Source organism: Vibrio sp. J383, assembly GCF_023503985.1.
Lineage (GTDB): Bacteria > Pseudomonadota > Gammaproteobacteria > Enterobacterales > Vibrionaceae > Vibrio > Vibrio splendidus.
Window position 1 is genome coordinate 173,015 of sequence record NZ_CP097293.1, and the last position, 57,671, is coordinate 230,685.

Sequence of the window (57,671 nt, forward strand, 5' to 3'; positions counted from 1 at the left end):
ACGAGACAACTATTTGTCCCAAGCCAGCGCATAGTAGAACGAGCACAACAACTCGGTTTCTCGAACGTGACCAATACTCACAGTGCTACGAACCAAATATTACTGGCTGCTCTCCGGCCCTAGCTAGAAACAGGAAATAAGCATGACAAGCAAAAAAAATAATGAGCATATTGAACCTGAAAAGAAACAAGACACTCAGCCAGTAGTTGTTGAAAACGAAAAAGCTGAATCTACAGAGACAAAACAGCCTGAAAAAAAACTTGATGCCTCTGCGTCAAATACGGTTCAAAGTGAACAGCCTCAAGCTGAGCATAAAGAACAAATCGAGAAAGCAGAAAAGCAAGGTAAGCGCGGTGTCAAACTAGGCGCTATTGCGATCGCTATTTCTATTATTTTCAGTGGCGGCATCGCATTTCAAATGCAGCAAAAGAGCGCTGAGTACTCAACTCAAATCGCTGCTCTTCAAACACAACTGCAAAATACCCAATCTGCAGTAAATAAAGACCTGCAAACCATCAAGCAAGAGACTATCCAAGAAGCTTCTCACGCAGTGGAGAAAACTCAGGTCGTACAATCCCAGCAACAAAAGAGTATTCAAAGCCTGCAGTTAGCAGTAGCTGACGTTAAAGGCCGTCGACCAAATGACTGGTTGCTTGCTGAAGCCGATTACCTAGTAAAACTAGCAGGTCGTAAATTGTTCCTTGAGCATGATGCCGTTAGCGCAACCAAACTAATGGAAAGCGCCGATCAACGTATCGCCGCACTAAATGACCCAAGCTTAGTATCACTGCGCCAATCAATGACCAATGACATTACTAAGCTTCGCACTATCCCTCTTATCGACCGCGATGGCTTAGTTTTACGCATCACAAGCCTACAACAGCAAGTCGATACGCTACCGCTTGCCAATGCAATTCTTCCAGAAGCTGCAGTTGTTGAGAAAAAAGCGGTATCGAAAGATATTAATGATTGGCAGAACAACCTGATGACGTCGATGAAAGACTTCTCAGAAAACTTCATCACCTTCCGTAGTCGTGATGGTGAAGTCATCCCTCTACTCTCTCCTGAGCAACACTTCTACCTACGTGAGAATATTAAGGGCAAATTAGAGACCGCAATTCGCGCTGTCTACAAAGAGCAAGGTGATGTCTACAGTGCAGCACTTAATACCGCTAGTGAGTGGTCGAAAGCGTACCTAAACCAAGATAACAACTCAGTGATTGAATTTGAGAAGGCGATTAAACAGTTAAGTGAGCAGAATATCTCAGTGAAATACCCTGTAAAACTTGAGTCTCAAAATGAGTTGTCAGATGTTATACGCGAGCGCCTACGTCGTGAAGTGACAGTTATGACCACGGAGGAGAAATAATGATTCGCTGGATTTTTCTTTTTCTCGTTCTAGGTGCCGGATTAGTTGTCGGTACCCAGTTCTCAGGTCAACAAGGTTATGTCCTGATCTCGATAGCAAATAAGACCATTGAGATGAGTGTGACAACACTGGTTATATTTGTCATTGCTCTTCTAGCTGCTCTATTCGGCTTGGAGTACCTATTCAAAAAGCTTATGTACGCAAGCTCAACGACTTGGAACTGGTTCAGTGTTCGTAAACTAAAACGCTCTCGTCGTTATACCAATGAAGGCATCATCAAGCTTCTTGAAGGTGATTGGAAAGGCGCAGAGAGGAAAGTAACTCGTTGGGCTAATCATCACGACATGCCTCTACTTTGCTATTTAGTCGCTTCTCAAGCTGCTCATGAACAAGGTAATACGAGTGAGCGTGATAAGTACATCGAACTTGCTAGCCAACAAGAGGACTCTCTACTGGCCGTTGAGCTAACTAAAGCAAAACAACAGATCAGTGAGTCGAACTACGAAGCCGCATTCGATACACTTTCGACCTTAAAAGGTACATATCCTAATAACACCGCTGTACTTGGCCTATTAAAAGCCACCTACATGCAGCTTAAACTCTGGCAACCATTACTAGAGTTAACGCCTAAGCTAGCTAAAAACAAGCTTCTTACGGCTGATGAGCAAGTTGAGTTAGAACAAAAAGCACAATGCGGCTTGCTTCACGATGTGGCACAGCAGCAAGGTAGCGAAGGTTTAATCAGCCATTGGAACAAGCTTTCAAGAAAGCAGAAACAAAGCTCTCACCTTGTTTCCTGCTTTGTGAAGCAACTGATCGCTCGTAAAGCTGACTCAGAAGCCTTCACTGTGATCAAAGAGAACATTGCGAAGAGTGGTTCAAATGAGCTCTACATGTTGCTTCCAGAGCTTAACCTTGCCGATCACCACCCAGTCGTTGTGATGCTAGAGCGCGCCATCAGTAAAGATGGTGGCAATGCCGAAGCACACAGCGCATTGGCTCAGTTCTACCTAAGAGAACAGAAGTGGTCAGAAGCACAAATCCACTTCGAGAAAGCACTAGCACTTCGCTCAAACGTATCAGATTACGGATACTTATCTGATGCACTAGAAAAGCAAAACTTAACGAAGGCTGCTCACGAAGTTTCTCGCAAGGCACTCGCTCTCGTTCAACCAGCTTAAACTGATACAACTAACATGAAGCCGATGCCAAGCATCGGCTTTTTTGTATCTACTGTTTACCTTAGATAACTTCCTCAGTACCAATAAGCAAAAACTAGAGATGGTAGTAAAAGTCTTCCATCCAGATCCCTTCTCCACACCCAGCTTATTGCTGACCGAAGCACCGTCCATTTTTAATAAGGCTTGCCTAGCTCGGAACAATCCATAAGTCACACATCTTGATCATTGGATTTCAAATGCTATTAATGCTTTATAAGTACTGATTTTAAGTCATGAGGTTAAATCCTCATGAAATCACCCGCAAGGTTTCCTAAAAAACACTGAGGGATACTTTAGAGCTATCCGTATGTAGTTTTAGCCAATTATAAAACAAGCTGTTTAGAATCCATTTGAGCTGACTGACAACCTTTATATAGATTTTTGAAGGAATAACGATCAGATAGCTTGGTTGGATTTGTACCGAAAGAAAGAAAAGACGTTTCGCAGTAGTTGTCATTTGATAGAGATTAGCTCTAGATTACAGTGGGCTTAGCAACTGGAATCATTAGATGAAAATTACATTTCAGTAATGTACCTCAAAGAGTTGGAGATCGTAAATCCGACACACCTCCGTAACCAACCTATTGGTTTAAGATTGAAGAAGTGAATGTATAGCAGCGGAGTTTCAGACTCTAGACGAAATCAATTCTGAGACACAGCAAAACTCCGAAGTTTAAAATGAGGTTTAACCATCACTCACAAAAGTAATTAAGAAGCCGCAGCCACTTAGAAAACTCCTGCTAACTTATTTATTAAAATCAATTTGTCATGTTAGAGCCCATAAACACAAAGCCCTGCTATTGCTAGCACAGCTTTCTAATCAATCGTTGATTCAACGATTACTAGCTAAAACAACCTTTTACGGAATCCAAAACCAAGAGTTAAAACTCATACCCCAGAAACGACGAAAGCCTAGTCGTCAGACTTAATGCCGATCGTTTAAGAAGACTTGAACGATCTTGCAGTTAGCAGATAATCCCCATCAACAACGTTGATGGGGATTTTTTATGCTTGAACAAGAATTAGCAATGGCACACGAGACCATTGAAGATGCCGACAATTATGAATCTGTCGTCGACGCCATTCAGATTGAGTGGATAGAACAAGCTCTTCTTGAAACCAATAAAGCGAGCATAAGACGACGTCGGCTTCCCGCTCAGCAAGCTGTCTGGTTAGTTATTTGGATGGGGCTGCAACGCAACATGTCTATCAAAGAGGTATGCAGTTCATTAGACATTGCGCTTCAGCCTAAACCTGAAGATAGCTGGTCTCGTGTTGCACCTAGTGTCCTAACTGATTCACGCCGACGTCTAGATGAGAGTCCATTAGCGGCTTTGTTTCACACAACGGTAAAGGCTTGGAATGGAGATATCCTTCAACAAGATAAAGACTTAGAGCTTAATGTTCTTGCTGTGGATGGAACTACATTTAGGTGCCAAGATTCCCCAGAGAACGCTGAAGAATTTGGGTTCATCTCTAAAAAATTGAAACCTTACCCTCAACTTCGTTTAGTCGCTTTGATGTCAACAGAAACTCGAATGATTATGGGGGCGGCTTTTGATGGCTGTCATGTCGGTGAAACGACCTTAGCTAAGCGTCTATTCAATGATATCCCCGCACATTCATTGACCTTATTTGATCGTTGTTATTTCTCGGCAGACCTTTTGTTGTCGTGGCAAGAGAGTGCGGAAAATGCTCACTGGTTAATGCCTGCAAAACGTAAGCTACGCTATGAAGTGTTGGAGAAATATGCGGAGAACGACATGCTCATCTCAATGCCCATCTCTCCTCAAGCTCAACGGCAGAATCCGAATTTACCCGCACGTTGGGAAGCCAGATTAGTCCTATATCAAGAGCCAAAAGGTGAGATAAAAGGTTTTATTACTTCACTTACAGACCCTAGTAGATACTCGCTAGAAAGCCTGCTGCGTATTTATTGGCAACGCTGGGAGATAGAAGAAGGTTATGGTGAAATTAAACAGACTCAACTGCAAAGTCACGTCACTTTACGAAGTCGTTTTTCTGCCGGTGTGAAGCAAGAGCTTTGGGGCGTATTACTTGCCTATAACTTAGTGCGATTAGAGATGGTTAAGATAGCTTCAGAAGCCGGGGTTCGAGCGACTAGGGTCAGTTTTACCGCCGCAATTAACCTTATTGATGCGCAATTACGTTGGTTAGCTTTAAGTCCAGACGGAACTCTACCTGTAAAACTGAAAAGGATGAGAGACAGTTTGAGTCACTTCATTCTTCCAGATAAAAGAAAGGACCGAACGTTTCCACGTTCAGTCCTCTTTGTCCCAGCCAAATATCCGTTCAGGTTCAAGCAATAATGCTTATCCGAACGGCATTAAGTCGTCAGACTAGGCTTTCTAATAAGTAGCGGAATGGACGGGGTTGTGGACTTCAGGCAAACCCTTTGTGGGACTCATTCGGCCGAAGGACAAAACACTTTTCTTGAGATGTAAAAAAGCCCTGCTATTTCTAGCAGGGCTTTTCTAATAAGTGGCGGAGTGGACGGGACTCGAACCCGCGACCCCCGGCGTGACAGGCCGGTATTCTAACCAACTGAACTACCACTCCGCAGTGGTCAACTCACTAAGTGAGCGTCCATATCTCCAGGTCGGTCAACCTAAAGATTTAATTTAAAGCCTGGCGATGTCCTACTCTCACATGGGGAAACCCCACACTACCATCGGCGCTATTGTGTTTCACTTCTGAGTTCGGCATGGAATCAGGTGGGTCCACAATGCTATGGTCGCCAAGCAAATTTTAAAATTCGGAAAGCTTATCTAAAAGTATTTCTCTTCAAACGCATTCAAGGTCTGGTACATCTGAGTCCACAAAACCCCTTGGGTGTTGTATGGTTAAGCCTCACGGGCAATTAGTACAGGTTAGCTCAATGCCTCGCAGCACTTACACACCCTGCCTATCAACGTCGTAGTCTACGACAACCCTTTAGGACACTTATAGTGCCAGGGAAAACTCATCTCAAGGCTCGCTTCCCGCTTAGATGCTTTCAGCGGTTATCGATTCCGAACTTAGCTACCGGGCAATGCCATTGGCATGACAACCCGAACACCAGAGGTTCGTCCACTCCGGTCCTCTCGTACTAGGAGCAGCCCCTTTCAATTTTCCAACGCCCACGGCAGATAGGGACCGAACTGTCTCACGACGTTCTAAACCCAGCTCGCGTACCACTTTAAATGGCGAACAGCCATACCCTTGGGACCGACTTCAGCCCCAGGATGTGATGAGCCGACATCGAGGTGCCAAACACCGCCGTCGATATGAACTCTTGGGCGGTATCAGCCTGTTATCCCCGGAGTACCTTTTATCCGTTGAGCGATGGCCCTTCCATTCAGAACCACCGGATCACTATGACCTGCTTTCGCACCTGCTCGAATTGTCATTCTCGCAGTCAAGCGGGCTTATGCCATTGCACTAACCACACGATGTCCAACCGTGTTTAGCCCACCTTCGTGCTCCTCCGTTACTCTTTGGGAGGAGACCGCCCCAGTCAAACTACCCACCAGGCACTGTCCGTAATCCCGATTCAGGGACCAACGTTAGAACATCAAAACTACAAGGGTGGTATTTCAAGGACGACTCCATCACATCTAGCGACGCAATTTCATAGTCTCCCACCTATCCTACACATGTAGGTTCAATGTTCAGTGCCAAGCTGTAGTAAAGGTTCACGGGGTCTTTCCGTCTAGCCGCGGGTACACTGCATCTTCACAGCGATTTCAATTTCACTGAGTCTCGGGTGGAGACAGCGTGGCCATCATTACGCCATTCGTGCAGGTCGGAACTTACCCGACAAGGAATTTCGCTACCTTAGGACCGTTATAGTTACGGCCGCCGTTTACCGGGGCTTCGATCAAGAGCTTCGTCCGAAGACTAACCCCATCAATTAACCTTCCGGCACCGGGCAGGCGTCACACCGTATACGTCATCTTACGATTTTGCACAGTGCTGTGTTTTTAATAAACAGTTGCAGCCACCTGGTATCTGCGACTCTCGTCTGCTCCATCCGCAAGGGACTTCACTGATAAGAGCGTACCTTCTCCCGAAGTTACGGTACCATTTTGCCTAGTTCCTTCACCCGAGTTCTCTCAAGCGCCTTGGTATTCTCTACCCGACCACCTGTGTCGGTTTGGGGTACGATTCCTTACAATCTGAAGCTTAGAGGCTTTTCCTGGAAGCATGGCATCAATGACTTCACTACCGTAGTAGCTCGACATCGTATCTCAGCGTTAATGAAAGTCCGGATTTACCTAAACTTTCCGCCTACGTACTTGAACCTGGACAACCGTCGCCAGGCCCACCTAGCCTTCTCCGTCCCCCCATCGCAATTGTAAGAAGTACGGGAATATTAACCCGTTTCCCATCGACTACGCCTTTCGGCCTCGCCTTAGGAGTCGACTTACCCTGCCCCGATTAACGTTGGACAGGAACCCTTGGTCTTCCGGCGAGGGAGTTTTTCACTCCCTTTATCGTTACTCATGTCAGCATTCGCACTTCTGATACCTCCAGCAGCCCTTACAGACCACCTTCAACGGCTTACAGAACGCTCCCCTACCCCACATACCCTAAGGTACGTAGCCGCAGCTTCGGTGTATAGCTTAGCCCCGTTACATCTTCCGCGCAGGCCGACTCGACCAGTGAGCTATTACGCTTTCTTTAAATGATGGCTGCTTCTAAGCCAACATCCTGGCTGTCTGAGCCTTCCCACATCGTTTCCCACTTAGCTATACTTTGGGACCTTAGCTGGCGGTCTGGGTTGTTTCCCTCTCCACGACGGACGTTAGCACCCGCCGTGTGTCTCCCGGATAGTACTTACTGGTATTCGGAGTTTGCAAAGGGTTGGTAAGTCGGGATGACCCCCTAGCCTTAACAGTGCTCTACCCCCAGTAGTATTCGTCCGAGGCGCTACCTAAATAGCTTTCGGGGAGAACCAGCTATCTCCAGGTTTGATTGGCCTTTCACCCCTAGCCACAAGTCATCCGCTAATTTTTCAACATTAGTCGGTTCGGTCCTCCAGTTGATGTTACTCAACCTTCAACCTGCCCATGGCTAGATCACCTGGTTTCGGGTCTAATCCTAGCAACTGTACGCCCAGTTAAGACTCGGTTTCCCTACGGCTCCCCTAAACGGTTAACCTTGCTACTAAAATTAAGTCGCTGACCCATTATACAAAAGGTACGCAGTCACACCACGAAGGTGCTCCTACTGCTTGTACGTACACGGTTTCAGGTTCTATTTCACTCCCCTCACAGGGGTTCTTTTCGCCTTTCCCTCACGGTACTGGTTCACTATCGGTCAGTCAGTAGTATTTAGCCTTGGAGGATGGTCCCCCCATATTCAGACAGGATATCACGTGTCCCGCCCTACTCGTTTTCACTGATTATGATGTGTCGGTTACGGGGCTATCACCCTTTATTGCGAGACTTTCCAGACTCTTCACCTGCATCATTAAAAGCTTAAGGGCTAATCCAATTTCGCTCGCCGCTACTTTCGGAATCTCGGTTGATTTCTCTTCCTCGGGGTACTTAGATGTTTCAGTTCCCCCGGTTTGCCTCCTGTTGCTATGTATTCACAACAGGATACTTGCTTATGCAAGTGGGTTTCCCCATTCAGGAATCCCAGACTCAAAAGGTTATTACTACCTAATCTGGGCTTATCGCAAGTTATTACGCCTTTCATCGCCTCTGACTGCCAAGGCATCCACCGTGTACGCTTAGTCACTTAACCATACAACCCGAAAGGGTTTCTATTTACTTTCACTTTAAAAAGTGAAGACAAATAAGCGTATGGCAACTAACCAAGGTTTTTGGTTGTCATCAAGAAGGGTTAATTCTCAATGACTGTTTGCCGGACTCAATTGTGAATCAAACTAAAGTTTGATTCGAATACAAGACACTTGAATGTGTTTGTTGTGTTTATCTAATGAAAGATAAACATTGAGAACTTTTAAATTTGATTGAATTACTCGTAAGTAATCAATCAGTCAGCTTTCCAAATTGTTAAAGAGCTAGATTTCTTTCGAAACCATTTTTAAATATTTTCAAACAAAAACACTTAAAGATGGTGGAGCTATGCGGGATCGAACCGCAGACCTCCTGCGTGCAAGGCAGGCGCTCTCCCAGCTGAGCTATAGCCCCATCTTTGTTTCTAGTCGATATTGGTGGGTCTGAGTGGACTCGAACCACCGACCTCCCGCTTATCAGGCGAGCGCTCTAACCAGCTGAGCTACAGACCCAATATCGTCTCTTTTACTTTCTAAACCTAATCAATCTGTGTGGACACTCATCGTAAGTATCTTCGTATAAGGAGGTGATCCAGCCCCAGGTTCCCCTAGGGCTACCTTGTTACGACTTCACCCCAGTCATGAACCACAAAGTGGTGAGCGTCCTCCCCGAAAGGTTAAACTACCCACTTCTTTTGCAGCCCACTCCCATGGTGTGACGGGCGGTGTGTACAAGGCCCGGGAACGTATTCACCGTGACATTCTGATTCACGATTACTAGCGATTCCGACTTCATGGAGTCGAGTTGCAGACTCCAATCCGGACTACGACGCACTTTTTGGGATTCGCTCACTATCGCTAGCTTGCTGCCCTCTGTATGCGCCATTGTAGCACGTGTGTAGCCCTACTCGTAAGGGCCATGATGACTTGACGTCGTCCCCACCTTCCTCCGGTTTATCACCGGCAGTCTCCCTGGAGTTCCCGACATTACTCGCTGGCAAACAAGGATAAGGGTTGCGCTCGTTGCGGGACTTAACCCAACATTTCACAACACGAGCTGACGACAGCCATGCAGCACCTGTCTCAGAGCTCCCGAAGGCACACCTGCGTCTCCGCTGGCTTCTCTGGATGTCAAGAGTAGGTAAGGTTCTTCGCGTTGCATCGAATTAAACCACATGCTCCACCGCTTGTGCGGGCCCCCGTCAATTCATTTGAGTTTTAATCTTGCGACCGTACTCCCCAGGCGGTCTACTTAACGCGTTAGCTCCGAAAGCCACGGCTCAAGGCCACAACCTCCAAGTAGACATCGTTTACGGCGTGGACTACCAGGGTATCTAATCCTGTTTGCTCCCCACGCTTTCGCATCTGAGTGTCAGTGTCTGTCCAGGGGGCCGCCTTCGCCACTGGTATTCCTTCAGATCTCTACGCATTTCACCGCTACACCTGAAATTCTACCCCCCTCTACAGCACTCTAGTTCACCAGTTTCAAATGCAGTTCCGAGGTTGAGCCCCGGGCTTTCACATCTGACTTAATGAACCACCTGCATGCGCTTTACGCCCAGTAATTCCGATTAACGCTCGCACCCTCCGTATTACCGCGGCTGCTGGCACGGAGTTAGCCGGTGCTTCTTCTGTTGCTAACGTCAAGATGCGCAGCTATTAACTACACACCCTTCCTCACAACTGAAAGTACTTTACAACCCGAAGGCCTTCTTCATACACGCGGCATGGCTGCATCAGGCTTTCGCCCATTGTGCAATATTCCCCACTGCTGCCTCCCGTAGGAGTCTGGACCGTGTCTCAGTTCCAGTGTGGCTGATCATCCTCTCAGACCAGCTAGGGATCGTCGCCTTGGTGAGCCATTACCTCACCAACTAACTAATCCCACCTAGGCATATCTTGACGCGAGAGGTCCGAAGATCCCCCTCTTTGGCCCGTAGGCATTATGCGGTATTAGCCATCGTTTCCAATGGTTATCCCCCACATCAAGGCAATTTCCTAGGCATTACTCACCCGTCCGCCGCTCGACGCCCATTAAATCCTCCGAAGAATCAATAATGTCGTTTCCGCTCGACTTGCATGTGTTAGGCCTGCCGCCAGCGTTCAATCTGAGCCATGATCAAACTCTTCAATTTAAGATTTTGTGACTCAACGAATACTGACTTCAAAACTAATATTTACCGCTCTTTCGAAAAAGAACAGAAACATGTAATTCTAAAGCTATTACCATTCCAACAGAATGGTAATGAATTGACTGTGCCAAAATTAAGTAAACTTAATTTTGTATTGGTCACTCAGTTCATTGAAATCAATTTTGATTCCGAAGAATCTGTTTTATCTAACGATAAAACGTTTTGATATTCATCAACGAGTGCCCACACAGATTGATAGGTTGAAATTGTTAAAGAGCGTGTTCTCTAAAAAGAGAACGCTTTCAGTGCCTTAGCACTTAAGCAGGACGCGTATAATACGCTTTCCACTTTGAAAGTCAACATAAAACTCTAAGAAACTTAGAACTCTATGGTGACTTGTCTATTAAATAGACAAAGTCGAAATTAAAGCCTGGCGATGTCCTACTCTCACATGGGGAAACCCCACACTACCATCGGCGCTATTGTGTTTCACTTCTGAGTTCGGCATGGAATCAGGTGGGTCCACAATGCTATGGTCGCCAAGCAAATTTTAAAATTCGGAAAGCTTATCTAAAAGTATTTCTCTTCAAACGCATTCAAGGTCTGGTACATCTGAGTCCACAAAACCCCTTGGGTGTTGTATGGTTAAGCCTCACGGGCAATTAGTACAGGTTAGCTCAATGCCTCGCAGCACTTACACACCCTGCCTATCAACGTCGTAGTCTACGACAACCCTTTAGGACACTTATAGTGCCAGGGAAAACTCATCTCAAGGCTCGCTTCCCGCTTAGATGCTTTCAGCGGTTATCGATTCCGAACTTAGCTACCGGGCAATGCCATTGGCATGACAACCCGAACACCAGAGGTTCGTCCACTCCGGTCCTCTCGTACTAGGAGCAGCCCCTTTCAATTTTCCAACGCCCACGGCAGATAGGGACCGAACTGTCTCACGACGTTCTAAACCCAGCTCGCGTACCACTTTAAATGGCGAACAGCCATACCCTTGGGACCGACTTCAGCCCCAGGATGTGATGAGCCGACATCGAGGTGCCAAACACCGCCGTCGATATGAACTCTTGGGCGGTATCAGCCTGTTATCCCCGGAGTACCTTTTATCCGTTGAGCGATGGCCCTTCCATTCAGAACCACCGGATCACTATGACCTGCTTTCGCACCTGCTCGAATTGTCATTCTCGCAGTCAAGCGGGCTTATGCCATTGCACTAACCACACGATGTCCAACCGTGTTTAGCCCACCTTCGTGCTCCTCCGTTACTCTTTGGGAGGAGACCGCCCCAGTCAAACTACCCACCAGGCACTGTCCGTAATCCCGATTCAGGGACCAACGTTAGAACATCAAAACTACAAGGGTGGTATTTCAAGGACGACTCCATCACATCTAGCGACGCAATTTCATAGTCTCCCACCTATCCTACACATGTAGGTTCAATGTTCAGTGCCAAGCTGTAGTAAAGGTTCACGGGGTCTTTCCGTCTAGCCGCGGGTACACTGCATCTTCACAGCGATTTCAATTTCACTGAGTCTCGGGTGGAGACAGCGTGGCCATCATTACGCCATTCGTGCAGGTCGGAACTTACCCGACAAGGAATTTCGCTACCTTAGGACCGTTATAGTTACGGCCGCCGTTTACCGGGGCTTCGATCAAGAGCTTCGACCGAAGTCTAACCCCATCAATTAACCTTCCGGCACCGGGCAGGCGTCACACCGTATACGTCATCTTACGATTTTGCACAGTGCTGTGTTTTTAATAAACAGTTGCAGCCACCTGGTATCTGCGACTCTCGTCTGCTCCATCCGCAAGGGACTTCACTGATAAGAGCGTACCTTCTCCCGAAGTTACGGTACCATTTTGCCTAGTTCCTTCACCCGAGTTCTCTCAAGCGCCTTGGTATTCTCTACCCGACCACCTGTGTCGGTTTGGGGTACGATTCCTTACAATCTGAAGCTTAGAGGCTTTTCCTGGAAGCATGGCATCAATGACTTCACTACCGTAGTAGCTCGACATCGTATCTCAGCGTTAATGAAAGTCCGGATTTACCTAAACTTTCCGCCTACGTACTTGAACCTGGACAACCGTCGCCAGGCCCACCTAGCCTTCTCCGTCCCCCCATCGCAATTGTAAGAAGTACGGGAATATTAACCCGTTTCCCATCGACTACGCCTTTCGGCCTCGCCTTAGGAGTCGACTTACCCTGCCCCGATTAACGTTGGACAGGAACCCTTGGTCTTCCGGCGAGGGAGTTTTTCACTCCCTTTATCGTTACTCATGTCAGCATTCGCACTTCTGATACCTCCAGCAGCCCTTACAGACCACCTTCAACGGCTTACAGAACGCTCCCCTACCCCACATACCCTAAGGTACGTAGCCGCAGCTTCGGTGTATAGCTTAGCCCCGTTACATCTTCCGCGCAGGCCGACTCGACCAGTGAGCTATTACGCTTTCTTTAAATGATGGCTGCTTCTAAGCCAACATCCTGGCTGTCTGAGCCTTCCCACATCGTTTCCCACTTAGCTATACTTTGGGACCTTAGCTGGCGGTCTGGGTTGTTTCCCTCTCCACGACGGACGTTAGCACCCGCCGTGTGTCTCCCGGATAGTACTTACTGGTATTCGGAGTTTGCAAAGGGTTGGTAAGTCGGGATGACCCCCTAGCCTTAACAGTGCTCTACCCCCAGTAGTATTCGTCCGAGGCGCTACCTAAATAGCTTTCGGGGAGAACCAGCTATCTCCAGGTTTGATTGGCCTTTCACCCCTAGCCACAAGTCATCCGCTAATTTTTCAACATTAGTCGGTTCGGTCCTCCAGTTGATGTTACTCAACCTTCAACCTGCCCATGGCTAGATCACCTGGTTTCGGGTCTAATCCTAGCAACTGTACGCCCAGTTAAGACTCGGTTTCCCTACGGCTCCCCTAAACGGTTAACCTTGCTACTAAAATTAAGTCGCTGACCCATTATACAAAAGGTACGCAGTCACACCACGAAGGTGCTCCTACTGCTTGTACGTACACGGTTTCAGGTTCTATTTCACTCCCCTCACAGGGGTTCTTTTCGCCTTTCCCTCACGGTACTGGTTCACTATCGGTCAGTCAGTAGTATTTAGCCTTGGAGGATGGTCCCCCCATATTCAGACAGGATATCACGTGTCCCGCCCTACTCGTTTTCACTGATTATGATGTGTCGGTTACGGGGCTATCACCCTTTATTGCGAGACTTTCCAGACTCTTCACCTGCATCATTAAAAGCTTAAGGGCTAATCCAATTTCGCTCGCCGCTACTTTCGGAATCTCGGTTGATTTCTCTTCCTCGGGGTACTTAGATGTTTCAGTTCCCCCGGTTTGCCTCCTGTTGCTATGTATTCACAACAGGATACTTGCTTATGCAAGTGGGTTTCCCCATTCAGGAATCCCAGACTCAAAAGGTTATTACTACCTAATCTGGGCTTATCGCAAGTTATTACGCCTTTCATCGCCTCTGACTGCCAAGGCATCCACCGTGTACGCTTAGTCACTTAACCATACAACCCGAAAGGGTTTCTATTTGCTTTCACTTTAAAAAGTGAAGACAAATAAGCGTATGGCAACTAACCAAGGTTTTTGGTTGTCATTAAGAAGGGTTAATTCTTGATGACTGTTTGCCGGACTCAATTGTGAATCAATGTAAACATTGATTCGAATACAAGACACTTGAATGTGTTTGTTGTGTTTATCTAATGAAAGATAAACATTGAGAACTTTTAAATTTGATTGAATTACTCGTAAGTAATCAATCAATCAGCTTTCCAAATTATTAAAGAGCATAAAGCAAAAAGCTTTAATCAATAACTTACGTTATTAATTAAAGCTCTGGCTTTAACTAAATCTAAACCATCAATCTGTGTGGACACTCATCGTAAGTATCTTCGTATAAGGAGGTGATCCAGCCCCAGGTTCCCCTAGGGCTACCTTGTTACGACTTCACCCCAGTCATGAACCACAAAGTGGTGAGCGTCCTCCCCGAAAGGTTAAACTACCCACTTCTTTTGCAGCCCACTCCCATGGTGTGACGGGCGGTGTGTACAAGGCCCGGGAACGTATTCACCGTGACATTCTGATTCACGATTACTAGCGATTCCGACTTCATGGAGTCGAGTTGCAGACTCCAATCCGGACTACGACGCACTTTTTGGGATTCGCTCACTATCGCTAGCTTGCTGCCCTCTGTATGCGCCATTGTAGCACGTGTGTAGCCCTACTCGTAAGGGCCATGATGACTTGACGTCGTCCCCACCTTCCTCCGGTTTATCACCGGCAGTCTCCCTGGAGTTCCCGACATTACTCGCTGGCAAACAAGGATAAGGGTTGCGCTCGTTGCGGGACTTAACCCAACATTTCACAACACGAGCTGACGACAGCCATGCAGCACCTGTCTCAGAGCTCCCGAAGGCACACCTGCGTCTCCGCTGGCTTCTCTGGATGTCAAGAGTAGGTAAGGTTCTTCGCGTTGCATCGAATTAAACCACATGCTCCACCGCTTGTGCGGGCCCCCGTCAATTCATTTGAGTTTTAATCTTGCGACCGTACTCCCCAGGCGGTCTACTTAACGCGTTAGCTCCGAAAGCCACGGCTCAAGGCCACAACCTCCAAGTAGACATCGTTTACGGCGTGGACTACCAGGGTATCTAATCCTGTTTGCTCCCCACGCTTTCGCATCTGAGTGTCAGTGTCTGTCCAGGGGGCCGCCTTCGCCCCTGGTATTCCTTCAGATCTCTACGCATTTCACCGCTACACCTGAAATTCTACCCCCCTCTACAGCACTCTAGTTCACCAGTTTCAAATGCAGTTCCGAGGTTGAGCCCCGGGCTTTCACATCTGACTTAATGAACCACCTGCATGCGCTTTACGCCCAGTAATTCCGATTAACGCTCGCACCCTCCGTATTACCGCGGCTGCTGGCACGGAGTTAGCCGGTGCTTCTTCTGTTGCTAACGTCAAGATGCGCAGCTATTAACTACACACCCTTCCTCACAACTGAAAGTACTTTACAACCCGAAGGCCTTCTTCATACACGCGGCATGGCTGCATCAGGCTTTCGCCCATTGTGCAATATTCCCCACTGCTGCCTCCCGTAGGAGTCTGGACCGTGTCTCAGTTCCAGTGTGGCTGATCATCCTCTCAGACCAGCTAGGGATCGTCGCCTTGGTGAGCCATTACCTCACCAACTAGCTAATCCCACCTAGGCATATCTTGACGCGAGAGGTCCGAAGATCCCCCTCTTTGGCCCGTAGGCATTATGCGGTATTAGCCATCGTTTCCAATGGTTATCCCCCACATCAAGGCAATTTCCTAGGCATTACTCACCCGTCCGCCGCTCGACGCCCATTAAATCCTCCGAAGAATCAATAATGTCGTTTCCGCTCGACTTGCATGTGTTAGGCCTGCCGCCAGCGTTCAATCTGAGCCATGATCAAACTCTTCAATTTAAGATTTTGTGACTCAACGAATACTGACTTCAAAACTAATGTTCATGTAAACATGAACATGTAATTCTAAAGCTATTACCATTCCAACAGAATGGTAATGAATTGACTGTGCCGAATAACTACAAGTAGTTAAACGTATTGGTCACTCAGTTCATTGAAATCAAGTTTGTTACCGAAGTAACTGTTACTACCTAAGTAATAACGTTTTGATATTCATCAACGAGTGCCCACACAGATTGATAGGTTTAAATTGTTAAAGAGCTTCACTTGCTGAGCGTTCCTTTTAAGTAAGGAGCCTCTCTAAGTGGACGGCCATTCTAGCGAATTAACATTCAGTGTCAAACACTTTTTGAAAATTAATTTTTTGTCGCTTTCCGCCTGACTGATTGTTGCTGAAGCCTTGTGGCGTCTGCCGTCTCAGTGGTGTCGCATTATAGGGAACCCACTCAGCTTAGCAACTACTTTTTCATAAAAAATGAATAAATAGGGGTTAACTGCCTAATAGTTCACCTAAACAGAAAAAAGAGAATATTTCTGCTCTCTTTTCGCTCAAAATCCAAAAGAATTCTTAGATAAATGCGTAAGCATCTGCGTACATATGGTCTCGCTTTGCTTCTTTATTCTGAGTAAACAAGTCTCTTGCAGCGCCTGCCATTTCGAAACGACCCGCAATGTAGATATCGAAATCAGCTAATGATTCGAAACTTTGCGTGATTGCTTCTAATACATTACCCGTTTGACCGTTCCAAACTTCAGGTGCTTCTTCTACTACTGGTACAAAATGCACATTGCTGTGTTTTGCTGCAATGTCGACAAGCTCTTCTTTCGCATACAGCTGACACTCATCTTTTGCACCCCAGTATAGATGAATCTCTTTTTTACTGTTCTGCGCGATGCAGTGATCGAGAATAGAGCGCACGTAGCTAAAGCCAGTACCACCAGCAATTAGTAACAGAGGACGATCGCTTTCTTCTTTAACCCACGCATCACCGTGCGGAGCATCAATAGCTATATCGCCATCTTCAGCTTGCGCTTTCTTCATTGCCTCAACGACTTCTGAAGCGTAAGCATTGTGCTCAGCTGCACCAATGTGTAACTCAAGCTCGCCTTCATGGCGACAAGGGCTGCTTGCAATCGAAAATGGACGCTTATCTTTCTCGCCCATTTCAACCATCAGATATTGGCCCGCTTTAAAAGCGACCGGTGTTTCTGGGTGAAGTAGGATTTGGTAAGTATTACAAGCCAAAGGCTCGATAGACTTCACTTTACATTTAATAGTCATGTTCTTCCTCTTACTAACCCTTAATCGGCAAAGGTTAGAACTAAATTACTTTCTGCAAATGCTTGACAAGCAAAAATCCAACCTTGTTGCTGCTCTTTCTCTGTGAGCATGGGTTCAAGATGGTAACTCACTTGCCCTTCTAATTTTCTGCACATACACATCGCGCATGCGCCGACTTGGCAACGGTTTGGGAAATAGATATCGCTGTTGAGCGCAGCATCCAAGACCGTTTGCCCTTTTTCTACGGTAAAACTGATGTTTTCTGGGTATAAGACTACTTGGTAGCTCATGAAATTCCTAGCTGTTCCCAGATGCTATCAATCTTTTTAATGACATCAGGATCTTTTGTGATTGGAACACCCCACTCACGTAGGCATTCGCCTTCCCACTTATTGGTCGCATCTAGACCCATTTTTGAGTGTCCTGTTTCATTCTGTAGGAACAACGTATCTCTGGCCGGATCCATTCTTGTGGTCACCGCCCAAATAATGTCATTCCAATCACTCACGTTGACATCGCCGTCACACACGATAACAAACTTGTTCTCATCAAATTGAGACCAAACCGCTTCCATGATTTTCTTACCATTACCTGCAGCTTGCTTATCAATAGACACCACAACCATGTTGGCATTATCGTTTTGCAGGTGAATATCAATAATTTCAGGTTGAGTCTTGGTTAACTCAGCTAAGCTGCCCTCTATATGTTCACTATTTACAGGTGCTGATTCGATATCTGGCGATAGTGCTAACTCGGCATCCCACTTCTTAGTGATGTCTAAGCCCATCTTAGAGCCTAACCCAACCACAGGTGATGCAAAATCCAATGAATCGATTGGCGTGTGCTCTATCATCAAGCTATCGCGTGACGGATCCATATGTTCACACATAGCAGCGGTCACTTGAGACCAGTCTCGTGCATTCACATCTTCATCGCACACCAATACAAACTTGGTGTACATGAATTGGCGTAAGAAAGACCATACACCCATCATCACTCGCTTAGCGTGACCTGGGTATTGCTTCTTCATGGTTACTACTGCCATTCGGTATGAACAACCTTCAGGCGGTAGATAGAAATCTTCAATCTCTGGGAACTGCTTTTGAAGAATAGGAACAAACACTTCATTTAACGCAACACCCAATACCGCAGGCTCATCAGGTGGACGGCCAGTATAGGTGCTGTGATAGATAGGGTTTTCGCGCATGGTTACATGAGTAACAGTGAACACATGGTGCTTTTCTTTCTCGTTGTAGTAACCAGTATGATCTCCGTAAGGCCCTTCGTCCGCGAACTCATTCGGGTCGATGTAACCTTCCATCACGATTTCCGCACTTGCAGGAACGTCTAAATCATTGCTGATTGATTTAACAACCTCAGTTTTACTACCGCGTAGTAAGCCTGCAAACGCGTATTCCGATAAAGTATCCGGCACTGGCGTAACCGCACCAAGAATGGTGGCAGGGTCTGCTCCAAACGCTACAGAAACTGGGAATGGTTTACCTGGGTTAGTTTCCATCCAATCACGCAGATCAAGCGCTCCGCCACGGTGGGCTAACCAACGCATAATGACTTTATTCTTGCCGATTTTTTGCTGGCGATAGATGCCTAAGTTTTGGCGTTTTTTATTAGGACCGCGAGTAACCGTTAATCCCCATGTTAGCAATGGCGCGACATCGTCGGCCCAACAGCTCATCACGGGGATTTTATCTAGGTCGACGTCATCACCCTGCCATATCACTTGTTGGCATGCAGCTTTACGAAGACGTTTAGCTGGCATATTTAAGACTTGCTTAAACACCGGCAGTTTATCAAGAGCATCTTTAAAGCCTTTTGGTGGCTCAGGTTCCTTTAGATAAGCTAACAACTTACCCACTTCACGCAGTTCTTTCACTTCCTGACGACCCATACCAATAGCCACACGATTAGGTGTACCAAATAGATTGGTTAAAACAGGCATGTCATAGCCTATTGGATTTTCAAATAAAAGAGCCGGGCCACCAGCACGTAGAGTACGGTCGCTAATCTCGGTCATTTCATAGTCTGGATCGACTGGGTGAGAAATGCGTTTCAACTGACCAATACTTTCAAGATGGTCGATAAAATCACGTAAATCTTTAAAACTCATAGGACTTCTACATGCTGATTATTCTGCGCTCAGTATATCAAAAAGGGTGACGCTGAGATCCCCCTTTTTAGTGTGGTTATTGAGAGGCAAAATCCACTTTACGGTAATGCTTGCTCGATCAAAGAGCTCTTCACCTGAGGGTTATCATTTACAAGATCTTGCAACCATCGCGTATGACCTTGTTTGGCTAATTCACGGGCGACTAATGGCGCTTCATCGGCAATCGCCATCCTAGAGACAAGAAACTCCTTCACCTCTTCTGATAGCGGGTTAACCTTGGTAAGCAAAGTAATCGCTTCATCTTTCAAACGAGGGTTCTTAGTCGCAGCCATTACTTGTTCAAGTGCGAACGCTTGTTTGGTTTCAGCAAGGCGGACTAGCTCAGCTTGGCTATGATAATCGGCCTTCATTCGCCATAGAATCTTGTAGACCTCTGGGTCTTCGCTCACTTGCGCTAATCGAACCACCACCTCAGTAGAAGGTAGCCAGCTAACAATCGAGGAGGCCGTGAGTTGCTTAGTCAGATAATCAACCGCTTCAGGAGACAAACTGTCTAGCTCTCTGATTAACAATGCTTCTCGTGTTTGAACTTGATGCTCAGATCCAGATAACCACTCTTTTAGGTCGAGTTCTTGTTTCTCTGCATCTAACACAAACACCAGCGTCTTCTGGTCTTGGCGCCACTGTTTGATGAGCCGGTTGGCAATCGAAGGGTAATTAAAGGCAGGTACCGTAAACTCATAACCATCTCCACGCTCTAAAACTTGGTAAGTTGGCGTGATAGCGAGTTGCTGCTCAATGAAGATAGACATCTTGGGGGTGAGGACAATTTTTTGCTGTTCGAGCTTCTTCAAGAGTTGGTAACGAGCCACTTCTTGTTGGGGAAATGTCAGACGCTCAAGCGCGAAGCGCAGCGAATTAACTTCGTCACGTACGACAAATTCGAATAATTCAGCAGTTTTCAGTTTTACTTGATCATTCTCAAGCCAAGACTCTACTGTAATTGGAGACATCTCGGTGGCATAGCTCATACCGACCGGGGAAAGTAACAGTGAAGTAGACAGGAGTAATGATGACAACAGTCCATGTTGCATTTTAACTTCCTTTTAACACTTTTGCTCATTCTGCAAGCTGTCGCTATAAAATGCAAATAAAAAGCGCCACCCGAAGGCAGCGCTTTTTAATAACTATCAGCTAATCAAGACTACTGACGACGCATTGCGTCAAAGAACTCATCGTTCGTTTTAGTCATTGCTAACTTGTCGATAAGGAATTCCATTGCATCAGTTTCGCCCATAGGGTGAACAATCTTACGCAGGATCCACATCTTCTGTAGCTCATCAGGCTTAGTAAGAAGCTCTTCACGACGAGTACCAGAGCGGTTGAAATCAATCGCTGGGAATACGCGCTTTTCAGCAATCTTACGGTTAAGGTGCAGTTCCATGTTACCTGTACCTTTGAATTCTTCGTAGATTACTTCATCCATCTTAGAACCAGTATCAACCAGTGCAGTTGCGATGATAGTTAAGCTACCGCCTTCTTCTACGTTACGTGCCGCACCGAAGAAACGCTTTGGACGATGTAGAGCATTCGCATCAACACCACCAGTAAGAACTTTACCTGATGAAGGAATCACAGTGTTGTAAGCACGAGCTAGACGAGTGATTGAGTCCAGTAGGATAACCACGTCTTTTTTGTGTTCAACAAGACGCTTCGCCTTCTCGATTACCATTTCTGCAACTTGCACGTGGCGAGATGCTGGTTCATCGAAAGTCGATGCGATTACTTCGCCTTTAACTAGGCGCTGCATTTCTGTTACTTCTTCTGGACGCTCATCGATAAGTAGAACCATTAGTTCACACTCAGGATGGTTGCGTGCAATGCTTTGTGCAATATTTTGCAGAAGCATTGTCTTACCTGCTTTAGGCGGAGCAACAATCAGACCACGCTGACCTTTACCAATTGGTGAAGCAAGGTCAAGAATTCGAGCTGTGATATCTTCAGTCGCACCATTACCCGCTTCCATCACCATACGTTCGTTGGCGTGAAGAGGAGTCAGGTTTTCAAAAAGGATTTTGTTACGAGCGTTGTCTGGCTTGTCGTAGTTAACCGTGTTTACTTTAAGCAGTGCAAAGTAACGTTCGCCATCTTTAGGTGGACGGATTTTACCGCCAATCGAGTCACCGGTGCGAAGGTTAAAACGACGAATCTGGCTTGGTGATACGTAAATATCATCTGGCCCAGCAAGGTACGAACTGTCGCCGCTACGCAGGAAACCAAAACCGTCTTGAAGAATTTCTAGAACACCATCACCAAAGATGTCTTCACCACTTTTTGCATGCGCTTTAAGGATGGAGAAGATAATGTCTTGTTTTCTTAGGCGAGCTTGATTTTCAAGACCTAGGCTTTCGCTAAGTTTAACAAGTTCAGACACAGGTCTGTTCTTCAGTTCAGTAAGATTCATAGTGGTGGAAGTTTGTTTAGTCAAAATAGGATCTGTTTTCTTAAGTTAAGAAGGAGTTGGTCACAGGATCGACCAAGAAGAGAAATTCGTTCAATTAACGTGCGATAAATTAGCACTAAAACTAAGACTAGTCCATAGCTTAGAAAAAACAAAACCGCGCATTTGTTAACTGCGCGGTTTCTTTTCAAATGCTGACCTGATTAAAGGTTAGCGTCTAGGAACTCTTTAAGTTGAGTTTTAGACAATGCACCAACTTTAGTTGCTGCTACGCCGCCATCTTTGAAAAGAAGCAGCGTTGGAATGCCACGAATACCGAATTTTGGTGGAGTTCCAGCATTTTGGTCGATATTTAATTTACCGATTGTGAGCTTGCCTTCGTACTCGTTTGCGATTTCATCAAGAATCGGCGCAATCATTTTACATGGACCACACCATTCTGCCCAAAAATCAACAAGAACAGGGCCTGCAGCATTGATTACATCGTTATCAAAACCGTCATCAGTTAGCTGCAAAATCTTATCACTCATCTTCCACTCCAATGTATTTTTTAGAACTGGTTGGATGATAACCAGTAAATAGATGCCCTATTGGAATGTATTTACTTTCGTATTGCAAGCTTAAGCTGATATTCTATAGCAATGAAAAAGACGCATATCACAGAGCAAAAGTTCGCCGACTTGGATTTACTTCCTCAAGTCATTGAAGGATTGGAGAAAAAAGGGTTCGATTATTGTACCCCTATCCAAGCCTTGGCGCTCCCGGTACTGCTCACCGGCCAAGACATTGCAGGCCAGGCCCAAACGGGTACTGGTAAAACGCTTGCGTTTCTAACTGCTACTTTTAACCACCTGCTAAAAACACCTGAGCATGAAGGGCGTAAGCCTAACCAGCCACGTGCAATTATTATGGCACCAACGCGTGAACTCGCGATTCAGATCTACAACGATGCTGACTCTCTGGTTGAAAGCACGGGTATCAAAGCAGCACTCGCTTACGGTGGCGAAAGCTACGACAAGCAGCTAGGTAAAATCGAAGAAGGCGCAGATATCTTAATTGGTACTACTGGCCGTATCATCGATTTCTACAAGCAAAAGGTATTTAACCTTAACCACATTCAAGCTGTTGTGCTTGATGAAGCCGATCGTATGTTTGATCTGGGCTTTATTAAAGACATTCGCTTCTTGTTCCGCCGTATGCCTGAGCCAAAAGATCGCCTGAACATGCTGTTCTCTGCGACGCTGTCTTACCGCGTACAAGAGCTAGCGTTCGAGCACATGCACAACCCAGAGCACGTGGTTGTTGAGCCTGAGCGTAAAACAGGTCACCGCATTCAAGAAGAACTGTTCTACCCTTCTAACGAACATAAGATGGCTCTTCTACAAACGTTAATCGAAGAAGAATGGCCAGATCGCGCAATCATCTTCGCTAACACGAAGCACAAATGTGAATCAGTTTGGGGCCACTTGGCTGCCGATGGTCACCGTGTAGGCCTGCTAACTGGCGATGTTCCTCAGAAGAAACGTGAAAAAATTCTTGAGCAGTTCACCAAAGGTGATGTTGACCTTCTTGTCGCAACTGATGTTGCAGCTCGTGGCCTACACATTCCTCAAGTAACACACGTATTCAACTTCGACCTACCTGATGATTGCGAAGATTACGTTCACCGTATCGGTCGTACAGGTCGTGCTGGTGAAAGCGGTCACTCGATCAGCTTTGCTTGTGAAGATTACGCAATCAACTTGCCACCAATCGAAGAATACATTGAGCATGCTATCCCAATGTCTGACTACGATGCTTCTGCACTACTAGAAGATCTGCCAGCACCGATGCGCTTACGTACACGTAACCCGCAACAACGCCGCTCAAACAACAATGGCCCACGCAACGGTAATCGTAAACCAAACCAGAACCGTCGCCCACGCCAACCGCGTCATAACAAGGAAGCTTAGTCGCTTATGAGTCAAACAGTGTCACCCCCGCTTTATGCTGCAATCGACCTCGGGTCGAACAGTTTTCATATGCTCGTTGTGCGTCACATCGATGGCAGCGTACAAACTATGGCCAAGATTAAGCGTAAAGTGCGTTTAGCAGCAGGCTTAAATGAAAATAATGCGCTTAGTACAGAAGCTATGCAGCGCGGTTGGGACTGTTTGAGTCTCTTTGCAGAGCGACTGCAAGATATTCCGAAAGAAAATATCCGCATTGTGGGTACAGCGACCCTACGTACCGCTATCAATGTGGATATATTTCTAGAGAAAGCGAACCAGATCCTTGGTTACGACATCAATGTTATCTCTGGTGAAGAAGAAGCTGCGACTATCTATAAAGGCGTAGCACACACTTCTGGTGGCAGCGGCCGCCGACTGGTCGTTGATATTGGTGGCGCAAGCACCGAAATGATCATAGGTGAAGGCTTCTCAGCGAAAGCACTAACTAGCCTGAAGATGGGCTGTGTTACCTGGCTTGAGCGCCACTTTAAAGATCGCCAATTAACCGCAACCAACTTTAACAATGCCATTGAAGCGGCTAAGTCTACGTTGGCTCCTATTCTAGATAGCTACACTGATATCGGATGGGACGTGTGTGTTGGCGCCAGTGGTACCGTTCAAGCACTGCAAGAAATCATGTTGGCGCAAGGCATGGATGAAGTCATTACTCATGCCAAACTTAAGCGTCTACAGAAACAAGCCATGATTACCGAGCGCTTGGAAGAGCTAGAAATAGAAGGATTGACCCTAGAGCGTGCATTAGTGTTCCCAAGTGGCCTTTCTATTCTTATCGCTATTTTTGAGCTACTTGAAATTGATTCAATGACACTCGCAGGCGGTGCACTCCGTGAAGGCCTAGCCTACGAGATGGTGGATGAACTTCGCCAAGAAGATATTCGTGCGCGTACCGTCAAGAGCGTGCAATCACGCTATCAAATGGACGTAAGCTACGGTGAACAAGTTGCTGTCGTCGCACAAACTCTGTTAGAGCAAGCAGGCGCCGAAACATGGGTTTCAGAACCACAAGCTGGCGTGCTATTGCAAACCGCAGCTAAGCTTCATGAGATTGGTTTAACCATCGATTTCAAAAAAGGTGGCGAGCACAGCGCTTACCTACTGCAGAACTTAGACCTGCCTGGCTTTACTCGAGCGCAAAAGCACTACTTGGGTGAGTTAACACGTCGCTACCGTGAACAGTTAACCTCATTGCCAGAGCAACATGCAATCTCAGGCACCAGCAGCAAGCGTATTTTACGAATTCTGCGTTTAGCTATTTTGCTGACCCACCGTCGCAATCCAGCGCTAGAGCCTGAGTTTAAGCTTGCAACCGATGGTAACAACCTGACCTTAACGCTTTCTAAGCAATGGCTAGCAGACAACCCGCTGACCGCTGCTGAGCTAGAGATCGAGTCGAATAGACAAACCGATATTGGCTGGCCATTGAATATTGAATGCCTCTGATATTAATATCTGACGCTAGAAATTAAAAAAGCCCAAGTTAGTAGACTAACTTGGGCTTTTTCTTATCGCTGCATTAATGCTTTGCGTTACAAGTCTCAAACTTAAGCGTTAACACCTGTCGCTTTAAAGTCAGGGTTCACTGCGGTTAACTTCTTAACCACGTAATTAAGAAGCACACCGTACATAGGCACGAACAAACCTAAGCTAATGATGAGTTTGAATCCGTAATCAACCAACGCAATCTCAGTCCAGTGCTCAGCCATAAATGGATCTGGGCTTTGGTAGAAAGCAATCGCAAAGAACGCGATGGTATCAATGGCATTACCAAAAAGTGTCGAACACGTTGGCGCAACCCACCATTGCTTCATTTGGCGTAAGCGGTTGAACACATGCACATCCAAGATCTGACCGAGCAAATAAGCCATGAAGCTTGCCGCTGCGATACGTGCAACAAACAAGTTGAACTCGCCTAGTTGGCTAAAGCCTTGGAAGGAACCTTCAAAGAATACCACAGACAATAAATAAGAAACGGCCAGTGCAGGCAACATCACTAAGAAAATGATTTTACGAGCAAGCTGCGCACCAAAAATGCGTACTGTGAGATCGGTCGCTAGGAAGATAAACGGGAAAGTGAAAGCACCCCAAGTGGTGTGCATACCGAAGACGGTAAAAGGTAGCTGAACCAAATAGTTGCTTGACGCAATAATCACCAAATGGAACAAAACTAATAGTGCTAGGGCTTTGCGCTGTTGCGCAGGGGTAAAGTTACTCATGCTGTACCTTTTTAGTTTGGTTTGGGGGTGAGGGAACCCAAATCGAGTCATTTCTTCGAATAAACTAAGAAAGCTCTTACCAATAATGTGAATTAAAAATGTTTCTATAATTTGCTCTATTGAGCGGCGGGCGATTATACATTAATCAATACTGGCTGCAACGGTGAGAACAAACGCAAACGTTTATCCTCACTTTTATTGATGAATGACGCTAGAAGCTATGTTTTTAAAAGCTATGCTAAACGTTAGAAACCACGCTTGAAGTTAGAAACCATGCCAAAAGTTAGAAACCATGCCAAAAGTTAGAAGCCGCGCTTGAAAAGCGTCGCGAGATAATCGAACTCTTCTCGGCTTTCTTCAGCGTTTAACGACTCAAACCAAATTGATTCACTGTAATGCTCAGACTTTAAAAACATTCGACAATCTTCAAAATCAATCAACCAAGAGTGCATATCGGCGTCCCATTGTTTTTCAACAACAGACGCGGACAGCAATGCCACCAGCTTTTTACCTAACACTTCGTAAGAATCAAAGTCAAAACTTGGAGACGTAATCAATAAACGTCCTTCCTCAGCCAAATACTCTCTTAAGCCAAATTCTGTTGGTGTTGTCATGTCCCTATCAACCTTATTCTCTTTCTATGAACTAACCGTTCTTATAAGCTAAACGCTTCTGAAAACTAGCAATCAGCCAATTAGCCGTGTGTGGTGATGTGTTCTTGAATCAAATCTAAAAATGGATCAGCGTACTTATCGAGTTTGCGTTGACCGACACCATTCACTGCCAGCATCTCGCCATAAGATGTGGGTAGGATTTCAGCCATATCAATCAGCGTCGCGTCACTGAATACCACATAAGGTGGTAAGCCATCTTCATCTGCAATCGACTTACGCAGCTTTCGCAGTTTCGCAAACAGCTTCTTATCGTAGTTCTTACTGCTCAGTTTATCGGACTTCGCATTACGCACCGCGGTATCTAAACGAGGTACAGCCAACTCCAAAGACATCTCACCACGCAGTAACGGACGTGCTTCTTCGGTTAACTGTAACGTCGAGTTACGAGTGATGTTCTGGAACAACAAGCCCTTGTGAATCAGCTGACGGAAGATACTGATCCAGTAATCGTGGCTATGGTCACGGCCAATACCGTAGGTAGACAGTTTATCGTGGCCATTATCACGGACACGAATATTCTGCATACCACGCATCACTTCGACCACGTAGCCCATACCAAACGACTGATTGACACGGTACACACAAGACAATGCCTTCTGCGCTTCTTTAGTCGCATCAAAATGCTTAGGTGGATCGAGGCAGATATCGCAGTTGCCACATTGCTTCTCGCGATATTCGCCAAAATAGTTCAATAGAACCTGACGACGACAGGTTTGCGCTTCGGCAAAGGCACTCATCGCGTTCAGCTTGTGCATCTCAACTTGTTTCTGTGGGCCTTCTTCTTTCTCATCCAGCATGCGACGCAGCCAACCCATATCAGCCGGGTCAAACAGCATCATCGCTTCAGCAGGTAAGCCATCACGACCCGCACGGCCAGTCTCTTGATAGTAAGATTCGATATTGCGTGGAATATCAAAGTGCACCACAAAGCGCACGTTGGGTTTATTGATACCCATACCAAACGCCACAGTCGCTACCACGATCTGAATATCATCACGTTGGAAAGCTTCTTGAACGTAAGCACGTTCGTCGGTATCCATGCCAGCATGGTAACCCGCAGCGCGAATACCGTTATTGCACAGCTTCTCGGTCACCATCTCCACTTTCTTACGGCTACCACAGTAGATGATACCGCAATTGCCTTTCTGTGTTTCTAGGTAGCGAACCACCTGTGACACAGGCTTGTGCTTCTCAACCAAGTTGTAACGAATATTAGGGCGATCGAAGCTGCCTAAATGCGTATGCGGATCCACCAACTGCAAACGCGAGATAATATCTTTGCGCGTCGCATCATCAGCGGTTGCCGTTAGCGCCATATAAGGCACATGCGGAAAATACTGTTTAAGCTGGCCTAGCGAAGCATATTCAGGTCGGAAATCGTGTCCCCACTGAGAGATACAGTGCGCTTCATCGACCGCAATCATCGAAAGCGGTAAGCCTTGTAGACGCTCGATAAAGTCACGCATCAACACGCGCTCTGGCGAGACATACACCATTTTCAACTGACCTGAGTTCATACGATTAAAGACCGAGATCAGATTCTCACGCGGCATCGACGAGTTAATGCACTCTGCCGCGACGCCGTTAGCTTTCAGCTGATCAACCTGGTCTTTCATCAACGAAATCAGCGGTGAGATAACCAGAGTCAGCCCTTCACGAACCAAAGCCGGGATTTGGTAACACAGAGATTTACCGCCACCGGTTGGCATAATCACCAAGCTGTCTTTGCCCTCAACGGCCAAATCAATGACCTCTTGCTGACCATCGCGAAAGCTTTGATAGCCGAACACATCTTGCAAGATGGTTTGCGCATCATTCGCGGGAGTTGGTATTTGCTCAGCAATCAGAGTGGCGGTCATTGTGGTTCCTAATCGAGGTATGAAATCAGCAAGCATCTTCGGCAAGCAAGTCGCACATTGTAGAGGGGAACGCTGGCGAATTAAACCGCAAATTGTTAGGTGAAAAGGGTTATCGCTCCTATACTGACCAACTCTCTTATAAATCTTATTAATAAGCACTCAGTGCTAGAGAAAGATGCATGACACAGGAAGAACAACAACGTACGCGCCAGGGAGTTTTGCTTGCCGTCGGCGCCTACACCATGTGGGGGATCGCCCCTATATATTTCAAATCTTTAAGTGATGTTTCCCCGTTAGAGATCCTTAGCCACCGTGTAGTATGGTCCTTTTTCCTACTCGCTTTCTTACTGCACATTGGCCGCAGCTGGCGTAAAGTCCGCGACACCCTGACCTCGAAACCAAAAATGCTCTATTTGGTGGCGACGTCTATTTTGGTGGGCGCTAACTGGCTTATTTTTATTTGGGCGGTGAATTCCAATCACATGCTTGATGCCAGCTTGGGGTATTACATCAACCCACTGATTAACGTGTTGCTCGGGATGCTCTTCCTCGGCGAACGCTTACGTAAGTTGCAATGGTTTGCAGTGGCTCTTGCTGCGATTGGCGTATTAATCCAATTAATTGCCTTCGGTTCAGTGCCGATCGTCGCCATTGCCCTAGCCTTTAGCTTCGGTTTTTATGGCTTACTGCGTAAAAAGGTGAGCTTAGAAGCGCAAACCGGTTTGTTCATTGAGACTCTGGTTATGTTACCTCTCGCAGCAACCTACCTACTGTTTATTGCTGATAGCCCAACCTCGGACTTCTCAATGAACCTGATGCAACTCAATCTATTACTGGTTGCTGCTGGTGTTATTACCACCATTCCACTGCTGTGCTTTACTGGCGCTGCAACACGCTTGAAGCTATCGACCCTCGGCTTCTTCCAGTACATTGGACCAAGCTTAATGTTCTTGTTAGCGGTGCTGATTTATGGCGAAGCGTTTACCAGTGACAAAGCGATTACCTTCGCCTTTATTTGGGGAGCGTTGGTGATATTCAGCTTTGACGGTCTGCGTAACAACAGAAAGAACAAACGCGCTAAGCAGTAACACTGATCGTTTTTTACAAGACAATCCCTTAATACGAAGATAAGCTTGGTTGAATTGATGACTATTTGACCAAGCTTTTTTGTACCATGGATAAAGTCCACTATTACTCTACCCCAACAGAAGATATCAGCCTGATCCAAGCTCAATACCAAGAGTTTGCTTTTCAGCGCCACTATCATTTGGACTTTCACATTGGTTTAATTACCCAAGGACAGCAGAAATTCGTCTATAAAGGGACGAGCCATAATGTTGGTGCAGGCCAAGTTGTTATCATGCCACCCGATGAGCTGCATGATGGGCACTCCAAACTCGATTCGGGTTATCAAGTCAGTGTGTTTGCAGTTTCTCCCCAATGGTTTCAAGATCTTGCCGATCCCAAGAAGAATGGTCACACATTAGGCTTTTCTGAGTTGATCCTCTCCGATCAAGCTGCATTTTCACAATTACGCAACTTACACGGCCTACTAATCCATCAAAACATCAGCCAGCTCGCTCAAGATTGCTTACCTTTCGAAGGGTTCTCGACGATTGTCGATCGTTATGCGAAATTTGGATCGAAAAGCGACATCAAACTGGGTAATCAATCGATTGATACGCTAAAAGACTATTTGATGGCGAATTTGGATCAACCAGTGCGATTAGAACAACTGTCTAAATTGTGTGGTTTAACCACGACTCAATTCCAACGTCATTTTAAAAACAAAATGGGCATTACGCCTTATGCATGGCTGAGCCGTTTACGCATGGAACAAAGCATGCGCCTGATTAAGTCTGGGATATGTGGTACTAAGGTTGCGCACCAAGTAGGCTTCTATGATCAGGCACACTTCTCTAAGGCTTTCAAAACCACGTTCGGCGTACCACCCTCACAAATCAACTAAGTGTTGATAATTTACAATTGCTCGATTTCAAATCACGGTAAGCTACGCTCAATACGATTACTTATTTAAAAATAGCGGTAACGTTATTGAGAACTGATGATGAACGAAGTCACCATACTGATCACCCTAGCCTCTATCCACTTCATCGCTTTGATGAGCCCCGGCCCTGACTTTGCGTTAGTCGTGCAAAATGCGACGCGTCACGGACGCCAGACAGGCTTGTACATTGCGCTTGGCTTATCTTGCGGGATCTTGCTGCACTCATTACTGAGCCTGACGGGAATCAGTTACCTAGTCCACCAGCAACCCACACTATTTGCCATTATCCAATTGGCCGGCGGTAGCTACTTACTGTACTTAGGTTACGGTGCACTTAAAGCAACCTGGCAAATCATTCAGAACCACGATGATGACGCCGATACCGTCAATTCTAAAGATCTGATTCTGACCAACAAGCGAGATGCATTTTCTAAAGGGTTTATGACCAACATTCTCAACCCAAAGGCTTTGGTGTTCTTTATTAGTTTAATGTCGAGCTTAGTCCCTGCAGATATGTCGCTGTCAGGCAAAGGCTTTGCTCTGATCATCCTATTTGGCCTCTCACTGTTTTGGTTCTCACTGCTGGCGTGGATGCTTTCAACCAAAACACTGCAGAAGAAACTCAGCGAAGCGACCGTTTACATCGATGGCTTGTGTGGCGTGTTATTCAGCCTTATTGGCGCGAGTATTCTTTGGCAGTCACTGTCCGGTTTAATCGCTTAAATTCGAATCAAGATTACAATTCGTTAACAACGCTCTGGCTATCTCATCTTTCCACTGCCAATCTAGCTCTGCATATTAAAAGGAGAAGATCATGCAGTGGAAAACAAAACTAACAACCCTCGCCACTTCTACCCTACTTTTTGCCTCTCACGTCAGTTGGGCAAATCAAGCTGCCGATTCCGTCGCACCCGAACAAAGTAGTGGTTTAGAAACCAAACAGCTCATTAAAGCCAACGATTGGATGGTCACCGCGGCCAACCCTCTTGCCACACAAGTCGGTGCTGATGTACTTGCTCGTGGTGGTAACGCGATTGACGCCATGGTTGCTGTGCAGCTTATGCTTGGCTTAGTGGAACCTCAGTCTTCAGGTATTGGTGGCGGCGCGTTCCTTGTTTATTTTGATGGCAAGGACAAGCAACTCAAAACCTACGATGGCCGTGAAACTGCACCACTTGATGCCACACCACGTCTATTCCAAGACGAAAGCGGCCAACCGCTTAAATTCTATGATGCCGTGGTTGGCGGTCGCTCCGTTGGCACGCCAGGCACGGTGCAATTACTGTGGGACACTCACCAGAAATACGGCAAGCTCGAATGGGCATCACTGATTAAACCTATCGCTCAGCTGGCTGAAGAAGGTTTTACTATTAGTCCACGTTTAGCCACCTTGATTGAAAATGACCAACAGCGACTAAGCCGCTTTGCCACTACCAAAGCCTACTTCTTCAATGCCGATGGCAGCCCGAAAACAGCTGGCACGCAACTTAAGAACCCAGAGTACGCGGCAACGTTAAACGCTATTTCTAAGAACGGTGCTAAGGCCTTTTACCAAGGTGAGATCTCTGCCGACATCATCAATACCGTGCAAACAGCGAAAGGTAACCCAGGCGTATTAGCACAGAAAGACTTCGACGCTTATTCGATCAAGCAGCGCGAGCCGGTTTGTTCTGCTTATGAGAGCTACCAAGTGTGCGGAATGGGTCCACCAAGTTCAGGTGCATTAACGGTTGGGCAGATCTTAGCGATGACCGAGCAGTTTGATCTTAAATCATGGGGACCAAACGACGCGAAATCTTGGCAAGTGTTAGCAGACGCTTCTCGCCTAGCCTTTGCAGACCGTGGTATGTACATGGCGGATCAAGATTATGTGCCGATGCCAACCCAAGGGTTAGTGAATACTGACTATTTGCAAGAACGTGCTCAGTTAATTACCGCAGGTAAGGCATTGGCAAGCGCATCTTCAGGCACACCGCCGTGGGATCACGCGATGCAGAGAAGCCAAGATGTTTCTATTGAATTACCGTCCACCAGCCACTTCAATATTGTAGATAGCGATGGCAATGTCGTGTCGATGACCACCACCATTGAGAATGCCTTTGGCTCACGCTTGATGGTAAGAGGCTTCCTACTCAACAACGAACTGACGGATTTCTCATTCAAGACCCATAACGATGGTAAGCCTATCGCCAACCGACTTGAACCGGGTAAGCGTCCGCGCTCTTCAATGGCACCGACCATCATCATGCAAGACGATAAACCTTACATGGCAATTGGCTCTCCGGGCGGCAGCCGTATCATAGGTTATGTGGCACAAGCGATCATTGCTCATACCCAATGGGACATGGATATTCAGCAAGCCATCAATCAACCACACTTCCTAAACCGCTTCGGTACCTTAGATTTAGAAAAAGGAACATCAGCGGAAAACTTCAAACCTGAGCTAGAAAAGATGGGATTTGAGGTCAACGTTCGCGATCTTAACTCTGGTTTACACGCGATACGCATCACAAAAGATGGTTTAGAAGGCGCTGCAGACCCTCGTCGTGAAGGTGCAGCCATTGGTCAGTAGGGAATAATCCTCCCTTTTTACTCGCGGCCTTGTGCGAGATCTCTCACAAGGCAGTGAGTAAATATCGATATTTGATGGCGAAATTAGTCACCTAGATATCGTAACCAATTGAAATAAAAAGATACGTACATTTATCATTCAAATAATTATATAGAAATTCGCTTATGCACCATTGCTGATAAATAAGGAATCGGTAATATGAATGGTGTCGGAAGGATGCTGACACGGAACAGGAAACGCCAAGGACTTGGTTATCTTCAGGATGAAGATTCGATTACTCAGGATGAATAATCGGCATGGATAGCGAAATGGACATTGAATGGACGCAATAGTAACTAGGATGGTTGCTACTAAGGAAAGACAATGGACACCTCTGGACGAGGAAAGGACTGAACATCAGGATGATGTAAAGGACACCGCTCAAGGAACAAGTGACGCGCGCTAACGAGGATTGTTGGCAGATCAGGATAAGATCAAGGACACCGCTAGGAAGGCGACGAAAGGAATACGCTGAAGGATAACAGCACACTATCATGGATTTGATGCATGGAGCACACTTAGTAGCCGGATTGCTGCGAGTAAGACTATAGACCCCGATGAGCGCAAGCTCTCGGGGTTTTTCTTTATCTGTCGTTTCACTTATTCTTCTCTCAAACAAATAAATCAAAGACCTTTAATTACAATTCTGACATTTAAAGCATTCACTTCTTAACCACTTCCGAGTAACGTAAGTCTTACTAGGCTCAACTAGTTTCATAACCATAATTAAACTAAGGACAAATTCATGTCACACGTTACCTTCAAAGGCGCTGCTGTACCACTAACAGGCACATTCCCACAAACTGGCGAACAAGCACCAAGCTTTGCACTGACTGCAGGCGACCTTTCTGAACTGACTCTTGCTTCTCTTGAAGGCAAGAAAGTGGTTCTAAACATCTTCCCAAGCATCGACACAGCAACTTGTGCAACGAGCGTACGTACGTTCAACGCAAAAGCAGCAGAACTTGAGAACACGGTTGTTGTTTGTATTTCTGCTGACCTTCCATTTGCTGCGGGTCGCTTCTGCGAACTTGAAGGTATTGAAGGCGTTCAACACGCTTCAACTTTCCGTTCTCCTGCGTTTGCATCAGATTACGGCGTAGCGATCGCTGAAGGCCCACTATCAGGCCTAACAACACGTGCGGTTGTCGTTGTTGATGAAAAAGGTGTGGTAACACACAGCGAGTTGGTTGCTGAGATCACTGAAGAACCAAACTACGAAGCGGCACTTGCAGCACTGTAAGTATCCTTTCTAGGCAGGAATGCCTTAAGCTCGATTCAGCCTATTTAGACTGGTTCCGAGCAATAAAAAGAGCAGCCATTGGCTGCTCTTTCTGTTTTTATACGGATTACTTTTCAATGCTGAAGTAGCAGATTACAACTGTTCTAAACGAGCATAAGCCGTTACTAACCACTTGATGCCTTCACCGTTAAACGCGACTTGAACTCGGCTCTGCGGGCCACTTCCCTCGAAGTTGATGATGGTGCCTTCACCAAACTTAGGGTGCTTAACGCGAGAACCCAAACTAAATCCTGTTTCGTTAAAGTTCTCTTTCACGGCGGTTTGGCTAAAGCGGCCACTGCTAGCAGGACGGCTCACTTGCGCTTTCATACGAACCTCATCCAGACAGGTTTCTGGTAGTTCACGAATAAAGCGTGACGGTTTGTGGTACTTGTCTTGCCCGTACAAGCGACGCATCTCTGCGTAAGTGATGTAAAGCTTCTCCATCGCACGCGTCATGCCTACGTAACACAGGCGACGCTCTTCTTCTAAGCGCCCTGCTTCTTCTGCTGACATCTGGCTTGGGAACATACCTTCTTCCACGCCCACCATGAATACCATTGGGAACTCTAGGCCTTTGGCACTGTGCAGGGTCATGAGCTGAACCGCATCATCAAACTCATCAGCTTGGCCTTCACCCGCTTCCAAAGCCGCATGAGTTAAGAATGCTGTTAGCATGCTCATTTCATCCGCTTCTTCTGGTTTTTCAAACTGACGCGTTGCCGTTACTAATTCTTCCAAGTTCTCAATACGTGCCTTCGACTTCTCGCCCTTCTCTTGCTCGTACATCGCAAACAAGCCCGACGATTTGATCACGTGGTCGGTTTGCTCATGAAGCCTCAGTTCTATGGTGTCATCTTCAAGCGCATTGATAAGTTCAATAAAGCGGCTCAAAGCACCCGCAGCACGGCCTGGTAACACTTGTTCTTCTATCAGAGCAACACTGGCTTCCCACATGGTTGCACCACGATCACGCGCTGCAAGACGAATCGTTTCTAACGTTTTATCACCCAAACCACGAGTCGGCGTATTAACGACACGTTCGAATGCCGCATCATTGCTGCGGTTACTCATTAAACGCAGGTAGCTCAAAGCATCTCTGATTTCCTGACGCTCGAAGAATCGCATGCCACCGTAGATTCGGTAAGGCAGACCACCTTGGATAAGCGCTTCTTCAAGCACACGAGATTGGGCGTTATTACGATAAAGCATCGCGGTATCTTCTAACGCACCGCCTTTCTCTTGCCACTCTTTGATTTTGCTAACAGTGAAACGCGCTTCATCTAACTCGTTATAAGCTGAGTAAACTGAGATTGGCTCGCCATCGTTGCCATCAGTCCACAGCTCTTTACCCATACGCTCAGTGTTGTTCGAGATAAGCTCATTCGACGCCTGAAGAATGGTTTTGGTTGAACGATAGTTTTGTTCGAGTCGAACCGTTGAAGCACCTGGGAATTCATCCAAGAACTTCTGAATATTTTCAATTTTAGCACCACGCCAACCATAAATAGATTGGTCATCATCGCCTACGATCATCACGCGACAATCCGGGCCAGCCATCATGCGCAGCCAAGCGTACTGGATGTTGTTGGTATCTTGAAATTCGTCGACAAGAATGTGCTTGAAGCGAGCTTGGTAGTGCTCTCGGATGTGCTTCTTATCGCGTAATAGTTCATGCGATCGCAACAAGATTTCCGCAAAGTCGACCAAGCCAGCACGATCACATGCTTCTTGGTAAGCAGAGTAAATTTTTAGCCACGTTTGAGTTATTGGATCATGGTAGGCGTCGATGTGATTTGGGCGTAATCCCTCGTCTTTCTTGCCATTGATCCACCAAGAAGCTTGCTTGGCAGGCCACTGCTTTTCATCAAGGTTTTGCGCCTTGATTAAGCGACGCAGCAAACGAATCTGATCATCTGAATCAATGATCTGGAAGTCTTCTGGTAGTTTTGCATCTAGGTAGTGAGCACGAAGGATCCGGTGACAAATACCGTGGAAGGTGCCGTTCCACATGCCTGACGAGCTGCCCATCATCAACTCTTCAATACGACCACGCATCTCTGCTGCCGCTTTGTTGGTGAAGGTAACCGACATGATAGAGAATGGTGATGCTTGCTCTACGCTTTGCAGCCAAGCGATGCGATGCACCAACACTCGCGTTTTACCACTACCAGCACCTGCCAGAATAAGTAGGTTTTCTAAAGGTGCCGCGACCGCCTCACGTTGTTTGTCGTTTAGGCCATCGAGTAAAAGCGAAGGATCTATCATTGGACATGCTCACTACTGGGTATTTATACATAAAAGCTGATTATAACCTAAACACTAGGCTGCGTTTAGGATAATAAGAAGAAAAAATAATCAAAAAATAACATCATACAATCAGTAACTTAACAGCCAATACATCATTAATATTGATGTTTTTTAAAATGCAGTGAAATTATTTCCGAGTTCTTCCTATCCTTTTTAGTAAGCAAGTTAACAACTTATTAACCTGCGACATAAAAATACTATTAAGTCCTAGAGGGAATGACTATGAAAAATTCTAATCTTGCTGTTACAGCTGCAATCACAAGTGTACTAGCGTTCGGCGGTGCAGTTCTTACATCAGCACCTGCGGAAGCAGCAGCAAAAGAGAAATGCTACGGCGTGGCAAAAGCTGGCCAAAATGATTGTGCTACCAAAACAAGTTCATGTGCGGGTACAGCCAAAGAAGACAACCAATCCGATGCATTCGTGGTCGTTCCTAAAGGACTATGTGGCAAATTATCAGGTGGTGACACTCAATCATCATAATTGAGCTGCTAAGTATGGTGAGCTGAGATTCGGCTCACCTCCACTTCCTATTAGGAGAACCGTTGTGACTGACACTCTTCATCCCAATGCAGGGGTTGGCCTTAGAACACCTCACTTGGACTTCTTTAGCCAAAATCCAACTTTAGTGAGTTGGTTAGAAGTTCACAGCGAGAACTACTTTTTAGCTCAATCACCGCAACGCCAACAACTCAGAGAAATACGTAACGCCCACAGCATAAGTTGTCACGGTGTTGGATTGTCTCTAGGTTCAGTTGATCGCATCAACCCCAATCACTTGCTGCAGTTGAAAGAACTCATCGATGACATCGAACCGTTCTTGGTTTCTGACCACCTAAGCTGGAGCCAAACTGGCGGTCATTACTTCAATGACTTATTACCGCTGCCTTATACCGAAGAGGCGTTAGAAGTCTTTTGCCGTAACGTATTAGAGGTTCAAGATAGCCTACAACGCCCTATGCTAATTGAGAACCCATCAAGCTACCTTGCCTTCAAGCATTCAACTATCCCAGAGTGGGAATTTTTGGCCGAGGTACAGAAGCGCACCGAGTGTCGACTATTACTTGATTTCAATAATATTTTTGTCTCATCTTTTAATCATGGCTTCAGCTGTGAAGAGTACTTAAGCGGAATTCCTGCAGACAAAGTGGAAGAGATTCACTTGGCAGGTTTTACCAAAAAGAAGCTTGAACAAGGTGAGATCTGGATAGACACCCACAGTAAACCAGTCTGTGATGAAGTATGGCAACTCTACACTGACTGGATAGCACAACATGGTTTGCGCCATACCTTAATAGAATGGGACTTAGATATTCCTGAGCCACCAATTTTATTGGCTGAAGCGGCCAAAGCCAGTGATATTTTGTATCAACACGACAAGTTTAACCAAAGGAGTCGCGCATCATGAGCCACTCTTTAGCTAATGTGCAATCGGAGTTTGCTAACGCCCTACGCTATCAAAACAATGGTGAGCACTGCGACATAGTGAGCGACCACTTTACCGATGAACAGCGCATACAGATCTACCGAAATAACTTTGTGATTAGCTTGAGCGAAGTACTGGCAGCAACCTACCCACTCACTGAAATGCTGGTTGGTGAAGAGTGCTTCCAACAAATGGCTCGTCAACATGTCTTAAGTTATCCATCAACCTCTGGTGATGTCAGTGGTTACGGTGAACACTTTGAACAAACTATCCAAGCCTTTCCTGCGGTTATCGAGGCTGCACCTTATCTCGGTGAAGTAGCTTTGTATGAATGGCAAAAAGATAGCTTGGTGAGATGCGTTTCAGAATCACATGTCGACCAACGTCCTCTTTCTCGTTTAGCTGATGTACCACAAGAACAACAAGGCGCTTTAGTCTTTCATCTCAAAGATTCAATAACTCTAGTTAATTCTAGCTATACGATTATCGCGCTTGAGCAGGCTATCTACCAGCAACAACTCGATGGGTTAGACATCAAGCAACCTGAATTTGGGGTGTTAATCCGAGCGGAAAATTCACAGGTTGAGAGCCATCGTTTGACGCAAGAAAGCCACCAACTATTAACTGAATTGCAATCGGGTCAAACGCTCTCAGCGATAGACCCTTTACTACTACAACATCTGAATACTGTCATGGCACTTAACGTCATCTCAGGCTTTTCAATCAATGCCGAATTGGAGACATAATATGGATAACAACACAGTCACGAACATGATGGCTCAATACGACAGTTTGATTGAGAAATCACAGGCACTTTTTGTTCCCGTACTACTTCTGTTTTGTCGCCTATGGGTGGCATGGGTCTTCTTTAATTCAGGACTCACCAAAATAGCCACTTGGGATAGCACCCTTTACTTGTTTGAATTGGAATACCAAGTGCCTCTTTTGCCTTGGGAATTGGCCGCTTACATGGGTACCGCAGCTGAATTGATTCTGCCGGTATTCTTAGCGCTTGGCTTGTTAACCCGACCAATGGCTGCAGTGCTGTTCGTTTTCAATATCATGGCCGTCGTGTCATACCCTGTATTGTGGGCACAAGGCTTCTATGATCATCAGCTTTGGGGATTAATGATTCTTATCGTCGTGGTATGGGGAGCTGGACCATTTTCACTTGATAGAATCTTAAAAGCGCAATTCAAAAGCTAAACCTCTTTTCCATGGTCTCTAAATTTACATAGGTCCAAAACGCAAAAAACCACTCAATTGAGTGGTTTCTTTTTATCTGGAATAAACTACTTGTTTAGAAAAGCTTGTAGCTCTTCAGCAGAGATACCTTGCTCGGCTAGCTCTTTTGCTAGTAGCTGAACTTGTTCACCTTTACGAGATTCAACCACGCGTTGAAATTGGTAAATGATATCTCGCAAAGTATCAATTGGAACTTGTTTTGCCGCACTGCGAATACGCTCTTCACTTTGGTTTCCTAGCTCTTTAAGCAATTTACCAAACATGACCTTTTCAGGTGCATCTTCCATTTGTTCTAAGATGCGCGCCATTTCGTAGGTTGTTAATGACATTACAGTATTTTCCGTTGGGGACTAACGTTTCAATGAGTGACAAATATACCATGTTTTAACGTTTCGCAAACCGCCATTTGTATATTTTGTCACCCTTGAGACTTATGCCTTAGCAAACGTCGTGTGCCACGACTTACCCGCTTTGCTCGCAAGCACTAACAATGCAGGAACAATAAGGAACATTTGCAGAGCAATCATCACTTGAGACGTTAAATCAAGACGTTGCATCGTACCAACAAGCAGTCCAGAACCGCTCATTTGGAACAAGCCAAGCAACGCAGCTGCGGTACCCGCACGGTCACCAAAAGGTTCAAGTGCCTTACCGGCTGCGGCACCAAGAATCCAAGCGAAGCCAACTGAAGATAGGAAAATCGGCAGCATGAATGCGATCGCGCTAGCATGCTCAGCAAGCACCAACATAACCACACCCGCTAAGCCAAGCGTTGAAATACCGACAACCAATGCTTTGTAGGTGCCAAAACGGTCCATGAACTTCGGTGCCGTGAATGCAGCCGTGATGTTGATAACCGCGTTAATACCAAACCAGAAGGTAAATTCGTTCATCGTCAAACCTAGGTTTTCCATCAGCACAACAGGTGCAGAGGTAACGTAAGCAAGGATTACTGCCATCGCCATTAAGCACAATGTCGCGTGGAAGATGAACGATGGTGTTTTCAATACCGACCAGTAACGCTCAAGTTTGAACACTGCGACCTTTTCTGTCGCCGGATTAGACTCTTTCATTTGGAAAAACAGAATGGTGCCAACCACGACAGCGAACACAGCCATAAAGCTAAAGTTCGAGCGCCAGCCAAACTGTTGCGTTAACCAAGCACCCAGAATCGGTGCTAGTGCAGGAATAAAGCAAATTGCACCATTGAGGTAACTGATCATACGGCCACTTTTCTCCGGGCCAAATAGATCGCGAACCGTCGCAAAGGCTGCTACAGAAGTCGCACAAGCTCCTAAGCCTTGTAGCAGCCGAGCTATTAGCATCATATCAATCGATTGAGCTGCCCACGCCAAGCAAGCACTCAATGCATAGATACTAACACCTCCCAATGCAACGGTTCGACGTCCTAACTTATCAGCCAAAGGGCCTGCAAATAATTGCCCGACACCCATGGCGAATAAAAACCAAGTAATCGTATCTTGTGCTAGTGCGTGTTCCACGTGAAACGCTGTTGAAATTTGTGGCAGAGCTGGAAGATAAATATCTATAGCCAAAGGGCTAAATAGAACCAGCATTGCCAATAAAGCAACCTGCAGTTTACTAGGGGTTGGAAGCGCGTTAGAAGGCACAAGATTCTCCGAATGAGTTAATTTAGGTGCATAATAACCAACTAAAGATATGAACAAAAATGGCATATACTCATTAGCATTATTCCAAATAGGAAACTCACATGAATATCGAGAAACTATCACGCCTCGACCTCAATCTATTGGTTTGCTTGCAGGTGCTGATGGAAGAGCTGAGTGTCACTCGCACCGCACATCGATTATGCTTGAGCCAATCGGCTGTGAGTAAGTCGCTAGCCAAGCTTCGTGAACAATTTAATGACCCCCTTTTCACACGAAGTGCTCATGGCCTACGACCAACACCGAAAGCTGTTTTCCTTAAGCCTCGGTTAGAAACGTTGATCAACCAACTTGATGTTCTCACTCAACCTGAGACATTCATTCCCAACAATAGCGACCACAGCTTTCACATTGCTGCCGTTGAGAGTGTTTACCCGCTGATTCTTCCGCACTTCTTACCGGCGATATTTCGACAAGCACCTAAGGTTAATATCAACACCCATGCGTGGACCGAACAAACCTTTAAGAAGCTGCAGCTTGGTGAGTTAGATATCGGACTCACAGGCAAAGACATCGACATCAACGATGCGCGCTTAACCATGCTGCCGCCAGACGACATCTGCGAACAAGAGATCTACCGTGATGCACAGATGTGTGTATTAAGGCGCAACCACCCTGCACTGAGTGGTAAGTGGGATCTGGAAACCTACCTTGCACAGCGTCATGTACAAGTAAGATGTGATGGGAACGATCGATGGCTGCTCGACTACAAACTTGCCGACCTTGGTCACCAACGTGATATCGCTATTTCTGTTCCAGACTTCAATAGCGCTGCAAGCCTGTGTACCTACACCGACTTTGTGTTTACCGCACCAAGCCACTTTACTTACCTCGTCGCTAAACAACTCGACTTAGTGGTTGTTCCTTTACCAATGGAATTCCCACCGATGGCATACACTCTGTTTTGGCATCGTGACAAAGAAAATGACCCAGCCTTAACTTGGTTGCGAGATATCATCAAAGAAAAAACTCTGCACCTTAGATAAAAATGGCGTACAGCGTTTGCAGCAAACGAACAAAAGCGCTAGCTTATTGACCTAATAAGTCCCCTCGCATGTATATCGACTGTGAGTGTTAACAAGGACCCTAACAATAAGGATAAACACAGATGCACAATATCACTGCTGAACGCGTTGCTGCGGTTCGAGCTTGGCTTGAAACAAACAACCTAGATGCCGTTATCATTCCACACGAGGACGAATATCTAGGTGAATACGTTCCCGCTCATAACGAGCGACTTCACTGGTTAACAGGTTTCACTGGATCTGCAGGTGCCGCTGTTATCACTCGTGAAACTGCTGCTATTTTTGTTGATGGTCGCTACACCGTTCAGATTCGTAAGCAAGTGCCAGCAGAGTTATTTGAGTATCGCCACCTTATTGAAGAACCGGCTTTAGATTGGATCATCAATTCATTGCCACAAGGTAGTAAGGTTGCATTCGACCCACGCATGCACACAGCAGCTTGGCTGAAAGGCGCACAAGCAAAACTAGCAGAGAAAGTTGAGCTAACAACGCTCCCAGCAAACCCAATTGATGAGCTTTGGTCTGATCGCCCTGAGCCTGTCGTGTCTGATGTGCGCTTAATGGCAACAAACGCCGTTGGTCAATCAAGCGAGAGTAAGCGCGCGGAGATTGCTGGCTTACTAAAAGCAAAAGGTGCGAACGCCGCTATCCTTACCGAGCTTGACTCAATATGTTGGTTGCTTAACATTCGTGGCTTGGACGTATCTCGCCTACCTGTTGTGTTATCCAACGCGATCATTCACGCCGATGAAAGCGTCGATTTCTTCCTAGACCCAGCACGCATCCCGGCAGGCTTTGAAGCTCACGTTGGTAATGGCATTCGAGTTTCTCACCCATCAGAGCTTGAAGCGCGTCTTCAGTCTCTAGAAGGTAACAATGTGTCTGTCGATTCAGGCACGAGCAATGCTTGGTACACGCTTGTTCTACAAAACGCTGGCGCTCACATCATTGAAGCAGCAGACCCATGTCTAATGCCAAAAGCCGCTAAAAACGAAACTGAAATTGCGGGTATGAAGGCGTGTCACATTCGTGATGGTGTTGCGATGGCGAAATTCCTATCTTGGATTGATGCAGAAGTCGCGCAAGGTAACCTACACAACGAAGCGGTATTGGCTGACAAAGTACAATCATTCCGTGAACAAGACCCAACACTGATGGATCTAAGTTTTGACACGATTTCAGCTGCAGGCGGTAACGCAGCAATGTGTCACTACAACCACGAGAACCAACCTGAACCGGGTCAGTTAGAGATGAATACTCTGTACCTAGTCGATTCAGGCGGTCAGTACTTAGATGGCACAACGGACATTACTCGTACTATCGCGATTGGCCAACCAAGTGACGAAATGATTCAACAATTCACTCTCGCACTTAAAGGTCACATTGGCATTGCACGTGCACGTTTCCCTCAGGGTACTCGTGGTTTCCAACTGGATATCCTAGCGCGTCAGCACTTATGGGCAGAAGGCTTCGACTACGACCACGGTACTGGTCACGGTGTTGGTCATTTCCTAAGTGTTCATGAAGGACCGCAAAGCATCTCTAAGAAGCTGATCGACGTACCTCTAGTTGAAGGTATGGTGTTATCGAACGAGCCGGGTTACTACCGTGCTGATGAATTTGGTATCCGCATCGAAAACCTAGAGCTCGTGGTTGAACTGCCAACTCAAGGTGATTTCTCAGTACTAACCTTTGAGTCACTAACACGTTGCCCTATAGATAAGCGCAACATCAATGTTGATTTGCTAACACGACCTGAACTGGCATGGCTGAACGACTACCATCAGAAAGTTTGGAACGACGTTAGCCCATTAGTTGAAGGTGATACATTGGAATGGTTACGCCAATCAACCACTCCATTGGCTCACGCTTAACGCTTCACTAAGCTGTTAGCTGAACCAAAACGAACTTGCTAGGTTAATAAGTTAAATAGCAAATAGCAAAACGGCTACCCAAAGGTAGCCGTTTTTATTTGCCTGTATCATTACATCGATGTTTCACGTGGAACATCAACCAATATGTTGATTAACCAGAATAGGCACTGTGCCAGTCTCGCCACACTGGGTCGAAACCACGCTGACGAATCATAGACTCAACATCAGCAGCACTTCTCTCGTCACTGATCTCAAACTGCTCGAGTTCTTCCTCACCCGAAGCATAACCTCCGGGTTGGGTTTTCGAAGCTGCCGACATACTGGTGATACCCAAAGGCAACACGTTATCGCGGAAAGTTGCCGATTCACGGGTCGAAAGGGATAACTCGACCTCAGGATTCAAGAGTCGATATGCGCAGATAAGCTGAACCAGCTGTTTATCGTTCATGATTGATTTAGGCTGTAATCCACCACCAGAGTCTCCACCCTCACACGGACGAAGACGTGGGAATGAAATTGAGTAACGTGTTTGCCAATAAGTACGCTCTAAGTAATCTAAGTGAGCAGCAACAAAAAAACAGTCGGTTCGCCAATCTTCCAAACCAATCAAGGCACCAATACCTATCTTATCGATCCCCGCTTTTGCCAAGCGATCTGGGGTTTCAAGACGGTATTCAAAATCCATTTTATTGCCACGTAGATGATGCTCAGCGTAAGTTCTTGGCTGATAAGTCTCTTGGTAAACCATAACAGCATCTAGGCCGAGAGTTTTAAGCTCTGCGTAATCATGTTGATCAAGCGGCTGCACTTCCATCGCTAGGTAGTTGAATTGCTTTTTGATATTCGGCAACACCTGTCGAAAGTAATTCATCCCGACCTTAGTTTCATGTTCACCGGTGACTAACAAAACGCTATCGAACTTCATCTTTTTGATAGCCGCACTTTCGGCATCAATTTCATCCAAAGTAAGCGTGCGACGTTTGATACGGTTCTCCATTGAGAAGCCACAATACGTGCACGCATTCGCACATAGGTTCGAGAGGTACAAAGGAATGTAAAGCGACATCGTATTGCCAAATCGCTTACGAGTTAGCGCCAACGACTGTTGTGCCATCTGCTCTAAGTAAGGTTCTGCCGCCGGAGAGATCAGAGCCTTAAAGTCTTCCAGGTCACGTTTGGGTTTACTCAGAGCACGTTCAACATCCGCTGCCGTTTTACTGAAGATAGACATACCAATGTCATCCCAGTTGAGCTGTTTAAATCGATCAACAAACGTCATAGGTACACTACTCGTCTAGAAATGAAGTTAACGGGCTCGAAGCAACCGCGTGAGATACTTTTCCTGCAAGCCCAGCAAGGTAAGCCATACGCCCCGCTTCAACTGCCAGCTTAAAAGCAATCGCCATATCAACGGGTTGTTGAGAAGCCGCAATCGCCGTATTCACTAACACAGCGTCTGCGCCCATTTCCATTGCACGAGCAGCATGCGATGGCGCGCCTATGCCTGCATCCACAATCACAGGGACATTCGCTTGGTCGATAATGATCTCTAAGAAGTCTGCCGAAGCGATACCTTTGTTTGAACCAATAGGCGCACCTAACGGCATAACCGCAGCGCAACCCACCTCTTCCAAGCGCTTACACAAAACTGGATCGGCATGGCAGTAAGGCAACACAACAAAACCATCTTTAACCAGTTGCTCAGCGGCTTTAAGCGTCTCAATTGGGTCTGGCATCAAGTACTTTGGATCTGGATGAATTTCCAGTTTAAGCCAGTTTGTACCTAGCGCTTCACGAGCCAAATGCGCAGCAAAGACGGCATCTTTTGCATTCTTCGCCCCAGAGGTATTCGGTAGCAAGTTTACGCCAGCATCAATGATTGGTTGTAAAATGTCGTCTTGCTCAGAGCGAATATCGACTCTCTTCAACGCCATGGTTGCCAGTTGCGAACCTGAAGCTTCAATAGCACTCGCCATCAAATGCTTGTTTGCGAACTTGCCGGTTCCAGTGAAGAGTCGTGATTGAAACGTTTTATCAGCGATAGTTAACATGGTTAGCCTCCTGCAATGGCTTGGAAAAGAGAAATAGCATCGCCTTCATTGACGACAGTTTGTTGCCACTGGCTGCGCGGGACAACCGCATTATTGATTGCAAATACGCAACCCAGGTCAGGGAGTGATAGAGCCTGGATAATGTCCGCTAGAGACGACAAGTGCGCGACCTGTTCTGGCTGCTCGTTTATAGAGATCGTTATATGACTCATTGGATTTCTTCTTCTAAATGCTTAACTGCAGACGCACTGCACACGGAACATTCACTATCTTGAGTGACCATTAAGTTTTGCCAGTTCATCGTTTGGCCATCGAACAGTTTGAGCTGGTGTGTTGCTACCTGAAACTCACCACAAGTTAAACGTTGAATAGCAGCCAAAGCTTGAAGGTTACCTATGGTGCCAACAACCGGGCCTATGATGCCGCTATCACTACAACGAGTCGTGTGGATGATGACTGAACGGGAACAAACAGTGATAGCACCCTTTCTGATTCTGATAATCAAATACAATAAACTGGCCTTTCCAACCGATTGCAGATCCAGAAATCAAAGGTGTATTGCTGCCGAAACACGCTTGGTTAACCTGCTGGCGTGACGCAAAGTTGTCAGTACAATCCAACACCAAATCAGCGAGCATCACTTCAAGTTCAAGCTGACTGTCACTCATTCGCTGATTGATGGTTCTAACTTGACTGCGACTATTGAGCTCAGTCAGTTGTTGCTTCATAGCTTCGACTTTAGGCGAACCTAACTGACTTTCTTTGAACGCGACCTGTCGTTGCAGGTTAGACGAATCCACACAGTCATCATCCACCAATACGATCTTTCCGACACCCGAAGCCGCAAGGTAAAGAGCGGCAGCATTGCCTAAGCCACCACAACCAATCACTAACACATGGCTGTTTAATAGGTTTCGTTGCCCTTGCTCACCGACTTCAGGTAACGCAATTTGTCGTTGATAACGAATAAACTCAAAATCACTCAGCATAGCTAGGCTCCTGCGCAACCTCTTCACCAATATTTGAAGGTTTAGGCGTCATCAGTTTTTCAAAAAACTCGATCACCTTTTTGGGGTCTTCCGCTAATGTAATCGCACGAACAACCGCCAAACTCGACACCCCACAATCCCACACCTGCTCAGCTGTCGAATGGTCAATACCACCAATAGCAACCGTCGGATAACCGGTGAGTTGTTCTGTGTATGGGATAGTATCAATCAGCTGTTGATACAGAGATAGACGAACTAAGCCCTGAGGCTTTGATGGCATCTGTTTAGTTGTGGTTGGGAAGATGTGGCCGAGCGCAATATAGCTTGGGTTAATTTGAACAATGCGTAGCAACTCGTAATAGCCATGAGTCGATAACCCAATCTTTATGCCCGCAAAGCTCAACTGTGAGAGGTTTGATTCTTCAATATCCTCTTGCCCCAAATGAACACCAAAAGCGTCATGCTTGAGTGCAAGCTGCCAGTAATCATTGATAAAAACTTGAGCGTTATACTCACGACCAAGATCGATAGATCGTGCGACTTGTTGTTCTAAATCCGCTTGCTGTGGATTCTTAATACGTAGTTGGACAGTGTTGATTCCAAGCTTGAGCAATCTTTCGATCCACTCAACATCATCAACTACTGGGTATAAACCGAGGCTACTCTTACTCAACTCAGGAAAAGAAAGTGATGTCCCTTGGTTAACCCAACCTACGCTTATGTCCAATCGTTGATCTTCAAGAACAGGGATAGGAAAGTTTTGGTAATGTGCAGGCCATGTTCCACGTGAAACATTGGACGCTGCGCGAGCTAAAACTAGTGCGTCTTCTAATGGGAATTCCAGCGCCAACAAAGTAAGTAACCAAGCAAAGTGGCCGCGATTATCTAGCTCCTGATGAGCTGTAGTGTCACTCTTGATAGCACGGCTAGCATCTAGGTATGACCAAATATCCAGTACAGCTAAATCATCTGAGACACCGATATAGATGGTATCCGGAGTTTCTGTGAAGGCATCACAAACGTCAGTTAACGCGACTGAATTACTGTAATCAACAACATGATTCAGTTCCGCTAACTTACACTCTGCCAATGAATCAACATCATGAGCGAAGCCAATAGATAACGCCTGCTGAGAATCAACGATAGAGAAGTATTGAGTTGGGCTTACACCCAACTCAACCGCATCAGTTGCTAAGCCTTGTCGCTTAGCAACCAATAGACAGTTCTGCACCTCTCCCGTTAACTCAATATTTTGAGATGGGATGAGAATCTTCACTGTCATTATTCCTCTAATTGAGCTTCTTTTGCACCGACTGCAGGGTGGTAAAGTTCAGAGCCAGTATCACGGAACTCTTGTGATTTTTGACGCATCCCTTCCAACGGGTTATCTAGCATCTTAATCTCGATAGCCTGATCCGCGGCTACTTGTTCGGTGTCTTTCGCATACTCTCGAACTTCTTGAGAAATCTTCATCGAACAGAATTTAGGTCCACACATTGAGCAGAAGTGAGCAACCTTGCCCGACTCTTGTGGCAGAGTTTCATCATGGAAAGAGCGCGCGGTTTCAGGATCTAAAGCTAGATTAAATTGGTCTTCCCAACGGAATTCAAAACGTGCTTTTGATAATGCATTATCTCGGATTTGTGCGCCCGGATGTCCTTTAGCGAGGTCCGCTGCGTGTGCTGCTAGCTTGTAAGTAATCAAGCCAGTCTTCACATCTTCTTTATTTGGTAAGCCTAGGTGCTCTTTAGGGGTTACATAACACAGCATCGCACAACCGTACCAACCAATCATGGCCGCGCCAATACCAGAGGTAATATGGTCGTAACCAGGGGCAATGTCTGTCGTCAATGGGCCTAAAGTATAGAAAGGCGCTTCATGGCAGTGCTCTAACTGCTCGTCCATGTTCTCTTTAATTAGGTGCATTGGCACATGTCCAGGGCCTTCAATGATCACCTGAACGTCGTATTCCCAAGCCACTTTAGTCAACTCACCTAGAGTACGTAACTCCGAGAATTGAGCCTCATCATTGGCATCTGCAATTGAGCCCGGGCGTAAACCGTCACCTAATGACAGAGCAACATCGTACTTCGCACAGATCTCACAGATCTCACGGAAGTGGGTATAAAGGAAACTTTCTTGGTGATGAGCAAGACACCATTTCGCGATGATGGAGCCGCCACGAGAGACAATACCAGTCACACGTTTAGCGGTCATAGGAACGTAGCGAAGCAATAAGCCTGCGTGGATAGTAAAGTAATCAACACCCTGCTCTGCTTGTTCAATCAAGGTATCGCGCATCACTTCCCAGTTAAGGGCTTCCGCAACGCCATTCACTTTTTCAAGCGCTTGATACATAGGAACCGTACCAATTGGTACTGGGCTATTACGTAGGATCCATTCGCGAGTCTCGTGAATATTACGACCAGTAGAAAGGTCCATCACGGTATCGCCACCCCAGCGAGTCGACCATACTAGCTTCTCAACTTCTTCTTCAATCGAAGAGCTTACTGAAGAGTTACCGATATTAGCGTTCACCTTCACTAAGAAGTTTCGACCAATAATCATCGGTTCTGATTCTGGGTGATTGATGTTTGAAGGGATAATAGCTCGACCTTCAGCAACCTCTTTACGCACGAACTCAGGAGTGATTTCTTTCGGCAGGTTTGCACCAAAGTTATGGCCAGGGTGTTGATGGTTAAGCTGCTCATCAGCGAACTTCTGACGTCCCATGTTCTCACGTATGGCAATGTACTCCATTTCAGGTGTGATAATACCCTGACGAGCATAGTGCAGCTGAGTAACACATTGGTTGTCTGTCGCGCGACGAATTCTAGGCAGGTTGCCGTAGCGAAGGTCGTCTAGAGTTTCATCTTCTAAACGTTCTTTGGTGTAAACAGAGCTTACGTCGTCTAACAGTTCCGTATCACCACGCTCTTCAATCCATTGCTCTCGCAACTTAGGAAGACCGCTATACAGGTCTATTTGATGTGTAGGGTCTGTGTAAACACCTGAGGTATCGTAAACTTGAATGGGTACATTAGGTTCGAATACAGGCTCTTTTTTGCTACCACCAACAAGGCTATCAGCGAGTGATATTTCTCGGACAGGGACTTGAATGTCCTCTCGAGATCCTTGGATGTAAGCTTTCTTTGAGTTTGGATAGGGTTGTACGGATAAAGAATCAATGAAATTCTTCGCTTCCAGTCTTGCTTGTTTACGAGTCGACATAGCATTTTTCCTTGGCTTTTAGCCATTATTTATAGGGATAAAAATGCTTGACGGATTAGATGCTACAAGAGGGATCACGGTAAGAAATACAGTTGTGATCTGGAGATAGATCTCTAGAAGGATTCTAGTTAGATATCTACTCTTGTTCCCTTCGCAGGTATTAGCCTGATCAGGTTCAACGGATCCCGAGTTAACGGTCTCAGCCATATGGCACTCCGACAAGTTCGATCGAGTATATAAAAACGGCTTGGATAAACCAAGCCGAGTTGTTAACAAATCGTAAGAAAGTTTTAAGACTTTATCAAAAGTTGGAAGCCGATCCATGCGGCTGAAATACTGAGTACCACGTTGAGTAGCACATTGAGTCCCATCTTAAAGAAAGCGCCCTGCTGCATAAGAAGTACGTTATCCATAGAAAACGTAGAAAATGTAGTCAGTGCTCCTAGGAAACCAAGACCGATAATTTGTCTCCACGGTTCCGTCGCGACCATCTCGTTTTCAAACGCGGCGATGAGCAATCCCATAATCAAAGAACCAATTACGTTAACAGTCAGCGTACCATAAGGAAAACCACGCCCTAGCATCACCACACATAACTCTGAAATCAAATAACGCGAACAAGCACCAAATGCGCCACCAATGGCAATAAAACCTAAAATAGATAACTGACCCATGAATCCTCCCAAACAATAGTCTCTATATTCTAGCTTTACCGCCGATAAAAGCGAGGGTAGAAACTAAGAATGCATGCGCAAATATTAAAAGTTACAGGTGTCACTTAACTTCAATATATCCCATTAAACCGGTTTTCATGTGTTCTATAACATGACAGTGGTACATCCAGCGGCCAGGGTTATCCGCAACAAATGCAGCTTTAGCTCGGCCGTTTTTTCCAAGTAACACTGTATCGGTATGGAAAGGCTCTTCAACTTTCTTCCCATCAAGTTCCAATACAGTGAATGTATGACCGTGAATATGGATCGGGTGATGGTATTGGGTGACGTTCTTTAGATCGAATATGTAAGTCTTACCTAACTCTAAAGTCGTCAACGGTTCAGGAATATTGTCTTTGCTCATTCCTTCCCATGCTCTTTTATTAGTAAGCCAAAACTTAGGCATCGATTTCCCATCTTTAGAAACTGGTGATACCGCACCTTCCCACTCGAACACAAAATCGATCTCTTCAGCATTAGCAAGATCTAGATTAGGTACAGGGTTAAGAGGCAACAATGGCAATAAACGCCCTTCAGTAAGGGGGGAATCTACTACCTCGAACTCACATAAAGAGAAAGGAAAGCGGCCCTTCATTTGAAGAACATTAACTCGCTCGCCTACTTTGGGCGCTATCAGTCCAATATCCACGCGCATCCCTGGGCCGATTTTATGTTGAGTCAGTTTATATGGCGTCTTTACAGGATTACCATCAATGGCAATCACCCATGCCTCAGCCCCTTCGACAGCAATAGGATAAGTGATCGTATTATCGACATTCGCGATACGCAGTCGAGTCGTTGCGTGCTGCTTTAATTGGTATACAGGTTCATGAACACCATTGACGCTACTCCACTCTCCTGGAGTACCCATACGAGCACTAAGTCGTGGAATCATTAAGTCTTTCCATTGACCCTGTTTATCGATGTGCCAATGCTTAAGCATCAGTGCATACTCTTCATCAAACTGCACTGGAATATTCTCTTCTACGATAATAAGACCAACTAAGCCCATACCAAGCTGCTTGACACTATTCATATGTGGGTGATACCAAAATGTGCCAGCATCTGGCGGCGTAAACTCATAAATGAATGTTTCACCTGGCATGATCGGTGGCTGACTTAAGAAGGGGACCCCATCCATTTCGATAGGAATTCTTAAACCATGCCAATGAATAGTCGTCGGCTCTGATAGCTTATTCGTAAAGCGGATCGTGACCTTTTCACCCTGTCGACATCGAATTGTCGGAGCAGGGATCTGCCCATTAAAGGCTAAAACATTGGTATTAAATCCCGTCACCAACTCAGCTGTTGAAGGTTCTGCAGTTAAGTCATAAACATACTTTCCTTGCTCATCAACTGACCGGTTAATTGAGCAAGCGGGTAGAACAGTGAGTACTGATATAGCGAGAGATGATTGAATAAACTTACGACGGGAGATATCCATATTTGTTGCCTTTTAGTAATAACGACCAAAATGTAACAAAATATTGAGAATAATTCTCATAAAGAAGTGGGGATTGTGCTGTTGATTATTTATAAAAGAGGCTGGGATAAGTAAGCACTAACCCTTCTATGGTCAAATATCATCCAAGGCAAGAAGTGACAGCTTAAATATTCCACATATAGAAAGCTAAAAGACCTCCCCCTTCGACTAGCTATTCAGATATTAAGGAAGCGTTATGGTTCTAATATCAGCATATCCAAACTAGAAGAATTAAGTGAAACCATTAATAAGTAGAAGCTAGTAAAAAGGCTCCAACATTTCTGCCGGGACGCGTAGTCTGGAGCCTTATATATGACAGGGGTGGACTGAGCCGGCAGGCTGGCATTCCAGCTCACGACATTGTTTCGTAGAAGCAATAGATACAAAAAAGCCTCAGCATTTCTGCTGAGGCTTCGTATATGGCAGGGGTGGAGAGATTCGAACTCCCAACACGCGGATTTGGAATCCGCTGCTCTGCCAATTGGAGCTACACCCCTAAAACTTTTTATTACTTCAGATTCGAAAAAACCTCGCACTAGGCGAGGTTATCGAATAAGTGGCGGAGTGGACGGGACTCGAACCCGCGACCCCCGGCGTGACAGGCCGGTATTCTAACCAACTGAACTACCACTCCGCAGTGGTCAACTCACTAAGTGAGCGTCCATATCTCCAGGTCGGTCAACCTAAAGATTTAATTTAAAGCCTGGCGATGTCCTACTCTCACATGGGGAAACCCCACACTACCATCGGCGCTATTGTGTTTCACTTCTGAGTTCGGCATGGAATCAGGTGGGTCCACAATGCTATGGTCGCCAAGCAAATTTTAAAATTCGGAAAGCTTATCTAAAAGTATTTCTCTTCAAACGCATTCAAGGTCTGGTACATCTGAGTCCACAAAACCCCTTGGGTGTTGTATGGTTAAGCCTCACGGGCAATTAGTACAGGTTAGCTCAATGCCTCGCAGCACTTACACACCCTGCCTATCAACGTCGTAGTCTACGACAACCCTTTAGGACACTTATAGTGCCAGGGAAAACTCATCTCAAGGCTCGCTTCCCGCTTAGATGCTTTCAGCGGTTATCGATTCCGAACTTAGCTACCGGGCAATGCCATTGGCATGACAACCCGAACACCAGAGGTTCGTCCACTCCGGTCCTCTCGTACTAGGAGCAGCCCCTTTCAATTTTCCAACGCCCACGGCAGATAGGGACCGAACTGTCTCACGACGTTCTAAACCCAGCTCGCGTACCACTTTAAATGGCGAACAGCCATACCCTTGGGACCGACTTCAGCCCCAGGATGTGATGAGCCGACATCGAGGTGCCAAACACCGCCGTCGATATGAACTCTTGGGCGGTATCAGCCTGTTATCCCCGGAGTACCTTTTATCCGTTGAGCGATGGCCCTTCCATTCAGAACCACCGGATCACTATGACCTGCTTTCGCACCTGCTCGAATTGTCATTCTCGCAGTCAAGCGGGCTTATGCCATTGCACTAACCACACGATGTCCAACCGTGTTTAGCCCACCTTCGTGCTCCTCCGTTACTCTTTGGGAGGAGACCGCCCCAGTCAAACTACCCACCAGGCACTGTCCGTAATCCCGATTCAGGGACCAACGTTAGAACATCAAAACTACAAGGGTGGTATTTCAAGGACGACTCCATCACATCTAGCGACGCAATTTCATAGTCTCCCACCTATCCTACACATGTAGGTTCAATGTTCAGTGCCAAGCTGTAGTAAAGGTTCACGGGGTCTTTCCGTCTAGCCGCGGGTACACTGCATCTTCACAGCGATTTCAATTTCACTGAGTCTCGGGTGGAGACAGCGTGGCCATCATTACGCCATTCGTGCAGGTCGGAACTTACCCGACAAGGAATTTCGCTACCTTAGGACCGTTATAGTTACGGCCGCCGTTTACCGGGGCTTCGATCAAGAGCTTCGTCCGAAGACTAACCCCATCAATTAACCTTCCGGCACCGGGCAGGCGTCACACCGTATACGTCATCTTACGATTTTGCACAGTGCTGTGTTTTTAATAAACAGTTGCAGCCACCTGGTATCTGCGACTCTCGTCTGCTCCATCCGCAAGGGACTTCACTGATAAGAGCGTACCTTCTCCCGAAGTTACGGTACCATTTTGCCTAGTTCCTTCACCCGAGTTCTCTCAAGCGCCTTGGTATTCTCTACCCGACCACCTGTGTCGGTTTGGGGTACGATTCCTTACAATCTGAAGCTTAGAGGCTTTTCCTGGAAGCATGGCATCAATGACTTCACTACCGTAGTAGCTCGACATCGTATCTCAGCGTTAATGAAAGTCCGGATTTACCTAAACTTTCCGCCTACGTACTTGAACCTGGACAACCGTCGCCAGGCCCACCTAGCCTTCTCCGTCCCCCCATCGCAATTGTAAGAAGTACGGGAATATTAACCCGTTTCCCATCGACTACGCCTTTCGGCCTCGCCTTAGGAGTCGACTTACCCTGCCCCGATTAACGTTGGACAGGAACCCTTGGTCTTCCGGCGAGGGAGTTTTTCACTCCCTTTATCGTTACTCATGTCAGCATTCGCACTTCTGATACCTCCAGCAGCCCTTACAGACCACCTTCAACGGCTTACAGAACGCTCCCCTACCCCACATACCCTAAGGTACGTAGCCGCAGCTTCGGTGTATAGCTTAGCCCCGTTACATCTTCCGCGCAGGCCGACTCGACCAGTGAGCTATTACGCTTTCTTTAAATGATGGCTGCTTCTAAGCCAACATCCTGGCTGTCTGAGCCTTCCCACATCGTTTCCCACTTAGCTATACTTTGGGACCTTAGCTGGCGGTCTGGGTTGTTTCCCTCTCCACGACGGACGTTAGCACCCGCCGTGTGTCTCCCGGATAGTACTTACTGGTATTCGGAGTTTGCAAAGGGTTGGTAAGTCGGGATGACCCCCTAGCCTTAACAGTGCTCTACCCCCAGTAGTATTCGTCCGAGGCGCTACCTAAATAGCTTTCGGGGAGAACCAGCTATCTCCAGGTTTGATTGGCCTTTCACCCCTAGCCACAAGTCATCCGCTAATTTTTCAACATTAGTCGGTTCGGTCCTCCAGTTGATGTTACTCAACCTTCAACCTGCCCATGGCTAGATCACCTGGTTTCGGGTCTAATCCTAGCAACTGTACGCCCAGTTAAGACTCGGTTTCCCTACGGCTCCCCTAAACGGTTAACCTTGCTACTAAAATTAAGTCGCTGACCCATTATACAAAAGGTACGCAGTCACACCACGAAGGTGCTCCTACTGCTTGTACGTACACGGTTTCAGGTTCTATTTCACTCCCCTCACAGGGGTTCTTTTCGCCTTTCCCTCACGGTACTGGTTCACTATCGGTCAGTCAGTAGTATTTAGCCTTGGAGGATGGTCCCCCCATATTCAGACAGGATATCACGTGTCCCGCCCTACTCGATTTCACTGATTATGATGTGTCGGTTACGGGGCTATCACCCTTTATTGCGAGACTTTCCAGACTCTTCACCTGCATCATTAAAAGCTTAAGGGCTAATCCAATTTCGCTCGCCGCTACTTTCGGAATCTCGGTTGATTTCTCTTCCTCGGGGTACTTAGATGTTTCAGTTCCCCCGGTTTGCCTCCTGTTGCTATGTATTCACAACAGGATACTTACTTATGTAAGTGGGTTTCCCCATTCAGGAATCCCAGACTCAAAAGGTTATTACTACCTAATCTGGGCTTATCGCAAGTTATTACGCCTTTCATCGCCTCTGACTGCCAAGGCATCCACCGTGTACGCTTAGTCACTTAACCATACAACCCGAAAGGGTTTCTATTTGCTTTCACTTTAAAAAGTGAAGACAAATAAGCGTATGGCAACTAACCAAGGTTTTTGGTTGTCATTAAGAAGGGTTAATTCTCAATGACTGTTTGCCGGACTCAATTGTGAATCAATGTAAACATTGATTCGAATACAAGACACTTGAATGTGTTTGTTGTGTTTATCTAATGAAAGATAAACATTGAGAACTTTTAAATTTGATTGAATTACTCGTAAGTAATCAATCAGTCAGCTTTCCAAATTGTTAAAGAGCAATGAGACTTCTTGTGAAGTTCATTTTCTAAAGACTCTCAGGGTCAAACATACCAACCAACGACAAAAGAAGTGGTTTGGATATGAAGATAACCAAGAATTTTTAGAGAATGGTGGGCGATACCGGGCTCGAACCAGTGACCCCCTGCTTGTAAGGCAGGTGCTCTCCCAACTGAGCTAATCGCCCACGATAGTTTTAATTCCTTCGCGGAGAAAGAATGGTGGGTCGTGCAGGATTCGAACCTGCGACCAATTGATTAAAAGTCAACTGCTCTACCAACTGAGCTAACGACCCAATGGTATCCCGTAGGGGAGTCGAACCCCTGTTACCGCCGTGAAAGGGCGGTGTCCTAGGCCTCTAGACGAACGGGACACTGCAATTTATCTCCACTTTAAAAAGTAGAAACAAACTTCGAAGAACTTGGGAGTTCTTCATCTCTTTGCTTTTCTAAACCTAATCAATCTGTGTGGACACTCATCGTAAGTATCTTCGTATAAGGAGGTGATCCAGCCCCAGGTTCCCCTAGGGCTACCTTGTTACGACTTCACCCCAGTCATGAACCACAAAGTGGTGAGCGTCCTCCCCGAAAGGTTAAACTACCCACTTCTTTTGCAGCCCACTCCCATGGTGTGACGGGCGGTGTGTACAAGGCCCGGGAACGTATTCACCGTGACATTCTGATTCACGATTACTAGCGATTCCGACTTCATGGAGTCGAGTTGCAGACTCCAATCCGGACTACGACGCACTTTTTGGGATTCGCTCACTATCGCTAGCTTGCTGCCCTCTGTATGCGCCATTGTAGCACGTGTGTAGCCCTACTCGTAAGGGCCATGATGACTTGACGTCGTCCCCACCTTCCTCCGGTTTATCACCGGCAGTCTCCCTGGAGTTCCCGACATTACTCGCTGGCAAACAAGGATAAGGGTTGCGCTCGTTGCGGGACTTAACCCAACATTTCACAACACGAGCTGACGACAGCCATGCAGCACCTGTCTCAGAGCTCCCGAAGGCACACCTGCGTCTCCGCTGGCTTCTCTGGATGTCAAGAGTAGGTAAGGTTCTTCG

The 57,671-nt window shown here is 46.3% G+C and carries 36 protein-coding genes, 8 tRNA genes, 9 rRNA genes, 1 pseudogene and 1 riboswitch (2 of these 55 running past the window's edge); of the genes and pseudogenes, 17 read left to right on the forward strand and 37 right to left on the reverse strand.

Going from position 1 to position 57,671, the window contains the following annotated elements:
* The 4 genes from M4S28_RS00810 to M4S28_RS00825 form a co-directional block, all read left to right on the forward strand.
* A protein-coding gene (locus tag M4S28_RS00810) for a uroporphyrinogen-III synthase (protein WP_054542664.1) crosses the window boundary here: on the forward strand, positions 1-123 show its 3' portion. 606 nt of this gene lie to the left of the window's left edge; only the last 123 of its 729 coding nucleotides appear in the window; the start codon falls outside the window, past its left edge; it ends in the stop codon at positions 121-123.
* Between the two features lie 19 nt (positions 124-142).
* Positions 143-1,369, forward strand: a complete 1,227-nt coding sequence (locus tag M4S28_RS00815) for a uroporphyrinogen-III C-methyltransferase (RefSeq protein ID WP_017091151.1) — start codon at positions 143-145, stop codon at positions 1,367-1,369.
* Complete coding sequence (locus M4S28_RS00820; protein ID WP_102572232.1) at positions 1,369-2,550, forward strand: heme biosynthesis protein HemY; 1,182 nt, start codon at positions 1,369-1,371, stop codon at positions 2,548-2,550. Before M4S28_RS00815 ends, M4S28_RS00820 begins: the two co-directional genes overlap by 1 nt.
* Before the next feature lie 1,046 nt (positions 2,551-3,596).
* The gene (locus tag M4S28_RS00825) at positions 3,597-4,919 is read left to right on the forward strand and encodes an IS4-like element ISVbsp1 family transposase (RefSeq protein WP_009845967.1); all 1,323 of its coding nucleotides are present in this window, start codon (positions 3,597-3,599) and stop codon (positions 4,917-4,919) included.
* A gap of 173 nt (positions 4,920-5,092) precedes the next feature.
* On the opposite strand, the gene M4S28_RS00830 is transcribed toward M4S28_RS00825, so the two are convergent.
* The 15 genes from M4S28_RS00830 to trxA all read right to left on the reverse strand — a co-directional run bounded on the left by M4S28_RS00830 (position 5,093) and on the right by trxA (position 22,350).
* Positions 5,093-5,169: transfer RNA gene (locus M4S28_RS00830), tRNA-Asp, on the reverse strand.
* Between the two features lie 67 nt (positions 5,170-5,236).
* Positions 5,237-5,352 (reverse strand): 5S ribosomal RNA (gene rrf / locus M4S28_RS00835).
* A gap of 97 nt (positions 5,353-5,449) precedes the next feature.
* Positions 5,450-8,343 (reverse strand): 23S ribosomal RNA (locus M4S28_RS00840).
* Between the two features lie 334 nt (positions 8,344-8,677).
* A tRNA-Ala gene (locus M4S28_RS00845) sits at positions 8,678-8,753 on the reverse strand.
* 21 nt (positions 8,754-8,774) lie between these two features.
* Positions 8,775-8,851, reverse strand: a tRNA-Ile gene (locus tag M4S28_RS00850).
* Positions 8,852-8,918: 67 nt separating this feature from the next.
* Positions 8,919-10,473, reverse strand: a 16S ribosomal RNA gene (locus M4S28_RS00855).
* 425 nt (positions 10,474-10,898) lie between these two features.
* Positions 10,899-11,014 (reverse strand): 5S ribosomal RNA (gene rrf, locus M4S28_RS00860).
* Positions 11,015-11,111: 97 nt separating this feature from the next.
* Positions 11,112-14,005, reverse strand: a 23S ribosomal RNA gene (locus tag M4S28_RS00865).
* Positions 14,006-14,394: 389 nt separating this feature from the next.
* Positions 14,395-15,949, reverse strand: a 16S ribosomal RNA gene (locus M4S28_RS00870).
* The 16S, 23S and 5S rRNA genes sit together here with 3 tRNA genes alongside, the layout of an rRNA operon.
* Before the next feature lie 568 nt (positions 15,950-16,517).
* Positions 16,518-17,231, reverse strand: a complete 714-nt coding sequence (gene fre / locus M4S28_RS00875; protein ID WP_054543343.1) for an NAD(P)H-flavin reductase — start codon at positions 17,229-17,231, stop codon at positions 16,518-16,520.
* A 20-nt stretch (positions 17,232-17,251) separates the two neighbouring features.
* The gene (locus M4S28_RS00880) at positions 17,252-17,521 is read right to left on the reverse strand and encodes a 2Fe-2S iron-sulfur cluster-binding protein (protein WP_017081534.1); all 270 of its coding nucleotides are present in this window, start codon (positions 17,519-17,521) and stop codon (positions 17,252-17,254) included.
* Complete coding sequence (gene ubiD, locus M4S28_RS00885; protein WP_102448199.1) at positions 17,518-19,359, reverse strand: 4-hydroxy-3-polyprenylbenzoate decarboxylase; 1,842 nt, start codon at positions 19,357-19,359, stop codon at positions 17,518-17,520. The genes M4S28_RS00880 and ubiD overlap by 4 nt, the downstream gene beginning before the upstream one ends.
* 98 nt (positions 19,360-19,457) lie before the next feature.
* Positions 19,458-20,453 (reverse strand): hypothetical protein, encoded by a 996-nt coding sequence (locus tag M4S28_RS00890; protein ID WP_249632146.1) that lies wholly within the window; start codon positions 20,451-20,453, stop codon positions 19,458-19,460.
* Between the two features lie 110 nt (positions 20,454-20,563).
* Entirely contained in the window at positions 20,564-21,823 is a 1,260-nt protein-coding gene (gene rho, locus M4S28_RS00895; protein ID WP_004736633.1) for a transcription termination factor Rho, read from the reverse strand.
* Between the two features lie 200 nt (positions 21,824-22,023).
* Entirely contained in the window at positions 22,024-22,350 is a 327-nt protein-coding gene (trxA, locus tag M4S28_RS00900; protein WP_004736635.1) for a thioredoxin TrxA, read from the reverse strand.
* A 111-nt stretch (positions 22,351-22,461) separates the two neighbouring features.
* Between trxA and rhlB the strand changes: the two genes are divergently transcribed.
* Together rhlB and gppA are read left to right on the forward strand one after the other, a co-directional pair.
* Positions 22,462-23,772: an ATP-dependent RNA helicase RhlB gene (rhlB, locus tag M4S28_RS00905; protein WP_004736636.1), complete on the forward strand. Its 1,311-nt coding sequence runs from the start codon at positions 22,462-22,464 to the stop codon at positions 23,770-23,772.
* A 6-nt stretch (positions 23,773-23,778) separates the two neighbouring features.
* Positions 23,779-25,272, forward strand: a complete 1,494-nt coding sequence (gppA, locus tag M4S28_RS00910; protein ID WP_017077765.1) for a guanosine-5'-triphosphate,3'-diphosphate diphosphatase — start codon at positions 23,779-23,781, stop codon at positions 25,270-25,272.
* Positions 25,273-25,373: 101 nt separating this feature from the next.
* On the opposite strand, the gene M4S28_RS00915 is transcribed toward gppA, so the two are convergent.
* The 3 genes from M4S28_RS00915 to recQ all read right to left on the reverse strand — a co-directional run bounded on the left by M4S28_RS00915 (position 25,374) and on the right by recQ (position 28,578).
* Positions 25,374-26,045 (reverse strand): 7-cyano-7-deazaguanine/7-aminomethyl-7-deazaguanine transporter, encoded by a 672-nt coding sequence (locus tag M4S28_RS00915; protein ID WP_004736638.1) that lies wholly within the window; start codon positions 26,043-26,045, stop codon positions 25,374-25,376.
* 302 nt (positions 26,046-26,347) lie between these two features.
* On the reverse strand, positions 26,348-26,659 hold the full coding sequence (locus M4S28_RS00920) for a DUF3630 family protein (RefSeq protein ID WP_249632147.1): 312 nt from the start codon (positions 26,657-26,659) through the stop codon (positions 26,348-26,350).
* 80 nt (positions 26,660-26,739) lie between these two features.
* The gene (gene recQ / locus M4S28_RS00925) at positions 26,740-28,578 is read right to left on the reverse strand and encodes an ATP-dependent DNA helicase RecQ (RefSeq protein WP_004736641.1); all 1,839 of its coding nucleotides are present in this window, start codon (positions 28,576-28,578) and stop codon (positions 26,740-26,742) included.
* A 179-nt stretch (positions 28,579-28,757) separates the two neighbouring features.
* Between recQ and rarD the strand changes: the two genes are divergently transcribed.
* The 5 genes from rarD to tpx all read left to right on the forward strand — a co-directional run bounded on the left by rarD (position 28,758) and on the right by tpx (position 34,440).
* Positions 28,758-29,666 (forward strand): EamA family transporter RarD, encoded by a 909-nt coding sequence (gene rarD / locus M4S28_RS00930; RefSeq protein ID WP_249632148.1) that lies wholly within the window; start codon positions 28,758-28,760, stop codon positions 29,664-29,666.
* 86 nt (positions 29,667-29,752) lie between these two features.
* Positions 29,753-30,547, forward strand: a complete 795-nt coding sequence (locus M4S28_RS00935) for a helix-turn-helix transcriptional regulator (RefSeq protein ID WP_249632149.1) — start codon at positions 29,753-29,755, stop codon at positions 30,545-30,547.
* 99 nt (positions 30,548-30,646) lie between these two features.
* A complete protein-coding gene (locus tag M4S28_RS00940; protein WP_012605065.1) occupies positions 30,647-31,309 on the forward strand; it encodes a LysE family translocator in 663 nt (220 codons plus the stop codon).
* A gap of 91 nt (positions 31,310-31,400) precedes the next feature.
* Positions 31,401-33,158 carry a gamma-glutamyltransferase gene (gene ggt, locus M4S28_RS00945; protein ID WP_249632150.1) on the forward strand — a complete coding sequence of 586 codons (1,758 nt, stop codon included), beginning with the start codon at positions 31,401-31,403 and terminating at the stop codon, positions 33,156-33,158.
* 784 nt (positions 33,159-33,942) lie between these two features.
* Positions 33,943-34,440 (forward strand): thiol peroxidase, encoded by a 498-nt coding sequence (gene tpx / locus M4S28_RS00950; protein WP_050635162.1) that lies wholly within the window; start codon positions 33,943-33,945, stop codon positions 34,438-34,440.
* A gap of 132 nt (positions 34,441-34,572) precedes the next feature.
* Here tpx and uvrD read toward each other — a convergent pair whose 3' ends face one another.
* Positions 34,573-36,747, reverse strand: coding sequence for a DNA helicase II (gene uvrD, locus M4S28_RS00955; protein ID WP_016792508.1), 2,175 nt, complete (start codon positions 36,745-36,747; stop codon positions 34,573-34,575).
* 264 nt (positions 36,748-37,011) lie between these two features.
* On the opposite strand from uvrD, the gene M4S28_RS00960 reads away from it, so the two are divergent.
* The 4 genes from M4S28_RS00960 (at position 37,012) to M4S28_RS00975 (ending at position 39,421) form a co-directional block, all read left to right on the forward strand.
* Positions 37,012-37,272: a BufA1 family periplasmic bufferin-type metallophore gene (locus M4S28_RS00960; protein WP_016783738.1), complete on the forward strand. Its 261-nt coding sequence runs from the start codon at positions 37,012-37,014 to the stop codon at positions 37,270-37,272.
* A gap of 64 nt (positions 37,273-37,336) precedes the next feature.
* Positions 37,337-38,197 (forward strand): MNIO family bufferin maturase, encoded by an 861-nt coding sequence (gene bufB / locus M4S28_RS00965; protein ID WP_249632151.1) that lies wholly within the window; start codon positions 37,337-37,339, stop codon positions 38,195-38,197.
* Positions 38,194-38,961 (forward strand): HvfC/BufC N-terminal domain-containing protein, encoded by a 768-nt coding sequence (locus M4S28_RS00970; protein ID WP_102456859.1) that lies wholly within the window; start codon positions 38,194-38,196, stop codon positions 38,959-38,961. The genes bufB and M4S28_RS00970 overlap by 4 nt, the downstream gene beginning before the upstream one ends.
* Position 38,962: 1 nt before the next feature.
* Positions 38,963-39,421 carry a DoxX family protein gene (locus M4S28_RS00975; RefSeq protein WP_017085662.1) on the forward strand — a complete coding sequence of 153 codons (459 nt, stop codon included), beginning with the start codon at positions 38,963-38,965 and terminating at the stop codon, positions 39,419-39,421.
* An 86-nt stretch (positions 39,422-39,507) separates the two neighbouring features.
* Here M4S28_RS00975 and tsrA read toward each other — a convergent pair whose 3' ends face one another.
* Together tsrA and M4S28_RS00985 are read right to left on the reverse strand one after the other, a co-directional pair.
* Positions 39,508-39,789, reverse strand: a complete 282-nt coding sequence (tsrA, locus tag M4S28_RS00980; RefSeq protein WP_004736654.1) for an H-NS-like global regulator TsrA — start codon at positions 39,787-39,789, stop codon at positions 39,508-39,510.
* A 102-nt stretch (positions 39,790-39,891) separates the two neighbouring features.
* Complete coding sequence (locus M4S28_RS00985; protein WP_029222012.1) at positions 39,892-41,091, reverse strand: multidrug effflux MFS transporter; 1,200 nt, start codon at positions 41,089-41,091, stop codon at positions 39,892-39,894.
* Between the two features lie 101 nt (positions 41,092-41,192).
* Here M4S28_RS00985 and M4S28_RS00990 point away from each other — a divergent pair, with 101 nt between their 5' ends.
* On the forward strand, positions 41,193-42,134 hold the full coding sequence (locus M4S28_RS00990; protein WP_249632152.1) for a LysR substrate-binding domain-containing protein: 942 nt from the start codon (positions 41,193-41,195) through the stop codon (positions 42,132-42,134).
* Between the two features lie 122 nt (positions 42,135-42,256).
* Positions 42,257-44,047 carry an aminopeptidase P family protein gene (locus M4S28_RS00995; protein WP_249632153.1) on the forward strand — a complete coding sequence of 597 codons (1,791 nt, stop codon included), beginning with the start codon at positions 42,257-42,259 and terminating at the stop codon, positions 44,045-44,047.
* 151 nt (positions 44,048-44,198) lie between these two features.
* Here the strand turns inward: M4S28_RS00995 and thiH are convergent, their stop codons facing one another.
* The 16 genes and pseudogenes from thiH to M4S28_RS01075 all read right to left on the reverse strand — a co-directional run.
* The gene (gene thiH / locus M4S28_RS01000) at positions 44,199-45,326 is read right to left on the reverse strand and encodes a 2-iminoacetate synthase ThiH (RefSeq protein WP_004736658.1); all 1,128 of its coding nucleotides are present in this window, start codon (positions 45,324-45,326) and stop codon (positions 44,199-44,201) included.
* A 7-nt stretch (positions 45,327-45,333) separates the two neighbouring features.
* Positions 45,334-46,098 (reverse strand): thiazole synthase, encoded by a 765-nt coding sequence (locus M4S28_RS01005; protein ID WP_017069601.1) that lies wholly within the window; start codon positions 46,096-46,098, stop codon positions 45,334-45,336.
* A 2-nt stretch (positions 46,099-46,100) separates the two neighbouring features.
* Entirely contained in the window at positions 46,101-46,310 is a 210-nt protein-coding gene (thiS, locus tag M4S28_RS01010) for a sulfur carrier protein ThiS (RefSeq protein ID WP_017085664.1), read from the reverse strand.
* Positions 46,307-47,087 (reverse strand): annotated as a pseudogene (locus M4S28_RS01015) (HesA/MoeB/ThiF family protein). Before M4S28_RS01015 ends, thiS begins: the two are co-directional and overlap by 4 nt.
* Positions 47,077-48,369: a thiamine phosphate synthase gene (locus M4S28_RS01020; protein ID WP_249632154.1), complete on the reverse strand. Its 1,293-nt coding sequence runs from the start codon at positions 48,367-48,369 to the stop codon at positions 47,077-47,079. Before M4S28_RS01020 ends, M4S28_RS01015 begins: the two are co-directional and overlap by 11 nt.
* Complete coding sequence (gene thiC, locus M4S28_RS01025) at positions 48,369-50,318, reverse strand: phosphomethylpyrimidine synthase ThiC (protein WP_249632155.1); 1,950 nt, start codon at positions 50,316-50,318, stop codon at positions 48,369-48,371. Before thiC ends, M4S28_RS01020 begins: the two co-directional genes overlap by 1 nt.
* Positions 50,319-50,447: 129 nt before the next feature.
* Positions 50,448-50,546: riboswitch (TPP riboswitch) on the reverse strand.
* 62 nt (positions 50,547-50,608) lie between these two features.
* The gene (gene crcB, locus M4S28_RS01030; RefSeq protein ID WP_004736665.1) at positions 50,609-50,992 is read right to left on the reverse strand and encodes a fluoride efflux transporter CrcB; all 384 of its coding nucleotides are present in this window, start codon (positions 50,990-50,992) and stop codon (positions 50,609-50,611) included.
* Positions 50,993-51,092: 100 nt separating this feature from the next.
* Entirely contained in the window at positions 51,093-52,475 is a 1,383-nt protein-coding gene (locus M4S28_RS01035; protein WP_249632156.1) for a multicopper oxidase family protein, read from the reverse strand.
* Between the two features lie 459 nt (positions 52,476-52,934).
* Positions 52,935-53,011 (reverse strand) — tRNA-Trp (locus tag M4S28_RS01040).
* 60 nt (positions 53,012-53,071) lie between these two features.
* Positions 53,072-53,148, reverse strand: a tRNA-Asp gene (locus M4S28_RS01045).
* A gap of 67 nt (positions 53,149-53,215) precedes the next feature.
* Positions 53,216-53,331, reverse strand: a 5S ribosomal RNA gene (gene rrf, locus M4S28_RS01050).
* A 97-nt stretch (positions 53,332-53,428) separates the two neighbouring features.
* Positions 53,429-56,322 (reverse strand): 23S ribosomal RNA (locus tag M4S28_RS01055).
* A 391-nt stretch (positions 56,323-56,713) separates the two neighbouring features.
* Positions 56,714-56,789: transfer RNA gene (locus M4S28_RS01060), tRNA-Val, on the reverse strand.
* A gap of 32 nt (positions 56,790-56,821) precedes the next feature.
* Positions 56,822-56,897, reverse strand: a tRNA-Lys gene (locus tag M4S28_RS01065).
* Between the two features lie 2 nt (positions 56,898-56,899).
* Positions 56,900-56,975 (reverse strand) — tRNA-Glu (locus M4S28_RS01070).
* A gap of 122 nt (positions 56,976-57,097) precedes the next feature.
* A 16S ribosomal RNA gene (locus M4S28_RS01075) occupies positions 57,098-57,671 on the reverse strand (it continues 981 nt past the right edge of the window).

Excerpts from the sequence above, each read along its gene's own strand:
- fre (WP_054543343.1), bottom strand. The coding sequence starts at position 17,231 with ATGACTATTAAATGTAAAGTGAAGTCTATCGAGCCTTTGGCTTGTAAT.
- rhlB (WP_004736636.1), top strand. The coding sequence starts at position 22,462 with ATGAAAAAGACGCATATCACAGAGCAAAAGTTCGCCGACTTGGATTTA.
- rarD (WP_249632148.1), top strand. The coding sequence starts at position 28,758 with ATGACACAGGAAGAACAACAACGTACGCGCCAGGGAGTTTTGCTTGCC.
- M4S28_RS00970 (WP_102456859.1), top strand. The coding sequence starts at position 38,194 with ATGAGCCACTCTTTAGCTAATGTGCAATCGGAGTTTGCTAACGCCCTA.
- M4S28_RS00820 (WP_102572232.1), top strand. The coding sequence starts at position 1,369 with ATGATTCGCTGGATTTTTCTTTTTCTCGTTCTAGGTGCCGGATTAGTT.
- M4S28_RS00880 (WP_017081534.1), bottom strand. The coding sequence starts at position 17,521 with ATGAGCTACCAAGTAGTCTTATACCCAGAAAACATCAGTTTTACCGTA.
- trxA (WP_004736635.1), bottom strand. The coding sequence starts at position 22,350 with ATGAGTGATAAGATTTTGCAGCTAACTGATGACGGTTTTGATAACGAT.
- M4S28_RS00940 (WP_012605065.1), top strand. The coding sequence starts at position 30,647 with ATGAACGAAGTCACCATACTGATCACCCTAGCCTCTATCCACTTCATC.
- M4S28_RS00935 (WP_249632149.1), top strand. The coding sequence starts at position 29,753 with ATGGATAAAGTCCACTATTACTCTACCCCAACAGAAGATATCAGCCTG.
- rho (WP_004736633.1), bottom strand. The coding sequence starts at position 21,823 with ATGAATCTTACTGAACTGAAGAACAGACCTGTGTCTGAACTTGTTAAA.
- M4S28_RS00825 (WP_009845967.1), top strand. The coding sequence starts at position 3,597 with ATGCTTGAACAAGAATTAGCAATGGCACACGAGACCATTGAAGATGCC.
- thiS (WP_017085664.1), bottom strand. The coding sequence starts at position 46,310 with ATGAGTCATATAACGATCTCTATAAACGAGCAGCCAGAACAGGTCGCG.
- crcB (WP_004736665.1), bottom strand. The coding sequence starts at position 50,992 with ATGGGTCAGTTATCTATTTTAGGTTTTATTGCCATTGGTGGCGCATTT.
- M4S28_RS01005 (WP_017069601.1), bottom strand. The coding sequence starts at position 46,098 with ATGTTAACTATCGCTGATAAAACGTTTCAATCACGACTCTTCACTGGA.
- ggt (WP_249632150.1), top strand. The coding sequence starts at position 31,401 with ATGCAGTGGAAAACAAAACTAACAACCCTCGCCACTTCTACCCTACTT.
- M4S28_RS00960 (WP_016783738.1), top strand. The coding sequence starts at position 37,012 with ATGAAAAATTCTAATCTTGCTGTTACAGCTGCAATCACAAGTGTACTA.
- M4S28_RS01035 (WP_249632156.1), bottom strand. The coding sequence starts at position 52,475 with ATGGATATCTCCCGTCGTAAGTTTATTCAATCATCTCTCGCTATATCA.
- M4S28_RS00890 (WP_249632146.1), bottom strand. The coding sequence starts at position 20,453 with ATGCAACATGGACTGTTGTCATCATTACTCCTGTCTACTTCACTGTTA.
- M4S28_RS00815 (WP_017091151.1), top strand. The coding sequence starts at position 143 with ATGACAAGCAAAAAAAATAATGAGCATATTGAACCTGAAAAGAAACAA.
- tpx (WP_050635162.1), top strand. The coding sequence starts at position 33,943 with ATGTCACACGTTACCTTCAAAGGCGCTGCTGTACCACTAACAGGCACA.
- M4S28_RS00995 (WP_249632153.1), top strand. The coding sequence starts at position 42,257 with ATGCACAATATCACTGCTGAACGCGTTGCTGCGGTTCGAGCTTGGCTT.
- M4S28_RS00915 (WP_004736638.1), bottom strand. The coding sequence starts at position 26,045 with ATGAGTAACTTTACCCCTGCGCAACAGCGCAAAGCCCTAGCACTATTA.
- M4S28_RS00920 (WP_249632147.1), bottom strand. The coding sequence starts at position 26,659 with ATGACAACACCAACAGAATTTGGCTTAAGAGAGTATTTGGCTGAGGAA.
- ubiD (WP_102448199.1), bottom strand. The coding sequence starts at position 19,359 with ATGAGTTTTAAAGATTTACGTGATTTTATCGACCATCTTGAAAGTATT.
- M4S28_RS00975 (WP_017085662.1), top strand. The coding sequence starts at position 38,963 with ATGGATAACAACACAGTCACGAACATGATGGCTCAATACGACAGTTTG.
- tsrA (WP_004736654.1), bottom strand. The coding sequence starts at position 39,789 with ATGTCATTAACAACCTACGAAATGGCGCGCATCTTAGAACAAATGGAA.
- thiH (WP_004736658.1), bottom strand. The coding sequence starts at position 45,326 with ATGACGTTTGTTGATCGATTTAAACAGCTCAACTGGGATGACATTGGT.
- thiC (WP_249632155.1), bottom strand. The coding sequence starts at position 50,318 with ATGTCGACTCGTAAACAAGCAAGACTGGAAGCGAAGAATTTCATTGAT.
- recQ (WP_004736641.1), bottom strand. The coding sequence starts at position 28,578 with ATGACCGCCACTCTGATTGCTGAGCAAATACCAACTCCCGCGAATGAT.
- M4S28_RS01020 (WP_249632154.1), bottom strand. The coding sequence starts at position 48,369 with ATGACAGTGAAGATTCTCATCCCATCTCAAAATATTGAGTTAACGGGA.
- M4S28_RS00990 (WP_249632152.1), top strand. The coding sequence starts at position 41,193 with ATGAATATCGAGAAACTATCACGCCTCGACCTCAATCTATTGGTTTGC.
- gppA (WP_017077765.1), top strand. The coding sequence starts at position 23,779 with ATGAGTCAAACAGTGTCACCCCCGCTTTATGCTGCAATCGACCTCGGG.
- uvrD (WP_016792508.1), bottom strand. The coding sequence starts at position 36,747 with ATGATAGATCCTTCGCTTTTACTCGATGGCCTAAACGACAAACAACGT.